General features: G+C 66.8%; 59 protein-coding genes and 6 pseudogenes (2 of these 65 running past the window's edge). 28 read left to right on the top strand and 37 right to left on the bottom strand.

Annotated features, from left to right (window positions below):
• The 4 genes and pseudogenes from LRS08_RS04545 to LRS08_RS04525 all read left to right on the top strand — a co-directional run.
• Window positions 1-33: pseudogene (locus tag LRS08_RS04545) on the top strand (cupin-like domain-containing protein) (it extends 1,000 nt beyond the left edge of the window).
• Between the two features lie 11 nt (window positions 34-44).
• A pseudogene (locus tag LRS08_RS20190) lies at window positions 45-1,533 on the top strand (tryptophan halogenase family protein).
• Between the two features lie 7 nt (window positions 1,534-1,540).
• A complete protein-coding gene (locus LRS08_RS04530; protein WP_257844713.1) occupies window positions 1,541-2,587 on the top strand; it encodes a LacI family DNA-binding transcriptional regulator in 1,047 nt (348 codons plus the stop codon).
• A 100-nt stretch (window positions 2,588-2,687) separates the two neighbouring features.
• On the top strand, window positions 2,688-4,286 hold the full coding sequence (locus tag LRS08_RS04525) for a site-specific DNA-methyltransferase (RefSeq protein ID WP_257844714.1): 1,599 nt from the start codon (window positions 2,688-2,690) through the stop codon (window positions 4,284-4,286).
• A 114-nt stretch (window positions 4,287-4,400) separates the two neighbouring features.
• On the opposite strand, the gene LRS08_RS04520 is transcribed toward LRS08_RS04525, so the two are convergent.
• The gene (locus tag LRS08_RS04520) at window positions 4,401-4,778 is read right to left on the bottom strand and encodes a hypothetical protein (RefSeq protein ID WP_257844715.1); all 378 of its coding nucleotides are present in this window, start codon (window positions 4,776-4,778) and stop codon (window positions 4,401-4,403) included.
• Between the two features lie 76 nt (window positions 4,779-4,854).
• On the opposite strand from LRS08_RS04520, the gene LRS08_RS04515 reads away from it, so the two are divergent.
• Both LRS08_RS04515 and LRS08_RS04510 read left to right on the top strand, forming a co-directional pair.
• Window positions 4,855-5,637 carry an NUDIX hydrolase gene (locus LRS08_RS04515; protein ID WP_409456291.1) on the top strand — a complete coding sequence of 261 codons (783 nt, stop codon included), beginning with the start codon at window positions 4,855-4,857 and terminating at the stop codon, window positions 5,635-5,637.
• Window positions 5,634-6,365, top strand: coding sequence for an extensin family protein (locus tag LRS08_RS04510; protein ID WP_257844716.1), 732 nt, complete (start codon window positions 5,634-5,636; stop codon window positions 6,363-6,365). The genes LRS08_RS04515 and LRS08_RS04510 overlap by 4 nt, the downstream gene beginning before the upstream one ends.
• 18 nt (window positions 6,366-6,383) lie before the next feature.
• On the opposite strand, the gene LRS08_RS04505 is transcribed toward LRS08_RS04510, so the two are convergent.
• Window positions 6,384-6,935: a hypothetical protein gene (locus LRS08_RS04505; RefSeq protein WP_257844717.1), complete on the bottom strand. Its 552-nt coding sequence runs from the start codon at window positions 6,933-6,935 to the stop codon at window positions 6,384-6,386.
• A gap of 459 nt (window positions 6,936-7,394) precedes the next feature.
• Between LRS08_RS04505 and LRS08_RS04500 the strand changes: the two genes are divergently transcribed.
• Entirely contained in the window at window positions 7,395-7,940 is a 546-nt protein-coding gene (locus tag LRS08_RS04500) for a CHAP domain-containing protein (protein ID WP_257844718.1), read from the top strand.
• Window positions 7,941-7,943: 3 nt separating this feature from the next.
• Here LRS08_RS04500 and msrB read toward each other — a convergent pair whose 3' ends face one another.
• The 4 genes from msrB to LRS08_RS04480 all read right to left on the bottom strand — a co-directional run bounded on the left by msrB (window position 7,944) and on the right by LRS08_RS04480 (window position 12,081).
• A complete protein-coding gene (msrB, locus tag LRS08_RS04495) occupies window positions 7,944-8,432 on the bottom strand; it encodes a peptide-methionine (R)-S-oxide reductase MsrB (RefSeq protein ID WP_257844719.1) in 489 nt (162 codons plus the stop codon).
• A 73-nt stretch (window positions 8,433-8,505) separates the two neighbouring features.
• Window positions 8,506-9,735, bottom strand: coding sequence for a cytochrome P450 (locus tag LRS08_RS04490; RefSeq protein WP_257844720.1), 1,230 nt, complete (start codon window positions 9,733-9,735; stop codon window positions 8,506-8,508).
• Between the two features lie 190 nt (window positions 9,736-9,925).
• Window positions 9,926-11,158 carry an ABC transporter permease gene (locus tag LRS08_RS04485; protein WP_257844721.1) on the bottom strand — a complete coding sequence of 411 codons (1,233 nt, stop codon included), beginning with the start codon at window positions 11,156-11,158 and terminating at the stop codon, window positions 9,926-9,928.
• Complete coding sequence (locus LRS08_RS04480; RefSeq protein ID WP_257844722.1) at window positions 11,155-12,081, bottom strand: ABC transporter ATP-binding protein; 927 nt, start codon at window positions 12,079-12,081, stop codon at window positions 11,155-11,157. Before LRS08_RS04480 ends, LRS08_RS04485 begins: the two co-directional genes overlap by 4 nt.
• A 40-nt stretch (window positions 12,082-12,121) precedes the next feature.
• Between LRS08_RS04480 and queG the strand changes: the two genes are divergently transcribed.
• Window positions 12,122-13,162 (top strand): tRNA epoxyqueuosine(34) reductase QueG, encoded by a 1,041-nt coding sequence (queG, locus tag LRS08_RS04475; RefSeq protein WP_257844723.1) that lies wholly within the window; start codon window positions 12,122-12,124, stop codon window positions 13,160-13,162.
• Window positions 13,163-13,196: 34 nt separating this feature from the next.
• On the opposite strand, the gene LRS08_RS04470 is transcribed toward queG, so the two are convergent.
• Window positions 13,197-13,511, bottom strand: a complete 315-nt coding sequence (locus tag LRS08_RS04470) for a hypothetical protein (RefSeq protein ID WP_257844724.1) — start codon at window positions 13,509-13,511, stop codon at window positions 13,197-13,199.
• Between the two features lie 59 nt (window positions 13,512-13,570).
• Window positions 13,571-14,263 (bottom strand): EI24 domain-containing protein, encoded by a 693-nt coding sequence (locus tag LRS08_RS04465; RefSeq protein WP_308223009.1) that lies wholly within the window; start codon window positions 14,261-14,263, stop codon window positions 13,571-13,573.
• A gap of 89 nt (window positions 14,264-14,352) precedes the next feature.
• Here LRS08_RS04465 and LRS08_RS04460 point away from each other — a divergent pair, with 89 nt between their 5' ends.
• The 4 genes from LRS08_RS04460 (at window position 14,353) to LRS08_RS20000 (ending at window position 18,083) form a co-directional block, all read left to right on the top strand.
• Complete coding sequence (locus tag LRS08_RS04460; RefSeq protein WP_257844725.1) at window positions 14,353-15,348, top strand: adenosine kinase; 996 nt, start codon at window positions 14,353-14,355, stop codon at window positions 15,346-15,348.
• 112 nt (window positions 15,349-15,460) lie between these two features.
• Window positions 15,461-16,627, top strand: coding sequence for a GNAT family N-acetyltransferase (locus LRS08_RS04455; RefSeq protein ID WP_260481384.1), 1,167 nt, complete (start codon window positions 15,461-15,463; stop codon window positions 16,625-16,627).
• The gene (locus tag LRS08_RS20005) at window positions 16,624-17,211 is read left to right on the top strand and encodes an oligosaccharide flippase family protein (protein ID WP_308223010.1); all 588 of its coding nucleotides are present in this window, start codon (window positions 16,624-16,626) and stop codon (window positions 17,209-17,211) included. Before LRS08_RS04455 ends, LRS08_RS20005 begins: the two co-directional genes overlap by 4 nt.
• Window positions 17,208-18,083, top strand: coding sequence for an oligosaccharide flippase family protein (locus LRS08_RS20000; RefSeq protein ID WP_308223011.1), 876 nt, complete (start codon window positions 17,208-17,210; stop codon window positions 18,081-18,083). Before LRS08_RS20005 ends, LRS08_RS20000 begins: the two co-directional genes overlap by 4 nt.
• A gap of 51 nt (window positions 18,084-18,134) precedes the next feature.
• On the opposite strand, the pseudogene LRS08_RS04445 reads toward LRS08_RS20000, so the two are convergent.
• The 9 genes and pseudogenes from LRS08_RS04445 to hisB all read right to left on the bottom strand — a co-directional run bounded on the left by LRS08_RS04445 (window position 18,135) and on the right by hisB (window position 23,818).
• A pseudogene (locus tag LRS08_RS04445) lies at window positions 18,135-19,713 on the bottom strand (amino acid permease).
• 130 nt (window positions 19,714-19,843) lie between these two features.
• A pseudogene (locus tag LRS08_RS04440) lies at window positions 19,844-20,267 on the bottom strand (histidine triad nucleotide-binding protein).
• Window position 20,268: 1 nt separating this feature from the next.
• Entirely contained in the window at window positions 20,269-20,592 is a 324-nt protein-coding gene (locus tag LRS08_RS04435) for a phosphoribosyl-ATP diphosphatase (RefSeq protein ID WP_257844727.1), read from the bottom strand.
• A gap of 31 nt (window positions 20,593-20,623) precedes the next feature.
• Window positions 20,624-20,818 carry a hypothetical protein gene (locus tag LRS08_RS04430; protein WP_257844728.1) on the bottom strand — a complete coding sequence of 65 codons (195 nt, stop codon included), beginning with the start codon at window positions 20,816-20,818 and terminating at the stop codon, window positions 20,624-20,626.
• Between the two features lie 34 nt (window positions 20,819-20,852).
• Window positions 20,853-21,617, bottom strand: coding sequence for an imidazole glycerol phosphate synthase subunit HisF (gene hisF, locus LRS08_RS04425; RefSeq protein ID WP_257844729.1), 765 nt, complete (start codon window positions 21,615-21,617; stop codon window positions 20,853-20,855).
• Window positions 21,614-22,339, bottom strand: coding sequence for a 1-(5-phosphoribosyl)-5-[(5-phosphoribosylamino)methylideneamino]imidazole-4-carboxamide isomerase (hisA, locus tag LRS08_RS04420; RefSeq protein ID WP_257844730.1), 726 nt, complete (start codon window positions 22,337-22,339; stop codon window positions 21,614-21,616). Before hisA ends, hisF begins: the two co-directional genes overlap by 4 nt.
• Entirely contained in the window at window positions 22,327-22,926 is a 600-nt protein-coding gene (gene hisH, locus LRS08_RS04415) for an imidazole glycerol phosphate synthase subunit HisH (protein ID WP_257845497.1), read from the bottom strand. Before hisH ends, hisA begins: the two co-directional genes overlap by 13 nt.
• Window positions 22,923-23,231 carry a YciI family protein gene (locus tag LRS08_RS04410; protein WP_257844731.1) on the bottom strand — a complete coding sequence of 103 codons (309 nt, stop codon included), beginning with the start codon at window positions 23,229-23,231 and terminating at the stop codon, window positions 22,923-22,925. The genes hisH and LRS08_RS04410 overlap by 4 nt, the downstream gene beginning before the upstream one ends.
• Entirely contained in the window at window positions 23,231-23,818 is a 588-nt protein-coding gene (gene hisB, locus LRS08_RS04405; protein ID WP_257844732.1) for an imidazoleglycerol-phosphate dehydratase HisB, read from the bottom strand. The genes LRS08_RS04410 and hisB overlap by 1 nt, the downstream gene beginning before the upstream one ends.
• Window positions 23,819-23,923: 105 nt before the next feature.
• On the opposite strand from hisB, the gene LRS08_RS04400 reads away from it, so the two are divergent.
• Window positions 23,924-24,409, top strand: coding sequence for an SspB family protein (locus tag LRS08_RS04400; protein ID WP_257844733.1), 486 nt, complete (start codon window positions 23,924-23,926; stop codon window positions 24,407-24,409).
• 6 nt (window positions 24,410-24,415) lie between these two features.
• On the opposite strand, the gene LRS08_RS04395 is transcribed toward LRS08_RS04400, so the two are convergent.
• Complete coding sequence (locus LRS08_RS04395; RefSeq protein ID WP_257844734.1) at window positions 24,416-25,402, bottom strand: bifunctional 2-polyprenyl-6-hydroxyphenol methylase/3-demethylubiquinol 3-O-methyltransferase UbiG; 987 nt, start codon at window positions 25,400-25,402, stop codon at window positions 24,416-24,418.
• A 124-nt stretch (window positions 25,403-25,526) separates the two neighbouring features.
• Between LRS08_RS04395 and fumC the strand changes: the two genes are divergently transcribed.
• From fumC to LRS08_RS04360, 7 genes and pseudogenes are all read left to right on the top strand, one after another.
• Complete coding sequence (gene fumC, locus LRS08_RS04390; protein ID WP_257844735.1) at window positions 25,527-26,906, top strand: class II fumarate hydratase; 1,380 nt, start codon at window positions 25,527-25,529, stop codon at window positions 26,904-26,906.
• A gap of 53 nt (window positions 26,907-26,959) precedes the next feature.
• Window positions 26,960-27,094 (top strand): hypothetical protein, encoded by a 135-nt coding sequence (locus tag LRS08_RS04385; protein WP_257844736.1) that lies wholly within the window; start codon window positions 26,960-26,962, stop codon window positions 27,092-27,094.
• Window positions 27,091-27,288, top strand: coding sequence for a hypothetical protein (locus LRS08_RS04380; RefSeq protein WP_257844737.1), 198 nt, complete (start codon window positions 27,091-27,093; stop codon window positions 27,286-27,288). The genes LRS08_RS04385 and LRS08_RS04380 overlap by 4 nt, the downstream gene beginning before the upstream one ends.
• On the top strand, window positions 27,285-27,476 hold the full coding sequence (locus tag LRS08_RS04375; protein ID WP_257844738.1) for a hypothetical protein: 192 nt from the start codon (window positions 27,285-27,287) through the stop codon (window positions 27,474-27,476). Before LRS08_RS04380 ends, LRS08_RS04375 begins: the two co-directional genes overlap by 4 nt.
• A 48-nt stretch (window positions 27,477-27,524) precedes the next feature.
• Window positions 27,525-28,200, top strand: a pseudogene (gene gmk, locus LRS08_RS04370) (guanylate kinase).
• 60 nt (window positions 28,201-28,260) lie between these two features.
• Window positions 28,261-28,827: a hypothetical protein gene (locus tag LRS08_RS04365; protein ID WP_257844740.1), complete on the top strand. Its 567-nt coding sequence runs from the start codon at window positions 28,261-28,263 to the stop codon at window positions 28,825-28,827.
• Between the two features lie 31 nt (window positions 28,828-28,858).
• Window positions 28,859-30,403, top strand: coding sequence for a tryptophan halogenase family protein (locus tag LRS08_RS04360; RefSeq protein ID WP_260481382.1), 1,545 nt, complete (start codon window positions 28,859-28,861; stop codon window positions 30,401-30,403).
• 31 nt (window positions 30,404-30,434) lie between these two features.
• Here the strand turns inward: LRS08_RS04360 and LRS08_RS04355 are convergent, their stop codons facing one another.
• Window positions 30,435-31,784 carry a cation:proton antiporter gene (locus LRS08_RS04355; protein WP_257845498.1) on the bottom strand — a complete coding sequence of 450 codons (1,350 nt, stop codon included), beginning with the start codon at window positions 31,782-31,784 and terminating at the stop codon, window positions 30,435-30,437.
• Window positions 31,785-32,060: 276 nt separating this feature from the next.
• Between LRS08_RS04355 and LRS08_RS04350 the strand changes: the two genes are divergently transcribed.
• On the top strand, window positions 32,061-32,303 hold the full coding sequence (locus tag LRS08_RS04350) for a type II toxin-antitoxin system Phd/YefM family antitoxin (RefSeq protein ID WP_257844742.1): 243 nt from the start codon (window positions 32,061-32,063) through the stop codon (window positions 32,301-32,303).
• Window positions 32,304-32,307: 4 nt separating this feature from the next.
• A complete protein-coding gene (locus tag LRS08_RS04345; RefSeq protein ID WP_257844744.1) occupies window positions 32,308-32,799 on the top strand; it encodes a PIN domain-containing protein in 492 nt (163 codons plus the stop codon).
• 111 nt (window positions 32,800-32,910) lie between these two features.
• Here LRS08_RS04345 and LRS08_RS04340 read toward each other — a convergent pair whose 3' ends face one another.
• The 10 genes from LRS08_RS04340 to LRS08_RS04295 all read right to left on the bottom strand — a co-directional run bounded on the left by LRS08_RS04340 (window position 32,911) and on the right by LRS08_RS04295 (window position 40,139).
• On the bottom strand, window positions 32,911-33,600 hold the full coding sequence (locus LRS08_RS04340) for an ATP12 family chaperone protein (protein WP_257844745.1): 690 nt from the start codon (window positions 33,598-33,600) through the stop codon (window positions 32,911-32,913).
• A 4-nt stretch (window positions 33,601-33,604) separates the two neighbouring features.
• On the bottom strand, window positions 33,605-33,820 hold the full coding sequence (locus tag LRS08_RS04335; RefSeq protein ID WP_257844746.1) for a hypothetical protein: 216 nt from the start codon (window positions 33,818-33,820) through the stop codon (window positions 33,605-33,607).
• Entirely contained in the window at window positions 33,817-34,476 is a 660-nt protein-coding gene (locus LRS08_RS04330; RefSeq protein WP_257844747.1) for an HAD-IA family hydrolase, read from the bottom strand. Before LRS08_RS04330 ends, LRS08_RS04335 begins: the two co-directional genes overlap by 4 nt.
• Window positions 34,473-35,654 carry an RluA family pseudouridine synthase gene (locus LRS08_RS04325; RefSeq protein WP_260481381.1) on the bottom strand — a complete coding sequence of 394 codons (1,182 nt, stop codon included), beginning with the start codon at window positions 35,652-35,654 and terminating at the stop codon, window positions 34,473-34,475. The genes LRS08_RS04330 and LRS08_RS04325 overlap by 4 nt, the downstream gene beginning before the upstream one ends.
• On the bottom strand, window positions 35,651-36,031 hold the full coding sequence (crcB, locus tag LRS08_RS04320; protein ID WP_257844748.1) for a fluoride efflux transporter CrcB: 381 nt from the start codon (window positions 36,029-36,031) through the stop codon (window positions 35,651-35,653). The genes LRS08_RS04325 and crcB overlap by 4 nt, the downstream gene beginning before the upstream one ends.
• Window positions 36,032-36,074: 43 nt before the next feature.
• Window positions 36,075-36,626 (bottom strand): cyclopropane-fatty-acyl-phospholipid synthase family protein, encoded by a 552-nt coding sequence (locus LRS08_RS04315; RefSeq protein ID WP_257844749.1) that lies wholly within the window; start codon window positions 36,624-36,626, stop codon window positions 36,075-36,077.
• Window positions 36,623-37,939 (bottom strand): APC family permease, encoded by a 1,317-nt coding sequence (locus LRS08_RS04310; RefSeq protein ID WP_257844750.1) that lies wholly within the window; start codon window positions 37,937-37,939, stop codon window positions 36,623-36,625. Before LRS08_RS04310 ends, LRS08_RS04315 begins: the two co-directional genes overlap by 4 nt.
• A 77-nt stretch (window positions 37,940-38,016) precedes the next feature.
• Window positions 38,017-38,310 (bottom strand): transcriptional regulator, encoded by a 294-nt coding sequence (locus tag LRS08_RS04305; protein ID WP_257844751.1) that lies wholly within the window; start codon window positions 38,308-38,310, stop codon window positions 38,017-38,019.
• 9 nt (window positions 38,311-38,319) lie between these two features.
• Complete coding sequence (locus LRS08_RS04300) at window positions 38,320-38,934, bottom strand: hypothetical protein (protein ID WP_260481380.1); 615 nt, start codon at window positions 38,932-38,934, stop codon at window positions 38,320-38,322.
• Window positions 38,931-40,139: an acyltransferase family protein gene (locus LRS08_RS04295; protein ID WP_257844754.1), complete on the bottom strand. Its 1,209-nt coding sequence runs from the start codon at window positions 40,137-40,139 to the stop codon at window positions 38,931-38,933. Before LRS08_RS04295 ends, LRS08_RS04300 begins: the two co-directional genes overlap by 4 nt.
• 109 nt (window positions 40,140-40,248) lie before the next feature.
• On the opposite strand from LRS08_RS04295, the pseudogene LRS08_RS04290 reads away from it, so the two are divergent.
• The 3 genes and pseudogenes from LRS08_RS04290 to LRS08_RS04280 all read left to right on the top strand — a co-directional run.
• A pseudogene (locus tag LRS08_RS04290) lies at window positions 40,249-41,643 on the top strand (DUF885 domain-containing protein); the annotation flags it as partial.
• Window positions 41,594-42,133: a DUF885 domain-containing protein gene (locus tag LRS08_RS04285; protein ID WP_312026678.1), complete on the top strand. Its 540-nt coding sequence runs from the start codon at window positions 41,594-41,596 to the stop codon at window positions 42,131-42,133. The pseudogene LRS08_RS04290 and the gene LRS08_RS04285, both read left to right, overlap by 50 nt.
• 84 nt (window positions 42,134-42,217) lie before the next feature.
• Complete coding sequence (locus tag LRS08_RS04280; RefSeq protein ID WP_260481645.1) at window positions 42,218-42,961, top strand: hypothetical protein; 744 nt, start codon at window positions 42,218-42,220, stop codon at window positions 42,959-42,961.
• Here LRS08_RS04280 and recN read toward each other — a convergent pair.
• Window positions 42,958-44,619: a DNA repair protein RecN gene (gene recN / locus LRS08_RS04275; protein ID WP_257844757.1), complete on the bottom strand. Its 1,662-nt coding sequence runs from the start codon at window positions 44,617-44,619 to the stop codon at window positions 42,958-42,960. The two genes, LRS08_RS04280 and recN, sit on opposite strands and share 4 nt — an antisense overlap.
• 64 nt (window positions 44,620-44,683) lie before the next feature.
• Window positions 44,684-45,550, bottom strand: a complete 867-nt coding sequence (locus tag LRS08_RS04270; RefSeq protein ID WP_257844758.1) for an outer membrane protein assembly factor BamD — start codon at window positions 45,548-45,550, stop codon at window positions 44,684-44,686.
• Between the two features lie 127 nt (window positions 45,551-45,677).
• On the opposite strand from LRS08_RS04270, the gene LRS08_RS04265 reads away from it, so the two are divergent.
• Window positions 45,678-46,502, top strand: a complete 825-nt coding sequence (locus tag LRS08_RS04265) for a class I mannose-6-phosphate isomerase (protein ID WP_257844759.1) — start codon at window positions 45,678-45,680, stop codon at window positions 46,500-46,502.
• A gap of 67 nt (window positions 46,503-46,569) precedes the next feature.
• The gene (locus tag LRS08_RS04260; protein WP_260481379.1) at window positions 46,570-47,166 is read left to right on the top strand and encodes a glycine zipper 2TM domain-containing protein; all 597 of its coding nucleotides are present in this window, start codon (window positions 46,570-46,572) and stop codon (window positions 47,164-47,166) included.
• Window positions 47,167-47,216: 50 nt separating this feature from the next.
• Here LRS08_RS04260 and LRS08_RS04255 read toward each other — a convergent pair whose 3' ends face one another.
• Complete coding sequence (locus tag LRS08_RS04255) at window positions 47,217-47,444, bottom strand: hypothetical protein (RefSeq protein WP_224921392.1); 228 nt, start codon at window positions 47,442-47,444, stop codon at window positions 47,217-47,219.
• Between the two features lie 193 nt (window positions 47,445-47,637).
• Here LRS08_RS04255 and LRS08_RS04250 point away from each other — a divergent pair, with 193 nt between their 5' ends.
• A complete protein-coding gene (locus tag LRS08_RS04250) occupies window positions 47,638-48,219 on the top strand; it encodes a hypothetical protein (RefSeq protein ID WP_257844761.1) in 582 nt (193 codons plus the stop codon).
• A gap of 61 nt (window positions 48,220-48,280) precedes the next feature.
• On the opposite strand, the gene LRS08_RS04245 is transcribed toward LRS08_RS04250, so the two are convergent.
• From LRS08_RS04245 to tgt, 5 genes are all read right to left on the bottom strand, one after another.
• On the bottom strand, window positions 48,281-49,324 hold the full coding sequence (locus LRS08_RS04245; protein WP_257844762.1) for a cell wall hydrolase: 1,044 nt from the start codon (window positions 49,322-49,324) through the stop codon (window positions 48,281-48,283).
• Window positions 49,325-49,469: 145 nt separating this feature from the next.
• Window positions 49,470-50,120 carry a hypothetical protein gene (locus LRS08_RS04240; protein ID WP_257844763.1) on the bottom strand — a complete coding sequence of 217 codons (651 nt, stop codon included), beginning with the start codon at window positions 50,118-50,120 and terminating at the stop codon, window positions 49,470-49,472.
• Between the two features lie 121 nt (window positions 50,121-50,241).
• Window positions 50,242-53,085, bottom strand: coding sequence for a pitrilysin family protein (locus LRS08_RS04235; RefSeq protein WP_260481378.1), 2,844 nt, complete (start codon window positions 53,083-53,085; stop codon window positions 50,242-50,244).
• Between the two features lie 28 nt (window positions 53,086-53,113).
• Window positions 53,114-53,323, bottom strand: coding sequence for a hypothetical protein (locus LRS08_RS04230; protein ID WP_257844765.1), 210 nt, complete (start codon window positions 53,321-53,323; stop codon window positions 53,114-53,116).
• A 50-nt stretch (window positions 53,324-53,373) separates the two neighbouring features.
• Window positions 53,374-54,363, bottom strand: partial view of a tRNA guanosine(34) transglycosylase Tgt gene (gene tgt, locus LRS08_RS04225; RefSeq protein WP_257844766.1) — the 3' portion only. It continues 141 nt past the right edge of the window; only the last 990 of its 1,131 coding nucleotides appear in the window; its start codon lies off the right edge, out of view — the gene reads right to left on this strand; it ends in the stop codon at window positions 53,374-53,376.

The following is a 54,363-nucleotide window of genomic DNA, read 5'->3' as shown; positions in this document are numbered from 1 at the left end:
CGATCCTATTTGCTGCGGCAGCTCGGCCGGTGAAGGAAGACTCGATGCAGAAGATCGTCGTCGCCGGGGGCGGCACCGCGGGCTGGATGGCCGCCGCCGCGATTGCGCGGACGATGGGGCGCACCGTCAGCGTGACGCTGGTGGAGTCCGACGCGATCGGCACGATCGGGGTGGGCGAATCCACGATCCCGCCGCTGGTCACCTACAACCGCCTGCTCGGCATCAACGAGGCGGAGTTCATGCGCGCCACCCAGGCGACGTTCAAGCTCGGCATATTGTTCGACAACTGGAAGGAGCCGGGCCACCGCTATTTCCACAGCTTCGGCTTCACCGGGAAGGATCACTGGTCGGCGGGCTTCCAGCATTTCTGGCTGGAGGCGCGCAGCAAGGGCCACACTCACAGTTACGACGATTATTGCCTCGAACTGGTCGCCGCGATGGAGAGCAAGTTCGCTCAGCTGCCCGATGACCGCGTCAACTATGCCTATCAGCTCGATTCCGGTCTCTACGCCCGCTTCCTGCGCCAGATGGCCGAGGGCGACGGCGTCACAAGGATCGAGGGCAAGATCGCACGCGTCGAGCTGGACGGCGAGAGCGGCGACATCGCCGCGCTGACGCTCGACAATGGCACCCGCGTCGCGGGCGACCTGTTCCTCGACTGCACCGGCTTTCGCGCGCTGCTGCTCGAGGGGGGCGTTGCACGCCGGTTACGACGACTGGACCCACTGGCTGCCCTGCGACAGTGCCATCGCGTTGCAGACCCCCAATGTCCGCCCGCCGGTCCCCTATACGCGCGCGATGGCGCATGATGCCGGCTGGCAATGGCGCATCCCGTTGCAGCACCGCACCGGCAACGGCATCGTCTATTGCAGCCGGTATCTCGACCATGACGCAGCGCTCGAACGGCTGCTCGACAATCTCGAGGGCGAGCCGCTGACCCCGCCCAACAAGCTGCGCTTCGTCACCGGCGCGCGGCGCAAGCAATGGCACCGCAACTGCGTCGCCATCGGCCTTGCCAGCGGGTTCATGGAGCCGCTCGAATCCACCTCGATCCACCTGATCCAGCGCGCCGTGCTGCGCCTGATCCGGATGATGCCGGCGCAGGGCCGGGTCAGCGAACGCGACATCGCCGAATTCAACGACCAGCAATTCCAGGACATGGAGCAGATCCGCGATTTCCTGATCCTTCACTACAAGGCAACCGACCGCCGCGATTCCGCCTTCTGGCGGCATTGCGCGTCGATGGAAGTGCCCGACAGCCTGACCCAGAAGATCGAGCTGTTCCGCGAAACCGGCCGCGTCTTCCGCCGCAATGACGAGTTGTTCGCCGAGAACAGCTGGGTCCAGGTGATGATGGGGCAGGGCATCGCGCCCAAGGCATGGCACCCGATCGCGGGCAAGATGACCGACGACGAACTCGACCGTACGCTCGCGCGCATCCGCGAGGATGTCCGCCGCACCGTTGACGGGCTTCCCGCCCATGCCGATTATGTCGCCCGCTATTGCGGCGCGGCCGAACCTGCGGCGGCCTGACCCGCACATGGCGCGTCGCAAGCAAGCGGTCACGATCAAGCATGTCGCAGCGGACGCCGGGGTGTCGCTGCAGACGGTGAGCCGCGTCATCAACAAGGAACCGAACGTCCGCCCCGAGATGATGGAGCGCGTGCAGGAATCGATCGCGCGGCTCGGCTATGTCCCGTCGATCGCGGCGCAGCGGATGAGCGGGTCGCGCTCCTACCTCATCATGGCGCTCAACGACCGCGAACGCACCATCGCCGGGTGGCGCGCGCGCGAGGGCACCGACTGGGTCGACCAGATGCTGCTCGGCGGCATGCTGACCTGTGCCGAACATGGTTATCGCCTGATCGTCGAGCTGGTCGACACGCATAGCGACCATATCGAGCGCGAGCTGTCCGCCGCGATCGCCGCGCTTCAGCCCGATGGCGTGCTGCTCACCCCGCCGCACTCGGCGAACCCTGAGATCATCGCGCTGCTCGACGCGGCGGGGATCGATCTGGCGCGGATCGGGTCGCTGACCGAAGGGCCGGGGTTCCGGCTGACGATGGGCGACGACATCGCGGCGGCAATGGCGACGCAGCACTTGGTCGAACTGGGCCATCAGCGGATCGGCTTCATCGCCGGCTCGCTCGAATATGAGCTGAGCGGGTGGCGCGTCGATGGCTGGCGCGGCGCGATGGCGGAGGCGGGACTGTCGACCGACGGGCTGCTGGCGCAGGGAGATTTCAGCATCGAATCCGGCCGCATCTGCGCGCCCGAGCTGATCGACGCCGGCGCGACCGCGATCATCGCCAGCAACGACCAGATGGCGCTGGCGACGCTGGAGGTGGCGCGCGCACGCGGCCTGTCGGTGCCGGGCGACCTGTCGATCATCAGCTTCGACGACACGCCGGTGGTGCGCTTTTCGCACCCTGCGATGACTGCGGTCGAACAGCCGATCGCGGCGGTCACCGCGCGCGCTGTAGAGCTGATCATCGGCGCGCGCGCGGGTCGCGAGACACCGGGCGCACCGGTGGTGGTCACGCCGGGGCTTGCCGTGCGCGAGTCCACCGCACCGCCGCGACCCTAGCCGTTCGGGCTGAGATCGATCCACAACGGATCGGATCAGCGTCCCGACGCAGCCAGCATTCGCTAACGTCGGCCGACCGCGCGGCGCGGCGGGGGCTTCGATGGGCGTTGCCAACTCCCTGTTCTACGGGGACAATCTCGATGTGATGCGGGCGCATTTCCCGGACGGGTGCGTCGATCTGGTCTATCTCGACCCGCCGTTCAACTCGAACGCCAACTACAATATCCTGTTCCGCTCACCGACCGGCAGCGACGCCGACGCACAGGTTCGGGCGTTCGAGGATAGGTGGCACTGGAACGACGCGGCGGAGGATGCCTTCGATCAGGTGATGCAGAGCGGCCACGCGCGCGCCTTCGACCTGCTCGCCGCGTTCCGCAGCGCGCTCGGCACCAACGACATGATGGCCTATCTCGCGATGATGGCGATCCGCCTGATCGAACTGCACCGCGTGCTCAAGGCAGAGGGCAGCCTCTATCTCCACTGCGACCCGACCGCGAGCCACTACCTCAAATTGCTGCTCGACGCTGTGTTCGGCGCCGAGCGCTTCCGCAACGAGATCACGTGGAAACGCACCGCCGCGCACAGCGATGGCGGGCGCTACGGGCGCAATACCGACACGATCCTGTTCTATGCGAAGGGGGCAAGGCCGCGCTGGAACCCGCTCTTCACCCCCTATGACGCCGACTATGCCGCGCGCTTCCGCAACCGCGACCCCGACGGGCGGCTGTGGATGGACGACAATCTGACCGCAAAGGGGCTGTCGGGCGGCGGGTACAGCTATGCGTACAAGGGCGTGACCTCCTATTGGCGCATGCCGGTCGAGACGATGGAGCGGCTGGACCGGGAGGGGCGGCTGCACTTCACCCGCACCGGCGGCATCCGGCTCAAACGCTATCTCGACGAAGCGCGCGGATCGCCGGTGCAGGCGCTGTGGACCGATATCCCCGCGCTCAACTCACAGGCGCAGGAGCGGCTGGGTTATCCCACGCAAAAGCCGATCGCGCTGCTGGAGCGGATCATCGCCGCATCGTCCGACCCCGGCGATCTGGTGCTCGACCCGTTTTGCGGCTGCGGCACCGCGGTGCATGCCGCGGAAAAGCTCGGGCGGCGCTGGGCGGGAATCGACGTGACCCACCTCGCCATCGGCCTCATTGAAAAGCGGATGCGCGCCGCCTTCCCCGGCGTGGCATTGCGGGTCGAGGGAACACCGCGCGACTGCGCCGCCGCCGCCGATCTCGCCCGGCGCGACCCGTACCAGTTCCAATGGTGGGCAGTGTCGATGATCGACGCGGTGCCGTTCGGCGGACGGCGTAAGGGCGCGGACGGCGGGATCGACGGCATCATCTACTTCCGCCCCGAACGCCGCCAGACCGCGCGCGCTCTGGTCTCGGTCAAGGGCGGCGAGCGCGTCGGCGTCGGCGTGGTCCGCGACCTCCACTCGGCAATGGAGCGCGAACGTGCCCCGATCGGCGTGGTCCTCACCCGCTCGTCTCCGTCCGCCCCGATGCTGCGCGAGGCGGCGGCGGTGGGGCGGTTCCATAGCGAGGCGACCGGGCGCAGTTATGCGCGGATGCAGATTTTGACGGTCGAGGAGCTGTTCCGCGGGCGCCGGCCGGACATTCCGCTGGTGGATCATGCGGCGGCGTTTCGGACGGCGCCGAGGGAGCGAGTGGGCGGGGAGCAGGCGGTGTTGTTTTAGTGGGGGGCTCACGGCTATCGGGCGGTAGGCGAATGGCTGGCGTTGCCCCTGCAATTTCGTAAGAGATGCTGACAGCAACCCCAAGAGTTTAGAGTGCGTCAGGGCGTGCGGAAACTAACCGTCGTTCTTGTCGTCAACGGTGATCCATGTCCACAGTCGCGCGCCTTCGATCGGGTAGACGACTTTCAGTGCGGTCGTCAGCATCCTCGTTTTCGATTCAGGCAGTAGATTTTGGCGCCTTCTGAAGAATAGGCGCTGCTGTGGATCGTCAGGCGTGTCGGGGCTGTCATTCAAGTTCCAGCCGTCCGCTTCCATTTGCATGACCGCCACATCGACATGGCTAGGTGGAACGTCGATGCGAAGTTGGACCAGATGATCGGCACTCGGATCCCACTCATCATCGCCGGTGCCATAAATCCAATAAACACCCTCAGGGTCAAGGACACGTTCTAGCGTTTTGTCAAAACTCTGGTCTGGGTTGATTTCGCTCACCTGTTGACGTTGCCGGATGCAACGAATGCGCGCAATGGGGTCGTTACCGACCATTCGTCCTGCACGCCCACCACACATTGCCCATCCGCCCCACTCCCCATACACCCGTCCCCAATGCCCGAAGACCTCACCCCCCATCCCCGCCGCGACCCTCGTCGTCTTCCGCGAGCGCGGCGACGGCCCGCCCGAGCTGCTGATGCTCGAACGCTCGGCGGCGATGCGGTTCGCCGGTGGGGCGGTGGTGTTTCCCGGCGGGCGGGTGGATGCGGGCGACCATGCCTTTGCCGCGACGCTCCCCGACGACCCCGACGACCTCGCCGCGCGGGTGGCGGCGGTGCGCGAAACCATCGAGGAGGCGGGGGTGGCGATCGGCGTCGACCTGCCCGACCTGCCGGCCGCGCGGCGTGCGCTCTATGACGGCATTCCGTTCGCGGAGGTGATCGCGGGAGCCAAGTTCGACCCCGCCGCGCTCGTTCCCTTCGCCCGCTGGCTGCCGCATCAGGGCGTCGCGCACCGCATCTTCGACACGCGCTTCTACCTCGCCCGCTGGCCCGATGGCGCGCCCGATCCGGCGGTGGACGGCAACGAGAACAGCCAGCTCTTCTGGTCGAGCGCGCGCGACACGCTCGCCGCTGCCGATGCGGGCAAGGTGCGCATGATCTTTCCGACGCGCCGCAACCTTGAGCGGCTGGCGCTGTTCAACAGTTTCGACGATGCGGTCGCCGACGCGCGGGCGCACCCAATCGAAACCATCACCCCCTGGATCGAGGCGCGCGACGGCGTGGACCATCTCTGCATTCCCGAAGGACTGGGCTACCCGGTCATCGCGCAAGCGCTGGGCGCCGCGCTGCGGGCATGAAGGCGCTGCGCACCACGATCGGCGCGATCGTCATCGCCGCATTGCTGCTGACGCTGGCGCTGCTGGTCTATGCGATGCTGCGCAACCGGCCCCAGGATCTGCCCTGGACCAAGCTCGACCTGTCCCAGCCGGTTGGCCTGTTCACCGGGCGCAAGATCACCGGGCTGACCGACGATTTCCCCGCCTGCCGCGCCGCGCTCGACAAAGCCGGCATTCGCTACACCGCCTTGCCCGCGCGCGACGAGGGGGAGGGGTGCGGCTATACCGATGCTGTCCGCTTCACCAAGGGCGGCGCGCGGCGGATCGGCTTCGCGCCCTCCGATCTGGGCGTGTCCTGCCCGGTCGCGGCGGGGCTAGCGGTATGGGAATGGGAAGTGGTCCAACCCGCCGCCCAGCGCATCTTCGGCCAGCGCGTCGCGGAGATCGAGCATTTCGGCAGCTACAACTGCCGCCGCATGTACAACCGCGAGGGCGCAAGCTGGAGCGAGCACGCCACCGCCGACGCCGTCGATATCGCGGCCTTCCGCCTGGCGGACGGCACGCGCATCACGCTGATCGGCGACTGGGCGGGGGAGGGGGAAAAGGCGCAATTCCTGCGCGCGGTGCGCGACGGCGGCTGCGACCTGTTCGCGACGGTGCTGTCACCGGACTACAACGAAGCGCACCGCGACCATTTCCACTTCGACCAGGCCGAACGCGGCGCGATGGGGTGGCGGGCCTGCCGCTAGGCAAGCCCGCTTGATATCTCAATTCGGCAGCGCCCCTGCCTCGACCTTCTCCACCCATTGCGGGTAGAAAGCCGGCTGGCGGTTCGACCAGCCCGACGCGGTCGCGGCGGCTTCGCTGATCGACTGGAGCAGCTTGCGGCGCAGGTCCGGGTGCAGGTGCGGCAGCGCCGCAGCCGAGCAGAAGGCGGCGGGGAGCCACGGGCGAACCTCGGCCCCGACCAGCCGCTCATACAGGAAGCGATAGGCCGAGAAGCTGGTCAGCCGACCCTGTGACAGGTCAAAGGCAGAAACGGTGATCAGCGGGGCGAGAAACGGCTCCATCGCGTCGAGCCCGCTATCGTCCGGAACGAGCGCGCGGATTTCGGGAAGCCGGTCATAGATATGCGCCTGGGCACGGATGCTGGCCGCTTCGACCACGTCGCGCGACCAGCGCTCCAGTGCGTCGTTGCGGTCGAGGCCGATGTCGAGCGCGCGGCGGATATAGCGCTGCGTCGCTGCGGCGAACCCCGCAAATTCCTTCATCTCGGCCAGGGTCATCGCCCCTTCGGCCGGCTTGCTCCGTGCACTCATCTCCTACACTCCCAACCCCACTCTATTGCCCACTCGCGATCATGCTCCCCGCATGGTTAACGACGCGATAATGTTGCGTCGTCCCGCGTTAAGCATGTGATCACAGCATACATTGCAACGCAACATGGCTGCGGCGAACCGAGTCAGCCACTTGTGGATCGTTCGCGGCGTGCGGCTTTTGCGCAACAAAACGCTGCGGGCCCGTAACATCGCGACCGATCCTGTTGTGGATGACCGGTATGTTCACCATAGGTCGCACAGGGTGCCGTTGGTCGCCCGGTCGACTGAATCCGCCACCCCTAGTATTCACCCTTAGGCCGATGTTGCGCTGCAAAAGCCGCGTTCCGCAGGTCGTCGCCCCGACGAAACGATTCATCGGATATCGCGGGGAGGGGGTGGTCAGCCCGCGACCGGCCTGCCAATCCCCATCCTAAGAGATCGGGGAAAGGGGTTTCCGACATGTTTCAGACGCTGAAAGCGCGTTTCGCGCTGCTGGCCGTGCTTTGCCTGGCGACCATCGCCACGCCCGCCCAGGCCCAGTTCTGGCAGTGCGCCCCCTATGCTCGCGCGATCTCCGGCATCGAAATCTATGGCAACGCCCATACCTGGTGGGCGCAGGCGGAGGGCCGCTATGCCCGTGGCGAAACCCCGGTCGAGGGTGCGGTCATGTCCTTCGCGCCGACCCAGCGCATGCGCCTGGGCCATGTCGCGATGGTGTCGAAGGTGCTGAGCGACCGCGAAGTGCTGCTCACCCACGCCAACTGGTCACGCCGCGGCGGGGTCGAGAAGAACGTCATCGCGATCGACGTGTCGGAAGCCGGTGACTGGAGCCGCGTCAAGGTGTGGTTCGCCTCGAACAACGGGCTCGGCACCTCGACCTATCCGGTCAACGGCTTCATCTATGCCGACGGTGCGCCGCGCAAGGACGCGACGCCCTTCGGCAACGTCACGATCGCGCAGATCGACCTGTCGCAGTTCGGGATCGAAACCTCGCTCCAGAAGTAAGCGTCACGCCGGCCTGAATTTCAGCGCCAGCCCGTTGATGCAATGCCGTTTGCCGGTCGGGCGCGGCCCGTCGTCGAACACATGGCCCAGATGCCCGCCGCACCGGCGACAGATCACCTCGGTCCGCACCATGCCGAGCGACAGATCGCGCTTCGTCCGAACCGCATTGTCGAGCGGTGCCCAGAAACTCGGCCACCCGGTCCCACTCTCGAACTTCGTCCGCGACGCATAGAGCGGCAGCCCGCACCCGGCACAGGCATAGATGCCCGCGCGCTTTTCCCTGTTGAGCGGGCTCGATCCGGGGCGTTCGGTCCCCTCCTGCCGCAGGATGCGATATTGCGCGGGGGTCAGCCGCTTGCGCCACTCGGCATCGGTCAGGCTGAAGGCAAATCCCTTGTCGGCAGCCTCGCCCTCCTCGGAACGACATCCAAGGACGACCGCAAGCCCGCCGCCTGCAGCGGCGCCAAGCAGATGGCGGCGACCGAAACGCATCTGTGCAATCTGGGTATGGTTCCCGCAGCGACAAGTGCCGCGGCCACGGTTCGTCGTAAATTGGGTAGGGATTTTAGTAGCGGCTCAACTCCACCGGCATCGCCTTATAGCCATGGACGAAGCACGCCGACACCCGCTCGGGCTCCGCGACCACGTTCGGGCGCAGCCGGCGCTTGGCCATTTCCTCCATCAGCACGCCGATCTGCAATTCGGCCAGCCGCGCGCCGACACAGCGGTGGATGCCGTGCCCGAACGCCAGGTGGCGGCGGGCATTGGCGCGGTCGACGATGATGTCGTTGGGCCGCTCGAACACGCTCTCGTCGCGGTTGGCCGACAGATACCACAGCACCAGCTTGTCGCCCTCGCGGATCTGTTGCCCCATCAGCTCGGTATCCGCCGTCGCGGTGCGGCGCATATGCGCGAGCGGGGTCTGCCAGCGGATGATCTCCTGCGTGGCATTGGCGATCAGCGACGGATCGGCCTCCAGCTTGGCGCGCTCGTCCGGAAACTGCTCCAGCGCCCAGGCATAGGCGCTCATCGAATTGCGCGTCGTGTCATTGCCGCCGACGATCAACAAGATGAGGTTCCCCAGGAACTCCATCTGGTCCATCTCCGCCATCGCGTCCGAATGGATCATCATCGAGATGAGGTCCGGGGTCGGCTCCTTGCCCACCTTGGAATTCCACAGCGCACCGAACTCCGCCGCGCACTGGAACAGGATCTGGCGGCGCTCCTCCTTGCGCACCGGGTCCTTGGCGATCTCGATATCCCCGGCCCAGTCGGACCAATAGGTCAGCTTGCGCCGCTCCTCCCACGGAAAGTCGAACAGCAGCGCCAGCATCTGTGTGGTCAGCTCGATCGACACACGGTCGACCCAGTCGAACGTCTCGCCGACCGGCAGCCCGTCGAGAATCTCGGCTGTGCGCTGGCGAATGTCGCCGGTCATCCGCACCATCTCGCTGGGCGTAAAGGCGGGGGCAACGGTGCGCCGCTGGCCGGTATGCTTGGGCCGGTCCATCGCGATGAACATCGGCATCTTGATGTCTTCGGGCATCAAATCGGCGACGGTGATCCCGCCCGCCTGGCTGGAATAAAGGTCGGGCAGCGATTCGACCTCGACGATCGGCTTGTAAGTCGAGATCGACCAATAGGGGCCGAACGCGCTGTTCTCGCATTTGTACACCGGCGCTTCCGCCCGGAGCCTGGCAAAGGGTTCGTGCCAGATATCGTCGCGGTACAGCTCGGGCCGGGTAACGTCGAGCGGATCGACCGACGACGCGGTTTCGGGCGCAAGGGTGGCCATGACGATACTCTCCCGGATTCTGTCTTTCCGGGAGAGTGAATTAACTTACAGGAATGTCAATAGTGGGGTTGCGCGACAATCAGTGACCCTCACCTTTCCGGCGCTTCGCGCCTCCCTCCCTCTCCCAATGGGAGAGGGAAGGGGCCCGCGAGCGTAGCGAGTGGGAAGGGTGAGGGCGACCGCCTTGAGGTCAGGCAGCTACCACCGCCTTCTTCCGCCGCAGCTTCGGGCTACCCGACTGCAGCACTCCGCGCCGGAACAGTCGCGCGGCGATCGTCACGGTAATCACCACCCACAATGCCTGCCACGCCAGCGCCGCGAAATGCCGCCACAGCTCGGGCGAATTGGCCGCGCGCGCCGCCATCGCAAAGGGCGAGCTGAACGGGAACAGCTCTGCCGCGGTCGCCACCCAGCTATTGGGGCTCGCCGCCGCCGCCGAAGCAAAGCCGAACATCGCGACCTGAAAGATGGTGATCGGCAGCGACATCATCTGCAACTCGCGCTGCGTCGCCGCCTGTGCGCCGAGGCCCAGGAACACCGCGCCCAGCAGCATGTACGCCATCACGAAATAGGAGAGAAACAGCAGCACATAGGCCGTGGTCCCGACTGCAGGGCCGACATCGGAAAACGCAACAGCCAGCCTTCCCGGCAGGAACTGGCCGACATTCACCACCACTGTTCCCCAAAACAGCAGGAACAGGATCGCCACCCCGAACATGCCGAGCAGCTTGCCGAAAAACACGCTTTCCAGCGGCACCGCGGCGGCGAGGATCTCGATCACCTTGTTCGACCGTTCCTCCGCCATCGTGCCGACGACCTGTCCGGCGAGCATCAGCGAGACGATGAAGAGCGCGAACACCGTGAAGAACGCCGCCTGACCCTGACCGCTGGCCGATGTAGTGGTGCGTGAAACAACGGTCTTGGTCGCCTCGCTCAGCGGCGCGTCAGTGCCGGCGCGTTGCGCGCGCAGCATCTGGGTCGCCAGCTCCGCGAGATACTCCGCCGAACGCGGACCGTTCTGGACGTGCAGGATCTGCGGTCGCTCCAGCGGGCCATACAGCACGGCATAGGTATCGACGCCTTTGCGGTCGAACATCGCCTGCGCCTGCGCGCGCGGATTGGCGCTGGGGGCTTCGACGATCAACTTGGCGGGCTGCTCGCTCGCGCGGAACAGGCGGCGCATCTGTTTGTCGATCGCGATTGCCGTACGCGCCTGATCGCCGCTTGCGATCATTACGATGCGCGACTGCGAATCGCCGCTCTTCGCCATCGTCGCCGCCCCCAGCCCACCGACCGTGCCGAACGCCAGCATCATCAGCGGCGCGAGCAGGAAGAGGAGGAAAGTCGGGGTGAACACGGTCGCCACGAAATCGCGGCGGGCGATGGTCATCGTCTGGCGCACCAGTCGGGGAAATCCGTTCATGCCGCTGCCGCCTCCTCAAGCGCCTTGGCGCCGACGATCCGCACGAACACGTCGTGCAGGCTCGGGCGCTCGATCGACAGGCCCGAAATCCCGTATCCCGCGTCGATCAGCTTGACCAGCAACGCCTCGATCCCCTCGTCCGGCATGGTGAAGCGCCAGCCGCCGTCGCCATCCTCCACCGCATCGGCGGGGAGCAAAGCGGCGATGCCAGCGTCATTGTGATGCGGCACATAATGCGCCTTGTGCGGCATCGTGCCGCGCGCGTCGGCCATGCTGCCCTCGAACCGCACCTTGCCGCCGGCGATGATCGTCAGCCGGTCGCACAGCCGCTCGGCATGCGCCATGACGTGCGTCGAAAACAGGATCGTCGCGCCGCGATCGCGCTCGGCCAGGATCAATTTCTCCAGCCGCTCCTGATTGACGGGATCGAGGCCCGAAAAGGGTTCGTCCAGCACCAGCAAATCGGGCTGGTGCACCACCGATCCCAGCAGCTGGACCAGCTGCGCCATGCCCTTGGACAATTTGCGGATCTTCTGGTCGGTGGCATGGCCCAGCCCCGCCGCCTCCATCAGCTCCACCGCGCGCTTGCGCCCGGTCTTCCAGTCCAGCCCGCGCAGCGCCCCCATGAAGGCAATCGCATGCGTCGCCTTCATGCTGGGATAGAGGCCGCGCTCCTCGGGCAGATAGCCGACCCGGTCGCTCATCTCGCGCGGGCGCTCGCTGCCCAGCATCGTGCGCTCCCCGTCATCGGGCTCGATGATGCCCAGCAGCATCCGCAGCGTCGTTGTCTTGCCCGCGCCATTGGGCCCGAGCACGCCATAGATCATGCCCTTGGGCACGGCGATATCGACGCCATCGACGACGCGGCGGTCGCCGAAGCGTTTGACGAGGCCATGGGCGGTAACCGCCAATTCGTGATGCAACTGGAATCCCCTCGCTTGGCTTACCGTGGTAGCGGGGGTGATGCATGAGCGCAAGGCACTCGAATCCCTAATCCGCGAAAAGGCCGCTGAACTCGGTTTCGCCGCCTGTGGCTTTGCGTCGGCGGACGCTGCGCCGCTGGCGGGGCAGCGCTTGCGCGAATGGCTCGAACAGGGCCGTCATGGCGACATGATCTGGATGGAGGAGCGCGCGCATCACCGCGAAAGCCCCGCCGGTCTGTGGCCCGCGGTGCGCAGCGTGATCGCGCTCGGCATGAGCTACGCCCCCGCACTCGACCCACTCGCGCTGGAAGGGCAGGGGGATCGCGGTCGCATCTCGGTCTATGCGCAGGGCGCGGATTATCATGACGTGGTGAAGAAGGCGCTGAAGGCACTCGGCCGCTGGCTGGCGCAGGAGGCTGGCTGCGATCTCAAGGTGTTCGTCGACACCGCCCCGGTGATGGAAAAGCCGCTCGCCGAAGCCGCTGGCCTTGGCTGGCAGGGCAAGCACACCAATCTGGTCAGCCGCAGTCATGGCAGCTGGCTGTTTCTCGGCGCGATCTACACAACGCTCGATCTGGCGCCCGACAATCCGGGCCGCGACCGCTGCGGATCGTGCGACGCGTGCCAGCGCGCCTGCCCGACCGACGCCTTTCCCGCGCCCTACACGCTCGATGCGCGGCGCTGCATCTCGTACCTGACGATCGAGCATAAGGGGCCGATCCCGGAGGAGTTCCGCGAAGGCATCGGCAACCGCATCTATGGCTGCGACGATTGCCTCGCGGTCTGCCCGTGGAACAAGTTCGCGCAGGCCGCCGCGCGCAACATCGCCTTCGCCCCCCGCGCCGAACTCACCGCCCCCGAACTCGCCGACCTGCTCGCGCTCGACGACGCCGGGTTTCGTGAGATCTTCTCCGGCTCCCCGATCAAGCGCATTGGCCGCGACCGCATGGTCCGCAACTGCCTGATCGCGGCGGGGAATAGCGGCGACGCGGGGTTGCTCGGCGCGGTCGAATCGCTGCTGGACGATCCCGACGAAGGGGTTCGCGACGCTGCGGAGTGGGCAAGGGCGCGGCTTCTCTAAAGCCCTCCCCTTCAGGGGAGGGGCCCAATGGACCCTACCGCCCCGTCCGTGCCGCCCGGATCGCCGCCGCACAGCTCGCCTGGTCGATCGGCGCACCGTCGCGCTGGCGCGTCTCGGCAAAGGTCACGACCGCCTCGCCGCGCCCCGACTTGGGTGGATACAGATACGCGTCGAGCACGCAGATCGGCCCACCGAACTGCAACTTGCGTGCGCTGCCCTCGGTCACGTCGAGGATCGGGCGGCCGAACTGGGCCATCAGGGCGTTGGCGCTCACGCCCATCACGGTCGTCAGCGCGGCCATCCCCGGCTGGGGCACCGGCACCGGCGCGGCGCGGCTGGGCGGCGGCACTGCGCCGCCCCCGCCACATGCGGACAACAGGACAAGGGCGGCACCTGCCGCAATAGCTCTCACTTGGGTTTTCTCCGGTGGAACATATGGGTCGCCATCGCCGCACCGACGATCGGCGCAATGAGGTTGGCGAACGGGATGAAGAACAGTCCGGTCCCCGCCGCGCCGGTCGCGAACCGTGCCAGCCGGGTGGTGCCGCGCCAGCGCTGGACCTCGCCCGCCGGCATATGCCGCACCGCAACCATATCGCCCAGATCGCGACCGAGCAGCCAGCTGTTGACCAGGAAAAAGGCGATCGCCGTGCCGACCCCGGTGACCAGCAACAGCAGATAGAGCGGCGACAGCAGGAGATTGACCAGCAATGCACGCCCCGCCGATTGAAGGCCCATCGCCGCCGACCGCGCGAAGCTCAGATTGCGTGCGCCCGCGAAGCGTGCGGGATAGTGCTTCGCCTCGACCGCATGAACCACTTCGTCCGCGAACACCCCGATCACCGCGATGGCGACGATGCGGAACAACAGCCATGCGCCGAGCAGCGCGATCAGGATCGCGGTCGCCGCGGCCAGACTCGCCATGCTCTGGCTGGCCGCGAAATAGCGCGCGACGAGCTGTTCTGTCCCGAACCACAACCCCGCGCCCAGCGCGGCAAAGATCGCCAGCGTCACCAGCATCGACTTGGCGAACACCGCGACGATGCGCTTGTCGAACAGCTGGCCGATCGAAAGAAGCAGCGCCTGGACCATATTGGACATCGATGCGGGGGCATGTCCGCCAAGTCAACGCAGTTGCGCCGCCCCGCGCTGCACTATAGGCGCGCACCATCTATTTCCCGGAGACAGAAGTGACCGCACCCACCCACGACGTCGTCGCGATCGGCAACGCCATTGTCGACATTCTGGCCCAGGCCGAAGACGCCTTCATTGAGGAGATCGGCGTCGCCAAGGGCTCGATGCAGCTGATGTTCTCGCCCGAAGAGGCCGACGCGCTCTATGCCAAGATGGGCCCGGGGCGCGAGGTTTCGGGCGGTTCGGCGGCGAACACCGTCGCCGGCATGGCCGCGCTCGGCAGCCGCACCGCGTTCATCGGCCAGGTCGCCGACGACCAGCTCGGCCAGGTGTTCGGCCACGATCTGCGCGCCGCCGGCGTCGCGTTCGACACCGCCGTCCGCGCGGGCCAGCCGACCACCGCGCGCTGCCTGATCTTCGTGACGCCGGACGGCCAGCGCACGATGAACACCTTCCTCGGCGCGTCGCAGTTCCTGCCCGAGGCCGCGCTCGACCGCGACCTGATCGCGGGCGGCGCGATCCTGTATCTCGAGGGCTATCTGTGGGATCCGGAAGAACCGCGTCAGGCGATGCGCGCCGCGATCGACATTGCGCGTGGCGCGGGCCGCAAGGTCGCCTTCACTCTGTCCGACGTGTTCTGCATCAGCCGCCACGGCGACGATTTCCGCGCGCTGATCGCGGAAGGCCTCGTCGATATTCTGTTCGCCAACGAGAATGAGCTGCTCGCGCTGGCGCAGCTCGAGGACTTCGACGCGGCGGTGGACAAGGTCGCGGCGCAGGTCCCGACCCTCGTCGTCACGCGCAGCGAGAAGGGCGCGATTGCGGTGCAGAACGGTGCACGCGTCGCGGTCGCCGCCGAGCCGATCGAGCGCGTCGTCGACACAACCGGCGCGGGCGACCTGTTCGCTGCGGGCTTCCTCCACGGCCAGGCACAGGGCTGGGACGTCGACAAGTCGCTCAAGCTCGGCGCGGCGTGCGCGGCCGAGATCATCTCGCACTACGGCGCACGGCCGGAGGCGAATTTGCGCGAGGTGGCCGCGAAACTCGGCTGATCCCGATCGAGGCGGGGTCGCTTACCTTCTGTCAGCTAATTGTCGGTACTTCTCTTCCAAAGCGGGAGGGAGGACCATGCAACAGCCGCGCAGAGCAGACACGCCCGCGCGCTTGGGATCCGGCGTTCGCGTCGCTGCCTATGACGGCGTGCCCGGGATGATCGACGCGGTCGCCGATCGCGCCGACCCGACGCATCGCTTCCTGCGTGCCGCCTGGTATCGTGCGGCGACGCAGGGTGGCACGACGACGCTCGTCGCAAGCCGCGACGACGGTACCGTCATCGCCGCAATCCCGACGACGCCCGTCGGCCCGACGTTGATCGGCGCGCGCAGCGTTCCAGGCAGCTATTGGCCGTTCCGGTCGATTTCCCTGGACCCGGACGCCAGCGACGCCGAACTGGCGGCGATCTTCGCCGATCCCATTGCCATCAACGCGCTCGGCCCGGCATGGCGGGTCGGTCCGGTCTATGCCCGCGATCCCGTGACGGTGCGGATCAAGCGCACTGCGGCGATGGCGGGGTGGACGGTGCTGACTCGCGAACTGGGGCGTGCGTTCCTGTTCGACAACGCGAATCCGGACGGCTGGCCGCGCCGCTCGACCCGACGGCGCCTGACGAATTACGAGCGTCAGCTGGCACAGCAGGGGGAGATTTGCGTCCAGCATGTGACCGGTGCGGACTGGTCCGCGACGGTGCTGGAGGAACTGGCCGCGATCGAGGCCGCGAGTTGGGTCGGCCGGGCCACCGACCACACGGGGGCCAAATTCATTTCCGACGAAAAGCGGGCGGGCTGGCTGGCCGCGGTCAACGATCCGGTCCTGGCGCATGCGCTGTCTGCGACGATCCTGCGGGTGGGCGGAGCACCGGTGGCGTTCTCGTTCGACCTGCAATGCGACACCGTCCAATATGGTATCGCCAGCAGCTATGACGAACGGTTCGCGGCGTTTCGGCCCGGGAAGATCGTCACCGCTTATCAAATCGATCAGGCGCGGGCCGCCGGTGTCACGACGATCGACCTGGGCGCAGGCGATTCGGGATACAAGCGGGAGATGGGCGCCGAGATCGGCCCGGAGATACTGGACCTTCTGATCGTGCGCAGCCGATCCGCCGCATCGCTGCTGCGACTGCGCTGGGGCAATGAATCTCAGATCGCCCGCGACGCCTATCTCGCCGCGTCGAAGGTACGCGATGCCGGGCGCGAGCGCGGGGACCGGAGTCGGCTCGAAGCGTGGCTGGCGATGGGTGCATTGGCGGCGGCGGCGCTGACCTTCGCCGAATGAGCACGGCAGCGACCGCTGACGGAAAGACGCTGGCGCAGCAGGTGCGCGCCGCCGTGGCATGGCGATCGGGCAGCCAGCTGGCCGCGCAACTCGTCGCATGGGGCACGACCTTTTTGGTCATTCGTCTGCTCGACCCCAGCGATTACGGACTGTTCGCACTGACGCAGACGGTGCTGGTGCTGCTCAACCTGATGAACGGCTACGGCATCGCCAATGCGCTCATCCGCCAGGAACAGGTGACGCGGCGCGACCTGCGTCAGGCGCTCGGCATACTCGTCCTGCTCAATGGCGGTCTTGCGCTGGTTCAGTTCCTGGCGGCACCGCTGGTGGCGAACTTTTATGGCCAGCCGCAGGTCATCGATTTGCTGCGTGTCCAGTCGCTTCTGTACCTGGCGACGCCGTTCCTGGCGCTGCCCTATGCGATACTCAGCCGCGCGATGGATTTCCGGCGGCAGGCACAGGTGCGCGTCCTCGCCTCGCTCGCCGGGGCGGGCACGGCGCTGGCCTGCGCCTTGTCCGGCTGGGGGATATGGACCCTTGTGGCGGCCCCCTGGCGCTCTTTTATGTCGAGGCGATCGGGATGACGATCGCGGCGCGGGCGTGGCTGCTGCCCAGCTTCGACCTGCGCGGAGCGGGGCCCCTGCTTCGGTACGGCGGCGCAATGACGGTGGTGCAGTTCTTCTGGTTTCTGCAGAGCCAGTCGGACATCTTCATCGGCGGTCGCTGGCTCGACCCGCACATGCTCGGCGTCTATTCCACCGCTCTGTTCCTGACCCAGCTGGTCGCGACCAAGTTCGTGCCACCGCTCAACGAGGTGGCGTTCGCGGCCTATTCGCGCCTCCAGGCCGGCGAAGGGGCGGCCGGAGCTGCGTTTCTGCGCGCGGTGCGGCTTGTGATGCTCGTCGCGCTGCCCGCCTATGCCGGGATGGCGGCGACCGCCGGGCCGCTGGTCGAGACAATGCTGGGGCCGAAATGGATCGATGTTGCCGCGCTGGTGCCGGTGCTGGCGCTCGCCATGCCGATGCTGACCCTGCAGATCCTGTTTGCGCCAGCCACCAATGCGCGTGGCTTTCCGGGGATCGCGGTGCAGATATCGGTGGCGGGCGGGCTCATCCTGCCGTTCGCCTTCGCGATCGGGATCGGCATGGGCGCGATCGGTCTGGCTTGGGCGTGGGTCGCCGGGATGGCTGTATTGCTGGCAGTTACTGTCTGGCACTCCGCCCCCGCGATCGGTGTCGGGACGGATCAGGTCGTGGCGGCGGTGATGCCCGCGTTGGTGGCGGCGATCGCGATGGGACTGTGCGTGGCCGGGGTCGCGGCCTTGCTTCCGCCCATGCCGGCCCCTGCCGCACTGGTCGTGTTGATCGCCGTTGGAGTGGCCGCCTATGGGGGGCTGATGCTCGGCTTCGCGCGAGGCGCGGTGGGTGAAGCCGTTACGCTATTGCGGGGCGCATGAAAAAAGGGAGGCCGTGGCCTCCCCTTTCGATGTTGGCGAACCGTCCGGCGCTTAGTGGGTGCCGGGGGTGTGCGGTTCGATTTCCGTGACCGCCTCGACCTCGTGGCTCTCCACGATGCCCTTGCCCAGGTGGCTGCGGCTGCGGCTGTAGAGGAAGTAGAACACCAGACCGATGACGGCCCAGATCGGCAGCACCAGCATCGCCTCGAGCGGCAGGTTGAGGAACAGGAACACCGTCCCGGCGATCGTCGCCGGACCGATCAGCCACAGCATCGGGGTCCTGAACTTGCGCGGCGTGTTCGGCGCGGTCTTGCGCAGGATCATCACTGCGATCGCGACCATCATGAACGCATAGAGCGTACCGGCATTGGCGATGTCAGCGAGCTTGCCGACCGGCAGGAACGCCGCAGCGACTGCAACCGCGCCGCCGGTGATGGCGGTGATGACGTGCGGGGTCTTCCACTTCGGGTGCACCTTGCTCCACGATTCGGGGGAGCAGGCCGTCGCGGCTCATCACGAATGCCACGCGGGTCTGGCCGAACAGCAGGATCAGGATGACCGACGGCAGCGCGACGAAGGCGGCAATGCCCAGCATGTTGCCCACGCCCGACCAGCCGATCTGGCGGAGAACATGTGCCAGCGCCTCGTTCGAGCAGACCAGCGGCAGCGCGTCGGCGGCATAGGTGGCGCACTGGCGCGCCAGTTCTTCCGACCCGGCGGGGAAGGGGACGCCGTTCGGACCCATGATCGGCTGACCGCCGACGGTGCCGACCGCGCCTGCGGCGACGAGGATGTAGAAGACGGTACAGAACAACAGCGATCCGATCAGGCCAATCGGCACGTTGCGCTGCGGGTTCTTGGTTTCTTCAGCGGCGGTGGAGACCGCGTCGAACCCGACATAGGCGAAGAAGATCGTCGCTGCGGCACCGACCGCGCCCAGGCCCGATCCAAAGCCGCCGAACACGCCGGCGGGCAGGAACGGGTTGAACTTGTCCATCGAGAAATACTCGCTGGGCAGGGTCAGGACGATGAATGCGGTCAGTGCGGTTACCTTGATCGCCACCAGGATCGCGTTGACGCGCGCGCTCTCGGTGGTGCCGATCATCAGCAGCCAGGTGACGAGCAGCGCGATCACGACGGCGGGCAGGTTGATGAACCCGCCCTCGACGCCGCCCAGCGCCAGCGGCGCGCCGGCGAGGAAGGCCGGAAGCTGTATCCCCAGGAACTCGTTCAATATCGTTCCTGTGAAATAGCCGGACCACCCGACCGACACGGCGCTTGCCGCCACCGCATATTCCAGGACCAGTGCCCAGCCGACGGTCCAGGCGAGCACCTCGCCCATCGTCGCATAGGTATAGGTATAGGCGGACCCCGCGACCGGGATCATCGCCGCGATTTCGGCATAGCAGAGTGCCGCGACGATGCAGATCAGCCCCGCGATCGCAAAAGCGAGCATCAGGCCGGGACCGGCCTTTTGCGCGCCCGCAGCGGTGAGGACGAAGATGCCCGTCCCGATCACGCAACCGATGCCGAACAGGGTGAGCTGGAACCAGCCCAGCGAGCGATGGAGCGATTTCTTCTCCGCCGTCGCCAGGATCGCGCCGAGTGGCTTAACGCGCCCGAATGTCATGTGAAGGTTTCCCCCTTGGCGGTGCCGGTTTGTCCGGTCACCGCTGATACCAATGGCGCGGGAGCCTAAACGCAAATCACTGGCGCGCAATCCCCCAATCGCGCGGTTCGTCGCGGGGCCAATGGGCGAATCACCCGATCGCGTCGCCGCGCGCGATCATCGCGTCCACCGTGCCGGGGTCGACCAGCATCGGGCCAAGCTTGCGCCCGGCAAAGAGATGAACGTGCAAATGCCCGATTGTCTGGTGCGAATCCGCCCCGGTATTGGCGAGCAGCCGATATCCCGGCGCGACCAGCCCGGCGTCGCGCGCCACTTTGCCAACCGCGCGGACAAATCCCGCAATCTCCGTATCGCTGGCCTGTGCGGTAAAGTCGTCCCAACTGACATAGGCGCCCTTGGGGATCACCAATATGTGCGTCGGCGCGACCGGCGCGATGTCGGGAAAGGCGAGGGCGAACTCGTCCTCATAGATGCGCTTCGCGGGAATTTCCCCCGCGCAGGATCTTTGCAAAGATATTCTGGTCGTCATAGGGCCGGGTTGCGTCGACGGGCATCTCAACTCTCCTTGCGGCTCGCCTTTTCCTCGATCCCCGACACCCCCTCGCGCCGCGCCAGTTCGGCGCGGACGTCGTCGAGGCTGAGGTCCATGTCGGCGAGCAGGACGAGGAGGTGGAAGATCAGGTCCGCCGCCTCACCGGTCAGCCCCTCGCGGTCGTCCTGCACGGCGGCGATCGCGGCCTCGACCGCTTCCTCGCCCAGCTTTTGCGCGATCTTGGCGCGGCCCTTGGCGGTCAGCTTGGCGACATAGGAGGATGCTGGATCGCCCGTGCGGCGGGCGCGGATCACGGCTTCGAGCGTGGAGAGGATATCGTCGGCCATGGCTGCGCAGTCGGTCAGCCGCGCGCCGGTGTCAATCCTGCGAACCGCCCTCACGCCGCGCCCGCGCTCGGCGCCGCATCGCGCGCTGCGCCAGCCACAGCCCGCCCGCGGCCATCGCGGCGAGCGCCAGATCCGACAATTCGGGCATCGTCCGGCGGCTGATCTCGCCGCTATGCGCGGCAAGGGCAGGGGCGGTGGTCAGCAGCAGGATCGCGAGCGTGCGCATCAGGAGAGCCTAGCGCGCATCGCTGTGCGAAGCGTTAATGCGCCCGCACCGGGATGCCCGCGCCCGCCAGCGCGGCATGCGCATCGGCAATGCTCGCCTGGCCAAAGTGGAAGATCGATGCGGCCAGCACGGCGCTGGCGTGCCCCTCGACGATGCCGTCAACCAGATCGGCAAGCCCGCCGACCCCGCCCGATGCCACCACCGGCACGCGCACCCGATCGGCGATGGTGCGGATCAGCGGAAGGTCATAGCCGTCGCGCGTGCCGTCGCGGTCCATCGAGGTCACGAGCAACTCGCCCGCGCCGAGCCGGGCAAGGTTGAGCGCATGCTCCACCGCGTCGATCCCGGTCGGTTTGCGCCCGCCATGGGTGAACACCTCCCAGCGACCCGGCTCCACCTGCCGCGCATCCACCGAGGCGACGACGCACTGGCTGCCCATCTTTTCGGCGATGTCGGCGACCAGCTCGGGTCGCGCGACCGCCGCGCTGTTGACCGCGACCTTGTCCGCGCCTGCCAGCAGCAGCGCACGCGCATCCTCCACGCTGCGCACCCCGCCGCCCACGGTCAGCGGCATGAAGCACACTTCGGCGGTGCGGCGCACGACATCCAGGATCGTGCCGCGCGCCTCATGGCTGGCGGTGATGTCGAGGAAGCAGAGCTCGTCCGCCCCGGCGGCGTCATAGGCGCGCGCCTGCTCGACCGGATCGCCGGCATCGACCAGATCGACGAAGTTCACCCCCTTGACGACCCGCCCCCCGGCGACGTCGAGACAGGGAATGACGCGCGCGCGGACGGTCATGCGGCGGCCCTGATCGCCTCGGCCAGGTCGAGCCGCCCGTCATACAGCGCGCGACCGGTAATCACGCCCTCGATTCCCCGCTGCCCGGCAAGGGCATGGATATCCTCGATCCCGGCCACGCCGCCGCTGGCGATCACGGGAATCGAAACCTCCGCCGCGAGCGCCACGGTCGCCTCGACATTGCAGCCCTTGAGCAGCCCATCGCGCCCGACATCGGTGAACAGCAACGCCGCGACCCCGGCATCCTCGAAGCGATGCCCCAGCTCGGCGACCGATACGGTCGAAACATCCGCCCAGCCCTTGGTCGCGACAAAGCCGTCGCGTGCATCGACCGCCACCACCACCCGGCCCGGATAGGCCGCCGCGCTCTCGCGCACGAAATCGGGGTCTTCCAGCGCCGCAGTGCCGATCACCACGCGGGTCACCCCCATCTCGATCCAGCGCTCGACCAATGCACGGTTGCGGATGCCGCCGCCCAGCTGGACCTTGCCCGAAAAGCGATCGACGATCGCCGCGACCGCGACGCCATTGATCGATTCGCCCGCAAACGCGCCGTCGAGATCGACGACATGCAGCCACTCGGCCCCCGCCTGCGCGAACAACGCGGCCTGTGCGGCGGGATCGTCGCCATAGACGGTGGCGCGGGTCATATCCCCCTCGGCGAGGCGGACGACCTGTCCGGCCTTGAGGTCGATGGCGGGAAAAACGATCACGGAGTCCACCTCAAAAAACGTTCGAGCAACGCCAGCCCGTAGCGCTGGCTCTTTTCGGGGTGGAACTGCACCCCCAGGATATTGTCGCACCCGATCGCCGCGGTGACCGGCCCGCCATGCTCGGTGATCGCCAGCACGCCGCTACCCGAATAGGCGAAGCTGTGCAGGAAATAGGCCTCGCCCGGCTCGATCAGCGGATGGGGCGATAGCGGGGTGACGTCGTTCCACCCCATATGCGGCACATGCACCTGCGTCGCGGGCAGTTCACGCACCACCCCGTCCATCCAACCGAGTCCGTCATGGCTGCCATGTTCTTCGCCGCGCGTCGCGAGCAGCTGCATCCCCACGCACACGCCCAGAAACGGCGCGCCCTGTTCGAGCACGCGGCGCTCCATCGCGTCCACCATCCCGGGAATCGCGCGCAGCCCCGCCGCGCACGCGCCGAATGCGCCGACGCCGGGCAGGACGATGCGATCGGCCCGCGCCACGACATCGGGATCGGCGGTCACCGCGATGCCGCTCGCGCCCGCCGCCTTCAGCGCATTATGGACCGAATGGAGGTTGCCCGCGCCGTAATCGATCAGCGCGATGCTCATGCCAGCAGCGGTGCCCACTCGTCGGCAGCGAAGCTCGCGGCCATTTCGATCACCGTGGCGCTGGCCACGCCGGAGGTGACGAACGGGTCGGTCGCGGCCAGCGCTTCGACTTCGGCGCGATGCCCGCGGCACAGGATGACCCCGCCGGTGCGAGGCACCTGACGCCCGGCGAGCAGGAGCAGCCCGGCGTCGAACCCCCGGGTCAGCCATTCGACATGCGGTGCCAGCTGCGCGTCCACCGCCGCTTCATCCGCCAGATACTCCAGCAGGATCACGCAGACCGGTGCCGCGTCCAGCCGCGCCATCACAACGTCCCCTTGGTGGAGGGAATCGCATCCGCCTTGCGCGGATCGATCTCGATCGCCTCGCGCAGCGCGCGGGCCAGGCCCTTGAACGCGGCCTCGGCAATATGGTGATTGTTGCTGCCGTACAGCGTCTCGACATGCAGCGTCAGCCCGGCGGTCTGGGCGAAGCTGTGGAACCAGTGTTCGAACATCTCGGTGTCCATCTCGCCCAGCCGTTTCTGGCTGAACTCGGTCTTCCACACGAGGAATGGCCGCCCCGAAATGTCGAGCGCGACGCGGGTCAGCGTCTCGTCCATCGGGCTCAGCGCATCGGCGTAACGACGGATGCCGCGCTTGTCGCCCAGCGCCTTCGCCACCGCCTCGCCGATCGCAAGGCCCGTGTCCTCGACCGTGTGATGCTGGTCGATATGCAGGTCGCCGACGGTTTTCACGTCAAGGTCGATCAGCGAATGGCGCGACAGCTGCTCCAGCATATGGTCGAAAAAGCCGATCCCGGTGGAGATCGTGTAGCTGCCGGTGCCATCGAGGTTCACGGTCACGTCGACCGATGTTTCGCTCGTCTTTCGGCTGATCGTCGCGGTGCGCATGGGCAGGCTCAATAGCGGCTGTGCGGGCCGGTGCAATGATCGCAACGCTTGGGCCGCCCCGCAACAAATCTTGACCACCCCGCTGGCGGCGCTAGGTCAGGGCATATGACCGGCAATGTACCTGACAGTTTGATTCCCTATGACGAGATCGTGCAGGAGGCCCTGCGCGCGGTCGTCGGCCGGGTGCTGGATCAGGTCGCTGCGACCGGCGCGTTGCCCGGCGCGCATCATTTCTACATCACGTTCAAGACGCGCGCGCCCGGCGTGGACATTCCCGACCGGCTGATCGAACGCTTCCCGGACGAAATGACGATCGTCCTTCAGCATCGTTTCTGGGACCTGAAGGTCGACGACAACCGCTTCTCGGTCGGCCTCAGCTTCAATCAGATCCCGTCGATCCTGACGATCCCGTTCGCCGCGATCACCGGATTCCACGACCCTGCGGTCAATTTCGAGCTGCGCTTCCAGGCCGCCGAGGACCCCGACGGTCCCGAGCCGCATGACGAGGCCGAAAATGACGAACCCCCCGTCGCGACCCCGGTCGAGGACGGGTCGAACGTCGTTGCGGTGGACTTCAAGCGGAAGAAGTAATCCGGCTCAGAATGGTTTCGTCACCGCGCACACAATCTGCGGCTGGGTGACGCTCAGCATCCCCTGACGCGGCCCTGCATCGGTCTCGATCCGCAAATCCGCGTCCATCGGCGCATATTCGAGCTGGTCGGCGATCACCTCGAACTTGCTTATGGTCTCGAACAGACTCAGCCCGGCGATATTGCCGAGTGCGATCAGGTCCGACAGGCTGTGGCCATAGAGCCGGGTCGGTTGCGGATGCACTCGGACATCGCCCTGCCACCGTGCGGCCACCGCCGGTGGCGCGCCCGCCGATCCGCGCAGCAGGGTCAGCCGCTGCTGACACAAATCCGCATGGGCCTGCGCCAGCGCATCCTCGCCCCGGCTGCGCAGGAACGCGCGATAGCCAAGGCCGGTATAGGACACCGACTCGTCTGCGAACACGATGATCGCGGTGCCGCCGGGCGCTAGCCGCGCCCCGAGATCTGCAAGGCAGGCGTCGAGATCGGCGAAGAAATAGAGGGCATGAATCGCGAGGATCAGGTCGTAGCCGCGATCCAGCGCCGGGTTGTAGAAGCTGTCGTCACTGTCGGGCACGAAGGGCAGGGCATGCGCCGCGCCCAGCGTGATGTTCGGCATCGCCGCGACGCGATCGGCATAGGCGCGGACATAATCCGCGTTCGGATCGACCAGATCAATGGTCGACCCTTCGGGTACCGTGTCGGCGATCAGCGCAAAGGTCTGCCCATCGCCGCATCCGACATCCAGGATGCGGCGCGGCGCGTCCCCGCCCTCGGCGATCAGCCGGCGCAACACCGGCACGAACTGGTCGCGCTGGTCGGTGCCCAGCATCGCCACCCGCTCCAGCGGATCGCGCTTCAGCAGGCGGGCAAAGGCGTTGTAGTACTGGTCATGCGTGTCGAGCCCGCGAAACTCGTTGGCGACGATCAGTCGCGCATCGCGGAACTGGTCGTGCATCGCGGCGCAGTCGTCGGCGGTGATCGGCTGCGGCATGGCGGCTCCGGTGCGAGAGATTGTGCAACCTAGTTGCGTTTCCGTTACGAAATCAACCTCGCCCATGGCTTGTCGCACGCGCGCCGCACCGCCATCTCCGCTCCACCCGATGCAGGAGATGCCGATGACCGCCACGCGCACCGAAACCGACTCGATCGGCGCGATCGAGGTGCCCGCCACTGCCTATTGGGGCGCGCAGACTCAGCGGAGCATCGAGAATTTCCCCTTCGGCCCGACCGAACGGATGCCGATCGGGATCATCCACGCGCTCGCGCTGGTGAAGCAGGCGGCGGCGCGCGTGAACCGCAACCACGGCCTCGACGCGACGCTGGCCGACGCGATCGAGGCGGCAGCGGCGGAGGTCGCGGCGGGGCAGCATGACGACCAGTTCCCGCTCGTCATCTGGCAGACCGGCAGCGGCACCCAGACCAACATGAACGTCAATGAGGTGATTGCGGGCCGCGCCAACGAACTTCTGACCGGCGCGCGCGGCGGCAAGTCGCCGGTGCATCCCAACGACCACGTCAATATGAGCCAGTCGTCCAACGACAGTTTTCCGACCGCGCTGCATGTCGCGACATTGCTCGCGTTGCGGCGAATGTGTTGGTCGTCCGATAAGCTTTACGGCGCGCTGAACGCGGCTGCGGATGAATGGATCAACATCGTGAAGATCGGCCGGACGCATCTTCAAGATGCTACCCCGCTAACGCTGGGCCAAGAGTTTTCTGGATACTGTCAGCAGTTGCGCGACAATCTTCAACGAATTCATTCGGTCTATCCACGGCTGTCCCGCTTGGCGCAGGGTGGGACCGCAGTTGGCACGGGTCTCAATGCTCCGCCCAGCTTCGGCGAGGATTTTGCGACAGAGATTTCGGCGCTTCTGGATTGGCAATTCGATACGGCTCCGAACAAGTTCGAGGCGCTGGCATCGAACGATACACTCGTGGAAGTATCCGGCTCTCTGAACACGCTGGCCGTCTCGCTGACCAAGATCGCCAACGACATCCGCCTGCTCGGCTCCGGCCCGCGCTCCGGCCTTGGCGAACTCGAGCTTCCCGCCAACGAGCCGGGCAGCTCGATCATGCCGGGCAAGGTCAACCCGACGCAGTGCGAGATGCTGACGATGGTCGCGGGGCAGGTGATCGGCAACCACATGGCGGTGACCGTCGGGGGCATGCAGGGCCATCTCGAACTCAACGTGTTCAAGCCGCTGATCGGCGCGGCGGTGCTGCGCTCGATCCATTTGCTCAGTGTCGGAATGGAAAGCTTCGCCGAACGCTGCGTCGAGGGGCTGGTCGCCAACGAAGGCCGCATCGCCGAACTGGTGGAGCGTTCGCTGATGCTCGTCACCGCGCTCGCGCCCGAGATCGGCTATGACAATGCGGCGAAGATCGCGAAGACCGCGCACGAACAGGGGACGACGCTGCGGGAGGCGGGGCTCGCGCTCGGGCTGATCGACGCCGACACCTTCGACCGGCTGGTTCGTCCCGAATCGATGGTCTGATCGGAACCGGATCGCGCTTCGTGCTTTTCCTCCCCCAGCGGAGTTTTTGGTTAATGGACGCATCGATCATCGGCGCCGCGCTCGGCGGAATCGCGGTCGCATTTGGCGGCGCGGCGGCATGGACCGGCCTGCGCGGCATCGGCGAGGTGTTCGACCTTGCCACGGGTAACAAGGAGTTCGGCGCATGATCGGCGATCTGGTCGCGGGCTATATCGGCAAGCGCATCGATGAGAGTGATGGCGAGGGCGGGGCCCTCGGCACGCTCGCGGGTGTTGCCGCCTGGCGCGTCGGCAAGACGGTGGTCCCCGCCGCTGTCGTGCTCGGCGCTGCGGCGCTGGGTGCTCGGTACCTGCGCAGGCGCTGGCAGGCACGCGCGGCATGATCCGCACCATCTTCGCCATGTTGCTCGGTCGCGCGATCGACCGCCGCGACGGACGTGGCGGGATGAAGGGCGCGATCATCGGCGCGATGGGCCAGCGCGCGCTCACCCGTATGGGGCCGTTCGGCTGGGTGATTGGCGGCCTGATCCTGCTCTGGTCGCTGCTGACCGGGCGCAAGCGGCGCTATTAACCCCGTCCCACGCTTGACGAGAGCGCTCCCTCCGCGCCAATGGCGCGCATGGCGCATCGCGAATCCAAATTTGAGTTCGACCGCAGGGGCGTTCTCTTTGTCCTGTCCTCCCCCTTCGGGCGCGGGCAAGTCGACGATCGCGCGCAAGCTGCTCGAACGCGAACCCGGCATGGGCGTCTCGGTCTCCGCGACCACCCGCCCGATGCGCGAGGGCGAGGAAGACGGGCGCGAATATCATTTCCTCAGCACCGACGAATTCAAGGCCCGCGCCGCGCGGCACGAATTCCTCGAATGGGCGCATGTCTTCAACTATCGCTACGGCACGCCGCGCGAACCGGTGAAGCGCATGCTCGCCGCCGGACAGGACGTGCTGTTCGACGTCGACTGGCAGGGCGCCCAGCAGCTGTTCCAGCTAGAAGGCGGCGACGTCGTCCGCATCTTCATCGTCCCGCCCTCGCTGACCGAACTCGAAAAGCGCCTCCGCACCCGCGCGACCGACAGCGAGGATGTGATCCAGTATCGTATGAAGCGCGCCGAGCGCGAGCTCTCCCACTGGGACGGCTACGACTATGTCGTGGTCAACGACGATCTCGATGCGTGCTTCGAAAAGGTCCACACGATCCTGAAGGCCGAGCGCGAAAAGCGCTCGCGCAAACCCGGCCTGATCGGCTTCATCCGCGAGCGCGCCGAGGAGGCGATCGAGATGGGTCTCGCCACCCGCTGATTTTCTGCTTCTTCCCGCGTTCCCATGCGTTAGGCTGGGCGAAACATGGGGAGAGCCGAAATGCCGAGAGTGTTGCTGGGCGGCCTGCTGGGCGGGTTTGCGATGTGGATCGTCGGATTCATCTTCTGGGGCACCCCGCTGTCGATGCTGGCGACCAGCAATGCCGGCGATTCGGCGAGCGTCGCGGTGCAGGCCGCGCTCGCCCAGCATCTCGGCCCCAACGGTACCGGTGCCTATCCGATCCCCTGGCCCGGTACCCCGCTCGGTACGCAAGCCTATGGCGAGGGGCCGACCGCGCTGGTGCTGTTCAACACCAACGGCTTCGCGCTGCCCGATACCGCGGCGCTGATCGGCGGACTGGTGCTCGGCATCGTCTGTGCGCTGCTGCTCGCCTTCGCGCTTGCCCGGCTGACCATCGGCATGAGCTTCACCGGACGGGTGACCGCGGTCGGCCTGTTCGCACTCGCCTTCACTACCTACAGCCAGTTGGGGCAGCCGATCTTCAACCACGCGCCCTGGGGCTATTTCATCTATCTGTGGATCAGCGAAATCGCGGGATGGCTCGCCGCAGGGGCGGTGATCGCCTGGGCCTTGCCGCGCCCCTCCGTCGCCCCTGCTGCCGGGTGACACTCGTCTGGGCGCGGGCTATGGTTCGGATATGGCGCGATCGATCCTGATCCTGGGCGGCGGCACGGCCGGTTGGCTGACCGCCGCCTATCTGGCGCGCGCGCTGGGGAGCGAGGCGAGCGGAGGCCCGCGCATCACCCTGCTCGAATCCCCCGATATCGGGATTATCGGCGTGGGCGAGGGGACGTTTCCCACCATCCGCAACACGTTGCGCTATCTCGGCATCGACGAGGGCGATTTCATCCGCGCCACCGGGGCGACGTTCAAACAGGGCATCCGCTTCGACGACTGGGTCGAAACCCCGCGCCCGGGCGAGCGGCGCTCCTTCCTCCACCCGTTCGAAGCGCCGTTCCACGCCGATGACGCCGATCTGGTCGGCTGGTGGCTGCTGCAGGACCCGGCGACCCGCGCCCCGTTCGCACAGGCGGTGACAATCCAGAACCGGGTGGCGGAGGCGAACCGCGCGCCCAAGCGCCCCGACGAGGGCGATTATGCCGGGCCGCTCAACTATGCCTATCATTTCGATGCGGCGAGCTTCGCCGGCGTCCTCGCCGACCGCGCCCGGGCGCTGGGCGTGCGGCATCTTCAGGGAACGCTCACCGCCGCGCCGCTGGACGACCAGGGGCATATCGCGCGGGTCGATACCGCCGAACACGGCACACTGACCGCCGATCTCTATGTCGATTGCAGCGGCTTTCGCGCCGAACTGATCGGCGAGGCGCTCGGATCTCCGCTGCGCTCGGTCCGCGACCAGCTGTTCACCGACCGCGCGCTGGCCTGCAAGCGGCCCTATGCCCGCCCCGACGCCCCGCTCGCCAGCACCACCATCGCGGCGGCGCATGAGGGCGGCTGGATCTGGGACATCGGTCTTGCCCATGCCCATGGAGTCGGCTGCGTCTATTCGAGCGCGCACATGGATGACGACCGCGCCGAGGCGATCCTGCGCGGCTATCTCGGCGTCGGCGACGGCGACCTGTCCGTGCGCCACATCGAATTCGAGGCGGGGTATCGCGAACGGCAATGGGTCGGCAACACCGTCGCGGTCGGGCTGGCGGCCGGATTTCTCGAACCGCTCGAGGCGACAGGGGTGGTGATGATCGAGGCGGCGGTGGCGATGATCGCCGAGCTGTTTCCCCACACCGGCCCGATCGACGCCCCCGCGCGGCGCTTCAACGAACTGATGGCCGCGCGCTACGCCAATATCGTCAATTTCCTGAAGCTGCATTACTGCCTCAGCCGCCGTGACGAACCCTTCTGGCGCGACAATGGCGACGCGGCGAGCATCCCGGACCGGCTGCGCGACCTGCTCGACCAGTGGCGCTACCGCCCGCCCAGCCGCTACGACTTCACCCTCGATGTCGAAAGCTTCGCCTTCTTCAACTATCAGTACATCCTCTACGGGATGGAGTTCCGCACCGACCTGACCGGCGTCTCCCCAGACCGCGCGGCGCTGCGTGAGGCTGAGCGGCTCTCGGCGCGCATCCGCGGCTTTGGCGAGCGCGCCAGCGCCGACCTGCCCTCGCACCGCGCGCTGATCGAACGCATCAACGCCATCGCCCCCGCAACCGCCGCCTGACCGGAGTCAGGCGACGGGGCCGGGGGGCATCTCAGGCGAGGCGCGCTGCGATCGGCTGGGTCGGCGCTGCGCCATCCTCGCCGCTGATCGCATCCAGCTCGCCGCTCTCGCGAGCCTTTTTGCCATAGACCAGTTCGAACAGCGGCCCGGCCATCATCGTCGTGACGATCGCCATCAGCACCATCATCGAAAACAGCGTCGGCCCGATCACGCCCTTCTGCAGGCCGATATTGATGATGATCAGCTCCATGAGGCCACGCGAGTTCATCAGCGCGCCGATGCCCAATGCGGTGCGATTGTCCTCGCCCGACAGCCGTGCGGCGGCCCAACACGCGCCGAACTTGGCCAGGATCGACACGGCCAGGATGCCGAGCGCAATGGCGAACAAGGGCAGGCTGTTGACCATGTCCATCCGGGTATTGAGGCCCGAATAGGTGAAGAACATCGGCAGCAGCATCACCACCGCCAGCGGCTCGACCTTGCGCTTGAGTTCCGCGACGAACAGCCCGCGGGGCATGAACGCGCCGAGCAGGAAACCGCCGAACACGGCATGGATGCCGATCGCGTCCATCAGGAATGCCGATGCGCAGAACAGGATCAGCGTGATCGCCAGAACGGTGTTGCTCATCTCGCCCCGCGCCTCGACCGCGCGGCCCAGCGGCGCGAGCAGGCGCTTGCCGAAGACGATCATGAACGCCGCATAGGCGACGCCGCCGACGATCGCGACGACCGCAATGCCCGGCCCGCCGCCGAACGTCGCCAGCACGATCGCCAGCACGCACCACGACACCGCATCGTCGAACGCGCCAGCGGTCAGCGACAGCGTGCCGAGTGAGGTCTTGGCCAGCCCGCGCTCGTTGATTATCCGCGCCAGCATCGGGAATGCGGTCAGCGCGATGCACGCGCCCATGAACAATGTCGCGTTCCACTGACTGATCCCCTCGGCGAACAGCCCGGGGACGGTCAGCAGCAACGGCGTGATCAGCACGGCAAAGGCGAACGGCGTGGCGATGCCCGCCACCGATACGGTGACCGCGCTCTTCGCCTTGGTCTTGAAATGGTCGAGGTGCAGCGTGCAGCCGACTAGGAACATGTACAGGCCGACGCCGAACTGCGCGCCGACATACAGGACGTTCTTGGTCTCCTTGGGGAAGATCGCAGCCTGCATTTCCGGGAAGAACAGCCCGAACAGCGACGGGCCGAGCACCACGCCCGCGATCATTTCGCCCACCACCTGCGGCTGGCCCAGGAACTTCTGCCCCAGCCAGCCGACCACGCGCGCGGCAAGAATGATGATCGCGAGCTGCAGGAAGAAATGGATGCTGTAGTCGGTCGGGGTAAAGCTCGCCGCGGCGTTCACCGCCGGGCCATGCGCCCCCATGATGTCGCCCAGCGCACGCAGGCTGTCGTCGATCAAATCCTGAAACAAATGGCCTCTCCCCCCCCATTGCCCGATCCGGTGTTGCGGTCGGCGATTGGAGGCAGGGGAACCGGAAATGCCGCCGGGTGCAAGCGCGCGCGACAACGTTGGCAGCATGTTCGCTGTCGATTTCTTGGTGGATTGCCCAAGCTGTTGCAGTGGTGCTACAAGATAGGTACATGCCTACATGGTATCGCTACCATAATAGGTATGTAGGTGCGAAAAAATGGGGCGATTATGCGGGTAGTGACGAGCCGCGAATTCAATCAGGACGTCAGCAGGGCGAAGCGATTCGCGCGCGACGCTCCGGTGTTCGTCACCGATCGCGGGCGTCCGACCCACGTCCTGCTCAGCATCGACGCCTATCGCCAGTTGAGCGGCGAGCATCAGTCGATCGTCGACCTGCTCGCGGCCCCGGAGGGGGCGGTTTTCGACGCCGGGCCGACGCCCGATCGCTGGGATCGGCGGGGAGGGCGTTAGGCTGATGTTCCTGCTCGACACCGAAATTGTCGTCGCCCTGCGCGACGCACGCGGCACGCATGGCGATCCGGCGCTGGTCGCCTGGGCGCATGGCGTCCCGCACCAGCGCATGTTCCTCTCCGCCGCCAGCCTGGTCGATCTGGAGCGTGCCGCGTCCGATGCCGCCCGTGCGGGTCGCGATCTTGGCGCGGCATGGCGCGGCTGGATCGACGGGCAGCTGCTCCCCGCCTTTGCCGGGCGGACCCTTCCGATCGACGCGGCGGTCGCGCAGCGGCGCGGGCAGCTGCCCTATGCCGACCTGCATGACGGTCTGCTCGCCGCGACCGCGATCGAACATAATCTGACGCTGGCAACCTCGCGCACCGCCGCGTTCAAACAGGGCAAGGTCAAGCTGCTCGACCCCCGCGCTCACGCCGATGCGCCCGAGCCCGAAGACTGGCGCGAAGCCGCCCGCGCCGGATCGGCATGGCTCAAGACGTTTTTCGTGCGGGCTTAGCCTTCTTGCCCTCTCCCCTTGATAGGGGAGAGGGTTACCGCAGCTTGGCAGCTTGCTGCCTAGCGGAGGTTGGGAGAGGGGTAGATCGGCCCGCAGCGCCGAGCGCCCACGCTAAACCAACCCCAGAAACCGCACCGCAGCCGCATATTCCGCCCGTCGCGCATCGCGCGCCTTGCGGGCCAGCTCGTCCTCGCCCCAATGCTCGACCTGCCAATCCTCGTCGAGATTGGCGGCGGACCAGATATCCTCGGCATCCGCAGCGCGCTCGATCAGCGCCAGCGCCGCGACCAGCGACCCGGTGATCGTCACCACCGGAGACAGCCCCGCCAGCTCGAACGCCGACCGCGCCGCCACCGCCGCGCCCAGCGCCGCCACCGCCTCGGCGGGCTGCGCGACATGGACGATCCCCGTGGTCGGGATCAGCACCGCGCCATGGCGCAGCCGCGCCCAGTCGAGCAGCGGGTCCCAGCTCGCCGCCTGCCGAAGTTGCAGCTCCAGGGGATGCTCGGCGCGGTAGCAGAGCAGGTCGCTCTCGCCATATTTGGCAAGGCCAGCAGCGAAGGCCGCCGGGTCGGGCGCGATCCGGTCGATCGCGGCATTGGACAGACCGGTCAGCGGCATTGCGCGCGGATCGATCGTCTCGCCAACCCCGCGCCACTCCTCCGCCACCGCCTCGGCCAGCGCGGGGGTCGGCAGCGTCAGCGGTGCGCGGCCCGGCGTGCGCACCGGCTTGCCGTCGAGATGGACGTCATGCCCGCCCTGCGCCGCGACCAGCGCGACGTCCTTCCAGAACCGTCGCATGATCCTATTCCGTCGGCGGGGTGCGCCAGCGTCGGGCGAGCGCGCGCGGCACCACGGCGATGCAATACAGGCCGGAGATCAGGATCGCCGCGCCCAGGATGCGCAGCCACATCGCGTCGGCCTTGCCCATGATGACCAGCCCGAACACCGCGCCGGCGACCGCGATCATCTGCGCGAATACCATCGCGAAATAGCGCCCGCGCGCAGGATCCTCGGTCATAATGCCTCCAGCAGCGCCGGCAGTTCGCGCGCGTGCGTCGTCACGTGATGCGCCCCGGCGGCGTGCAATTCATGCGCCTCGTGATAGCCCCACGCAACCCCGACCGCGTGCGTCCCCGCATTGACCGCCATCGCGATGTCATAGCTGGTGTCGCCGATCATCGCGGTGCGCAGCGGGTCGCCGCCCGCCTCGGCAATCGCGGCGTGCAGCATCGCCGGATGTGGCTTGGACGGATGCCGGTCGGCGGTCTGCAGCGTGACGAAGCGGTCGCCCAGTCCATGATGTTCCAGGATCAGCGCCAGCCCGCGATCCGACTTGCCGGTCGCCACGCCCAGCAGCCATCCGGCATCGCTCAGCGCCTCGATTGCTTCGGCGACGCCATCGAACAGTGGTTCCGGGTCGAGTGCCGCGTCGATCCGCATCGCATGGAAGGCGCGCTTGTACGCTTCCGCCATCGCGACGTGCAGCGCCCCGTCGCCATCGGGCAACAGCTGCGCGATCGCCGGGACGAGGCTGAGGCCAACGATCCGCCGGATATCTTCGCGCGTCGGCGGATCGAGCCGGTGCGCGACGAAGCACGCCTCCATCGCGCGGCAGATATTGGCCTGCGAATCGACCAGAGTGCCGTCGCAGTCGAACACGGCGAGCCGGATCATGGTTTCTTCGTCGGCTTCCGCGCGGGCTTCTTGGCCGCCTTCTTGTCGTCCTTCTTGCCCGGCTTGGCCTTTTTCACCGTCGTCTCGCGGCGTCCCTGCCGCTCACCACGACGCTCTTTTCGCACCGTCTTGGCATGCGCCTTGGCCCAGGCTTTTTCCTGCTCCTTGGTCGGCGGTGCCTTTTCGTCGGGCGGCAGATTGTCGCCATCCTCGAGGTTGAAGCCGAGCTGGACGAGTGTCTCCGCGAAATGCGTCGGCAGGTCGGCCGTCACATCCAGCTTGCCGCCATCGGGATGGTCGATGCGGATGCGCCGCGAATGGAGGTGCATTTTCCGCGAAATGCTGCCCGACAGGAACGCCTCGGCCATGCCATATTTGCCGTCGCCGACAATCGGGTGGCCGATCGCCGCCATGTGCACGCGCAGCTGGTGGGTGCGCCCGGTATGCGGCTGCAGCTCGACCCAGGCGGCGCGGTTCCCCGCACGGTCGATCACGCGATAGCGGGTCCGCGCGGGCTGGCCTTCCTTTTCGTCCACCTGCATCTTTTCGCCACCGGTCCCGGGCTGCTTGCCGATCGGGAGTTCGATGAACCCGTCCTCGATGCTCGGCACGCCGACGACGACCGCCCAATAGGTCTTGCGCGCCGTCCGCCCGGAGAAGCTCTTCGAGAAATAGGCCGCCGCGCGCGCCGTCCGCGCCAGCACCAGCGCACCCGACGTATCCTTGTCGAGCCGGTGCACCAGCTTGGGCCGCGTATCGAGGTCGAAATACAGCGCGTCGAGCAATTGATCGACATGATCGTGCGTCTTGGTCCCCCCCTGCGTCGCGAGGCCGGGCGGCTTGTTGATCACCATCGCCTGCGCATCGCGATGGATCACCATCGACTCGGCGAACTCCATCTGCTCGGGCGACAGTTGGGGACGCGCCTTTTTGGGCTTGGCCGCCACCGCTGCCGCTTGCGCTGCGTCGGCCGGGGGCACACGGATCACCTGTCCCGCCTGGACGCGATCGCCGGGAGTCGCGCGCGCGCCATCGACGCGCAGCTGCCCCGTCCGCGCCCAGCGCGACACGATGTTGAAGCTGGTGTCGGGCAGATGCCGCTTGAACCAGCGATCCAGCCGGATGCCGTCATCGTCAAGCGCGACGGTGAACTGGCGGACATTCCCCTCGGCGCTCATGCCGCCACCATCCGGCTGACCTGCAGCCCCGCGAACAACGCGCCGATCGACAGCACGACCGAGGCGAGAATGTAGAACAATGCGGTCGCAAACTCGCCGCGCTGGAGCATCGACGCGGTCTCGAGCGAAAAGGCGGAAAAGGTCGTGAAACCGCCGAGCACCCCGACGCCGAGCAGGTAGCGCAACGCCTCACCCCCGCTCGCCCGCGACGCGAGCCACGCGGCGAGCAGCCCCATCGCGAACCCGCCGACGACATTGACCGCCAGCGTACCGACCGGGAACCCCGGCCCCCAAATGCCAAGCGCCGCGCGCCCGACCAGATGCCGTGCGCCAGCGCCGACTGCGCCGCCCAGCATGACAAGAAACAGATGATGCATCGCGCCGCCCTAGCGCGGAAACCGCGCGGGGTCGATTCCCGCGCTATCCGCGCGGCGGCACCGTCCAGTAATAGATCGTCCGGCCGTCGACCTCGGCTTCCTTCTCCGGCTCCCAATCGCCCATGCGAAAGGCGTGGCTGACGATCCGCGTCCCCGGCTTCAGCTCTGCGAGCAGCTTCGGACGGAGCTTCTCGTTCAGCGTGTCGAGCAGGTACAGTGTCACGACGGTCGCGTCGCTGAAGTCGCTGGTGAACAGGTCGGCCTGTTTGAACGTCACCTCGCCAGTGACGCCCGCAGCCTTGGCATTGGCGTTCGCCTCAGTAATCCGCTGCGGGTCGATGTCGATTCCGACGGCACGCACCTGCTTGCGCTTCGCCGCAGCGATCGGGATGCGCCCGTCGCCCGAGCCGAGATCATAGAGTATGTCACCGTCGCGCAAATCGACCATGTCCAGCATTGCCTCGACCACTGCAGGCGGGGTGGGGACATAGATCACGTCGGGGGTCTGGCTCGCGGCGACGGACGGCGGCGTCGCAGGCGGCGCAATCGCACTTCCGGCGACCAGACTGGCGGCGGCGAGGATCAACAGCTTCATGGCTCAATCTCCGCTTCGGGGGTGAAGACCAACAGCAACAACGCGCCGACAACCAGCACGGCGACGCCGGCAAGTGCGCCCCACCCGGTATAGGCGAGGCTCGACCATAGCAGATACGCGGTGGTCGCGCAGAAGATCCCGGGCAGAACGGGATAGAGCGGTACCCGGAACGGACGGGGCGTATCGGGCTCGGTCCGGCGCAGCACGAACAGCGACAATCCGGCGAGCAGCAGGAATAGCCAGAACACCGGCGCAGTATATTCGACCGCGACCCGAAACCCGTCGCGCGCAAATCCGCCCAACGCGACCAGCAACAGCGCCACCGCCCCCTGTGCTACCAGCGCGTTGCCCGGTGTGTCGCGGCGCGCATCCCATTGTCCCAGCCACCCCAGTGGCGCGATACGGCGCCCGAGCGCGCACGCGGTGCGCCCACCGGTGATTGCGGTCGCATTGGCACTGGTCAGCGCCGCCACCGCCACCGCCGCGCTGATCGCCGCCGCGCCAGCGGGGCCGAATGCGCGGCGCATCACCTCCGCCGCGACCGCGTCGTTCCCGGCCATGCCCGCCATTCCTAGCCCGTTGAGCAAGGCCAGATTGACCAGCACATAGAGCGCGGTGACCAAAGCCAGCGCCGCGCACAGGATAGCCGCGATCCGCTTCGGCGGGTCCTTCATCTCGGCCGAGACATAAACCGCCTCGCTCCATCCGCCATAAGACAGCAGCACGAACACCATCACCAGGCCCAGCGCGCCGCCGCCCGGTGCTGCCGGAACTGCGTCGGGCGGCGCGAGCGAGAAGCCCGCGATGATTATCGCGACCAGCCCGACCACCTCGGCCAGCGTCAGCCAGCGCTGCGCCTGCGTTCCCCAGCGCACCCCCAGCCAGTTGATCGCGCTCACCGCGATGACCGCAATGCCTGCCCAAATCGCCGGGCCGAATGCGCCGAGCGGCAGCAATATCTGCAAATAATCACCGACGATGAACGACAGCAGCGCCAGCGACCCGGTTTGGATCACCGCCAGCCGCGCCCAGGCGTAGAGAAAGGCAATCCGCTGCCCGAACGCGCGCCCGATGAAATGATAATCGCCGCCCATATGCGGCCATGCCGCCGCCATCTCGGCATAGCAGAGCGCGCCGACAATGGAGAGCAGCCCTCCCGCGATCCAGGCCAGGATCATCGTGGTCGCGTCGCCCGCAACCCCCGCGACCAATGCCGGCGTGCGGAAGATACCGGCACCGATGACGATTCCCACGGTCAGCGCGAATACATCGACGGCGCGCAGCGTGCGGCGGGGAGATGAGGCGGTCGTCACTTGGCCGGCATCTGGTCAGGTCTCCGCAGGGCACGGGCGCGATTGCGACTGCAACTCGCTGGCCGCAATGCCGTTCCTTATGCGATCAGCTTGACCAATGCTTCAAGATACGCCGCGAACGCCTTGCGCCCGGCCGGCGTCATGCGCGCACGGGTCAGCGGCTTGCGCCCCGAAAAACTCTTGTCGATCGCGATATAGCCCGCCTCCTCCAGCTTGCGCAGATGCACGGAAAGATTGCCCTGCGTCGCCTGAAGCAGTGTCTTCAGTTCGTTGAAATCCGCGACCTCGGCATCGGCCAGATAGGCCATGATCCCCAGCCGCATGCGGCCGTGGATCACGTCGTCGATCTGCCCGATGTCGAAATCCTTCATCGCGGTCAGCTACTGGCCGCGCTGCGCATCAGGATCCAGCCCGGCAGCGCCATCAGCAGCAGTAACGCCACGCCGATCAGCGGCAGGAACAGGTCGATCCGCTCCAGCGCCAGCGCGCCGAGAAAGGCGGTGATGAACCATCCCGCCGAAATCAGCGCCAGCCAGGTGCGGCGACGGATCGCAAAGGCGATGTACCACGCCGCGCCTTGCAGCACCGCGACCATCAGCGGATGGAACAGCCATACCCCCCATGTCCTGACGGTGCCAGGCGAGATAGCCGAAGATCGCCGCAGTGGTCAGCGTCGCGAGGCCAGTGCTGCCGAACCCCGCATTGAGCGCACGCATCGCCATGCCCTGCGGTGCGATCGATCCGTTGCGCCGCACGATCCACACGATCAGCGCGATGAAAATCAGTGATGGCAGGAACCCGGCGGTCAGGTGGACGATGGCAGGCGCGGGCCAAGCGCTGATCATCAGCGCCCATTGCGCGATGCATTGCAGGCCATAGCACAGGCCCCCGGCGAGCAGCGCCTCTCCGGCAGAGCTCTGCACCTTGCCGCCCTCGCTCACCAGCGCGCGGACAAAGGCGAGGTCGTCGCGCATGCTCTGGGACGGATCGGTCATGCGGTCTGCACCTCCATCGATTGGGACCGGGCGGCGCGGGGATAGGCGCGACCGTTGAGCCAGCGACCCAGAAAGCTGCGCCGCACCAGAATGTGATAGCTGGCGAACAGGATAAGGGAAGCGCCCGCGATCACCATGGCGAACTTGACCAGTGCCGGAGCGGCGACCGGATAGACCAGCACCTGCAATGCCGCGACCACAGGCAGATGGACCAGATAGATCCAGTAGGAGGAGTCGGCGACATAGCGGACCCAGGGCCGCTCCGCGTCGAGGAAGCGCAGCGCCGCGCCGAGCAGGCCAAGCGTCCAGCACCAGGAGGCGATCATATAGGCGGCGGCGAGCGCTGGGCGGCTGGCAGGGGCGAAGAAGGTGGCCCCGGAAATCTGGATCAGCAGTCCGCCCGTGATCACTACCGCACCGATCATGTGCAGCGGCCAGCGGGCGGCGATGCTGTCGAGCAGGACGGGCTGACGCTGCAGCATCCATCCGGTGAAGAAGGCGGTGGCATAGGCGGCGCGCGCGCCGGCATTGGGGATCAGGCCGAGATCGGGGGTCGGAATGCCCATCACCGGCGCCCAGCCGGGGTGCCCCGCCAGCACCAGAAAGCCCGGCACTGCAAGCAGCACCGACGCTGCGCCATAGCGGATCGCACCCGCCAGCAGCGGATCGGCAATCCGCGCCGCGATCCGCCCTTGCCGGTCGATCATCTGCGCGATGCCGCGCAGCGCCAGAGCGGCGAGGTAGAGCCAGATCAGCAGATAGAGAAACCACAAATGGGTCAGCGGAAAGGTCGCAGCGGTCACCGGCGGGGGCGGCGGCTGATCGGTCGGCAGCGTGCCGCCGTTCATCACCGCTGCACCCCACACGAACGTCGCGATGATCGCTGCCAGCAAGATCGGCCAGAAGGCGAAGAGCGGTGCAACGATCCGCTTGGCGCGGTCACCGATGAACCCGCCCGTGCCGCGCCGTTCAAGCAGCATCCGCCCGAAAAAGCCTGCGATGACGAAGAACAAGGTCATCCGGAACAGGTGCGCCACGATGGCGAAATTGCCGATCAGCGGGTCCGCCGCGTCGCGCACCACCCAGAATTGTTGGCCGGGCAGGAAGCTGAGGCTCGCATGAAACGCCACCCCCAGCAAAAGCGCGCCGCCGCGCACGGCATCCAGCGCGTGCAGCCGGACGGGCGGGGTACCGGAATCATCCATCGCAAGCCTCCTCGGAGAATCAAACTCGCGCATTGGATACACGAAAACAAGTTTATAATACAAACTTATTTGCAGGACGTGATTCCGGGTGCGGCACGCATCGCTTGCAATGTTGGATTTCCTCTGCTTGCCTCCTGAAATGGCTATTTTCCCTCCGGTTCACGCATGCGCTCGCCGCTCCGCGCACGTCCCCGTACACGGGGCCAAAAATGTAAGGTTCGCTGTCCGCGGCCTGTTCGCCGGGGCTGCCTTCGCCGCCGCGCTGGTTGCCGCGCCGGCGATCGCGGGACCGCAGGATGACTTCCGCGCCCTGCTCGCCGAACATTTCGACTGGGTGCTCAGGGAGAATCCCGGCTTTGCCCGCTCGGTCGGTGTCGACATCGATCCGATCGCGGTCGGCGATGTCAGCCTCGCCGCCGAAGACCGTCGCGCTGCGGCGGAAGCGGTGTTCCTCAAGCGCCTCGACGCCATCCCCGATGCCGGCCTCACTCCGATCCAGCGCACCGACAAGGCGATCCTGCGCCGCTTGCTGTCGGAGAGCATCGAAGCGAACAGCTTCGGCCAGCGGACGATCCTGTTCACCAGCTACTCCAACCCCTGGCAGGGCGCGGCGGGACAGGGGGAGCGGACCGCCTTTCGGCGCAAGGCCGACTATGGCCATTATCTCGACCGGCTCGATCAGTTTCCCAAGACCAACGACACGCTGATCGCGATCACTGCAAAGGCGGTGAAGGGCGGCTATGTCCAGCCGTGCGTCAGCCTGGTCGGGTTCGAACAGACGATCACCGGCGTGATCCAGCAGGACCCGACCAAATCGCGTTTCTATGCGCCGTTCAATCGCAAGAAGCCGGTCGATGCGACCGACGCCGAATGGGCCGCGCTGCAGGCTCGGGCGAGGAAGACCGTCACCGAAGTGATCAACCCGGCCTATGCCAAGGCGGCGGCGTTCTATCGCACCAGTTACGAGCCCAAATGCGCCAGGGCGGTCGGCGTGTCGACGCAGCCCGACGGCGCACGTTACTATGCCTTCCGCATCCGTCAGCTGACCACGACCGACTTTAGCGCCGAACAGATCCACAAGATCGGCCTGGACGAGGTCGCGCGCATCCGCGCCGAAATGGTCGAAGTGGCCAAGAAGGCGGGCTTCGCGACGCGCGAGGCGTTTGTCCAGGAGCTGCGCACCAACCCCAAATATTACGCCAAGACGCCCGAGGAGCTGATGGCCGCCGCTGCCGTCCATTCCAAGGAGATTGACGGGAAGATGCCGGGCTTTTTCAACCGCATGGCGCGCCTGCCCTATGGCCTCAAGCGCATCCCGGCGGAGACGGCGGAGGGGACGACCACCGCCTATTACGGCCCGGGCAATCCTGAGCTGGGGCTGGCCGGCCATTACTATGTCAATACCTCGAAGCTCGACCAGCGCCCGCTCTACGAGCTGCCCGCGCTGACCGCGCATGAGGCGGTGCCGGGGCACCACCACCAGATCGCGCTGCAGCAGGAGTTGGAGACGTCGAAATTCCGCCGCTACCTCGCCAATTTCACCGCCTTTACCGAGGGGTGGGGGGCTCTATTCCGAGCGGATCGGGATCGAGATGGGCATTTACGACACCCCCGAAAAGGAAATGGGGCGGCTGTCCTACGAGATGTGGCGCGCCTGCCGTCTGGTCGTCGACACCGGCATCCATGCCAAGGGCTGGACCAAGGAACAGGCGGTCCAGTTCATGCTCGACAACACCGCGCTGTCGGCGGCGAATATCGATGCCGAGGTGAACCGCTATATCAGCTGGCCGGGGCAGGCGCTGGGCTACAAGCTGGGCGAGATCAAGATCCGCGAGCTGCGCGCCCGGGCGGAAAAGGCGCTGGGGGTCGAGTTCGACCTGAAGCGCTTCCACGATGCGGTGCTCGAACAGGGCGCCGTCCCGCTCGACGTTCTCGACGCCCAGATCGACGCGTTCATCGCGGCGGAGAAGGCGCGGGTGAAGAAGGCGGGGTGAGGAACCGGCAAACGCTTCCTTAACCCTGGCCTGTCATCACCTTGGCCCAAATCCCGCAGCTTTTTTGCGGGGATGCGGAGCGTGATGATGAGCCGTCGGGCGAACGCGATTGCCACCCTGTTGCTGCCATTGGCGCTCGCCGCCTGTGGTGGCGGAGAGGCGGGCAATGTCGATGCGCTGGACGATTCGATCGGCGGCAATTCGACCGATCCGGCGCTGATGGGCGCGCTACAGGACCAGATCATGGTCGATCCGCAGCTCGCCCAGCAATCGAACAAGGACGCGATCCGCCCGCCGGGCCAGCCCTATTCGGCGCCGATCCCGTCGGACACCGTCGCCGCAGCCAAAGCCGCGATGCCGGCCGAGGGCGAGCTGCTCAAGGCCCCGGCCCCTGTCGAGGGCAAGTGCGATGCCTGCGACGCCCAGGACAAGTCGGTGACCCTCGCCGGTCTCGCCGCCGGGCAAAAGGACCGCCGCACCGCCGACTGCGCGGCGAAACTGAGCTACTCCGCCGGCTGGGCCGCCCGCCTCCCCGCCGACATGCCGCTCCACCCCCAGGCCCGCGTAACCGAAGCGGCCGGGGCAGAAGGCGGTCAGTGCGGCCTGCGCGTCGTCAGTTTCTCGACCCCCCAGCCGCTCCAGACGATGATCGACTGGTACTATACCCGCGCCGTCCGCGGTGGCTATTCGGCCGAGCATCAGTTGAAGGACGGCCAGCATGTGCTGGGCGGCACCCGGGCGCGGGACGATTCGGCCTATGTCGTATTCCTGTCGGCGCGCGGCGATGGCGGGACCGAGATCGACCTGATCGCGAACCGGGGCAATTAGGCCGCCTCCAGCAGCCTTCCGGCCTGCGCCCTTGCCTCGTCCGTAACCTGCGCCCCCGACAGCATCCGCGCAATCTCCTCCCGCCGTTCGTCCTCGCTGAGCTGCCGCACGCCGGTGCGGGTGACGGTGCCGTCATGGCTTTTCGCGATCAGCAGGTGCGCCGCGCCGCGCGCCGCGACCTGCGGGCTGTGGGTGACGACCAGCAATTGTGCACCGGCCGAGAGCCGCGCCAGCCGTTCGCCGATCGCGCTCGCCACCGCACCGCCGACGCCGCGGTCGATTTCGTCGAAGATCAGCGTGCGTGCGCCGCCTTCCTCCGCCAGCGCGACCTTGAGCGCGAGGATGAAGCGCGACAGCTCGCCGCCCGACGCGATCTTGATCAGCGGCGCGAAGGGCGCGCCGGGGTTGGTCGACACCTCGAACTCCACCCGGTCCCGGCCGGCGGCGGACCATTGGTCGCGGGGCAACGGCTCGACGGTGGTGCGGAAACGGGCGGCGTCGAGCTTGAGCGGGCCCAGTTCCGCAGCGACCGCCGCGTCGAGCCGCGCGGCAGCAGCGGTGCGGGTCGCCGAGAGCGCCTCGGCCTCCGCGACATAGGCTGTTTCTGCCGTCGCGAGATCGGCGGTGAGGCGGGCGATCAGCCCTTCGCCGCCCTCGATCCGCTCGAGCCGTTCGGCCAGCGTCCGGGTGAGGTCGGCGAGGTCGTCGGGCTGGACCCGGTGCTTGCGGGCGAGGCCGCGCAGTTCGAACAGCCGCGCCTCGTCGGCTTCCAGCGCGGCCGGGTCGAAGGCGAGCGCTTCGGCGGCGGTGTCGATCCCGTCCTGCGTCGCGCTCCCCTCGTTCAATGCTCGGTCGAGCGCGGCGAGCGCTTCGGTGAGCGCGGGGTGATCCTCGGCGATGCGCTCGAGGATGCGTGCCGCCTGACGCAGCCGGGTGAGCGCGCCGTCGGATCCGTCGATCAGGTCGGCGATGGCCTGAAGCTCGCCCGCGATCTTTTCGCCGCGCTGCATCGTCGCACGGCGTTCGGCGAGCACGGCTTCTTCGCCCGGTTCGGGGTCCAGCTTGGTCAGTTCGGCGACCGCGTGTTCGAGCCATTCGCGGTCGCGCGCAGCGTTTTCCTGTTCAGCATGCGCGGCGGCGAGCGCGTCCTCGGCATCGCGCAGCGCGCGATGTGCTGCCGCGACGGCAGCCGTATCGGCTCGCCCGAAGATGTCGAGCAGCGCGCGGTGGCCGCGCGGGTTGAGCAGACCGCGATCATCATGCTGGCCGTGAATCTCGACAAGCAACGCGCCAAGGTCGCGCAGCAATCCGGCGGAGGCGGGCTGGTCGTTGACATAGGCGCGGCTGCCGCCGTCCGCCTTGACCAGCCGGCGGATCGTCAGCGGTTCGGACGGGTCATGGTCGAGCCCGCTTTCGCCGAGCAGTGCGGCGATCGGCGCGGGGTCGGCGGGTTCGAAGCTGGCGGTGACCACCGCCTGCGCCGCCCCCTGCCGCACCAGCCCGCTATCGGCGCGCGCGCCTAAAGCGAGGCCGAGCGAATCGAGCAGGATCGACTTGCCGGCGCCGGTTTCGCCAGTGAGCACGCCAAGGCCGGCACCGAAATCCAGGTCGAGCGCCTCGATCAGCACCACATCGCGAATTGAAAGCGCGGTCAACATGCGCCTGCATTACCCCTTTTTGTTCCGCCTTGGGAGGGGCGTTTCATCAGGGGCGCTTCGGCTTTCAGTTGGTCTCGTCAGTCGCGGGCTTCGGCGTTGGCGTTTCGTCGCGCGCCGGGGGCGCCGCAGGCGTCACCAGCGCGGGAACCGGGACCGGCTCGCCATGCTTCTGCACCAGCTCATAAGCGCGCTCATACCATTCGGTACCCGGATAGTTGGCACCCAGAACGGCTGCGGCTTTCTTCGCCTCGTCCTTCACGCCGAGTGCCAGATAGCTCTCGGTCAGGCGCATCAGCGCTTCGGGGGTGTGGGTCGTGGTCTGATACTGGTCGATCACCGTGCGAAAGCGGATGACAGATGCGAGCCATTGCCCTTTTGTCTGATAATAGCGCCCGACTTCCATCTCCTTGCCCGCGAGATGGTCGCGGACAAGGTCGATCTTGAGGCGCGCGTCGGCGGCGTAGCGGGTATTGGGATAGCGGCGGTTGAGCTCACCCAGCGCGTCGAGCGCCTGCTGGGTGATCTTCTGGTCGCGGGTCACGTCGCTGACCTGCTCATAATAGCTGAGTGCGATCAGATAATAGGCATAGGGCGCGTCGCGGTTGCCGGGATGGACCGCGAGGAAGCGCTGCGCCGACTGGATCGACTGGGTGTAGTTCTTGTCGAGATAATAAGCGAAGGCACCCATCAGCTGGGCGCGGCGCGCCCAGACCGAATAGGGGTGCTGGCGCTCCACCTCGTCGAACAGCGCGGCGGCGAGCTTGTACTGGCCGCGATCGAGCCGGTCCTTTGCCGTGGTGTACAGCGTGCCCACGTCGCGCGCGACATATGGGAGGTCGGCACGCTTGCCGGCACCGCTGGCGCAGCCAGCGAGGGGAAGGGCCAAGGCGACTGCGGCAAGTGCCAGCGAGCGGGTGGAAAGCATACGCATCGCGCCGGTTCTTAGCCGAGCCTTGCGGCCTCGCGAAATGTTTTTTGGGGGTGCTTGCGGTGAAGCGGATCGACGCGCAGAATCCGGGCGTTGATGCAAGACCCTATCGCGCATCAACGGAGGACCGATGCCCGTCCAATTGCTGGCCATGCACCGTGTCGAAAAGCCCTGGGGGCGGCATCGCCTCTGGCCCGGCTTTGACGACCCCGCGCCGGATGGCGAGCCCGTCGGTGAAATCTGGTTCCAGGAACCGGGCGATGCCACGCCCGATTTGCTGATCAAATATCTGTTCACCAGCGAGAAGCTGTCGGTGCAGGTCCATCCCGACGACGCGGCGGCGCAAGCGCGGGGATTGCCGCGCGGCAAGGACGAATGCTGGCTGATCCTCGATGCCGAGCCCGAATCGACGATCGCGATCGGGCCGCGCGCGCGCGTGGATGCGGATACGTTGCGGTCGGCGGCGCGGGACGGGTCGATCGTCGACCTGCTCGACTGGAAACCGGTGCGTGCCGGGGACTTCATCTATGCAGCCGCCGGGACGGTCCATGCGATTGGCGCGGGAATCACGCTGATCGAGGTGCAGCAGAACAGCGATACAACATATCGCCTCTATGACTATGGCCGCCCGCGCGAACTGCATCTGGAGGACGGGGTCGACGTTGCGGTGCTGGAGCCATGGGTTCCGCACACCGGGCCGGGCGTGGTCGAGCATGGCCGGACGATCCTGGTCGAGGGGCCCAAATTCGTGCTGGAGCGCTGGATCGGCGGGGATCGCATGATTCGACTGCCGCATGACGCGGTCGGCTGGCTGATCCCCGTGCAGGGCAGGGGCGCTGCGGACGGTCTTGCATGGCAGGCGGGCGATTGCCTGAGCATCTCCGGTAGCGTGGTCGTGACCGCGTCGCCCGATGCCGACCTGCTCTTCGCCTATCCCGGCGATACCCGCATCTGAAGCTGGCCGGGACATGAACGCAGGGTAGTTTGTCGTTCACGCAACCTCCCGATGCATCGGGCCGTTTATGCGGCATTCCAAGATGCAGGAGAGTTTCCATGCGTACCCCCTTATCGCCGCGATGATGGCATCGGTCGTACTCGCGCCGGTCCCCGCGTTCGCCCAGCAGACACCGCGTGAAGCCAACCGCGAATATCGCGAAGAGGTTCGCGACGCGCAGCGCGACTATCGCCGTGACATGCGTCGCGCCGACACGCCCGCCGAGCGCCGTGCTGCGCAGCGCGAATATCAGCGCGAGTTGCGCGACGCGCGTCAGGACCTCCGTGCCGACCGCCGCGACTGGCGCCAATATCGCAACTATGACTGGAACCGCCCGGCGCGCGGCCAGCGGGCGTATTATGCCGACGACTATTATCGGGACGGTCGCTATTATCAGGAGCGTCGCCTGAGCCGACAAGACCGCATCTATCGCGGGCGCGACGGGCGTTATTATTGCCGCCGTAGCGACGGTACGACCGGCCTGATCGTCGGTGGGATCGCCGGTGGCTTCCTTGGCAACGCGCTGTCCAACGGGCGGTCGACCGTGCTGGGCACGCTACTCGGTGCGGCTGGCGGCGCGGCGCTAGGCGCGTCGATCGACCGCGGCAATGTGCGCTGCCGCTAACGCCGATGATGGAACGCCCCGGCTCTCACAGCCGGGGCGTTTCCGTCGATTCAGATGAGGCCGCCGGTCAGGAACAGGCGCAGCCCGCTGATCACCAGCACCACGATGTTGAGGTTCCGGCCTGCGGTGCCGCTCGACAGCAGACCAAATACCAGCCCGACAACCGCGATCGGAAAAGCGATCCAGTTGACCAGCGGCAGCAGCGGGATGGGCAGGATGCCGATCAGCGCGATGAGGAGCGCGACGGCACCGGTGACGAGGGAAAGAAGGTTCAGCATGACGTCAAGATGACTCCTTGAAGGTGTTTTGGCAAGATAGAACACTTCACCCGTTAACGATTATGAACGGACCTGTCGCAGGTGCGACACGCCGCGACACAATAACGACATTCCCGCCAAATCGCTGAGACACCTGTTCACCATAAAGGGGACAGCCGCCGATGCGGCGACGAATTTGAAGAGGAGAAAGTCGATGAAGAAGATTGCACTGATCGTTGCCGGTCTTGGCATCGCCGCCGCCACCGTTCCCGCCGCTACTGCGCAGGCCGGGTGGCAGAATATCAACCAGCGTCAGGCGCAGCTCGATCGCCGGATCGATCAGGGCGTTCGCAACGGCCAGCTGACCCGTGGCGAGGCGGCTCGTCTGCGCGCCGAGTTCCGCGGCATTGCCGATCTCGAGATTCGCTATCGCCGCTCGGCTCCAGGCCTGACGATGGCCGAACGCGCCGATCTCGACCGCCGCTTCGACGCACTGTCGCGCAAGATTCGCGCTGAGCGACACGATGACCAGGGTGCTGGCAACTGGTGGAACATCAACCAGCGCCAGGCGATCCTCGATCGCCGGATCGACCAGGGCGTGCGCAACGGCCAGCTCACCCGTGCCGAGGCCATGCGCCTGCGCGCCGAGTTCCGGGGCATCGTCGCCCTTGAGGCACGGTATCGCCAGAGCCGTCCGGGCCTGACGGTGGCCGAGCGGGCCGACCTCGACCGGCGCTTCGACGTGCTGGCGCGCAAGATCCGGTGGGAACGTCGCGACTGGCAAAACCGCCGCTAAGCGCCGACGTTACCTGCTGGCAATGACGGCCTCCGCACCCCGGTGCGGGGGCCGTTTTGGTTTAGCGGATCGGCTTGCCGCTGTCCTTCCATCGATCGAGCACCTGCGAGTCGGCAGGCTCGGCATAGCGGGGCAGCGGGTCGCCGCTTTCGGCCTCGTCGCGACGCGGGGCAGGGCGTTCGATCTTCGGCATCGGCACGGCGGGCGTGGGGCGGAGCAAAGGGTTGCCGGGCCGCTGCACCGCGCCGACGGTCGCGACCGGAGTTGCGACCGGGCTGGGCTTGGCCGTCGGAGTAGCGGACATCGCCGCGACCTGCATCTTCGGTCCAGGCATGGGCTCACCGCCGCGATAGCTCCGGGTGAACGCCGCGCCGGTGCCCCAATAGCCCTTCCAGCGATGGAAGAAATGCGCGCCGAACACGCCGGTCATCACCAAGCTCTTGTTCCAGCTGGGGGTGACGGCGTGGGTATGATAATGGGTCGCCATGCCGACCGGCGCGAACACCCCGCCCGCCAGTGCCGCCGATGCAACCCGTGCGGCGCGGTCCCAATGGGCACGCGACGGCTTGCGCGCCATCGAGCCGTCACAGGCGAAGCTGAACTGGCATCCCGGCTTTTCCGAGCCCTGAAAGACGACGCCGCAGATCGTGCCGGGGAAGGTCGGGTGGCGGGCGCGGTTGAGGATCACCTGCGCCACCGCGCGCTGGCCGTCATCGGGTTCGGTCGCGGCCTCGTAATAGATTGCGGTGGTCAGGCATTGCAGCGCGCGCGCCTTGTCCTGCGCCGATCCGCGCAGCTCGAACGGCGGGGCGGGGCGGATGGTCGGATCGACCGCCGCGCCTTCGGGCACCGGCGTGTCGGGCAGCTCGACCGTGCCGGTTGCGCCCTGGGTGGGGGCACCGATCGCGTCGTCATCGGCCAGCTGGTAGAAGGCGGCGCCGGGGAAATGATCGTCCGCCTCGTATCCGGTCGGCTCCGGCCCGGCGCGCTGCGCGCCCTGCTCCGACGCGTGCAGCGCAGTCAGCCCGGCATGTGCGGAAAAGCCGGCTCCGATCAGCGACGCGATCAGCGCCGCCGCAAGGCCCCTCAGCTGTATCCGTGTCATCCGCCGCAGCATATTCGTCCCGCCGGGAGAGAATCCCGAGCCTGCCATATAGAGCTACGAAGGTTTAATTTCTGCTGCCGTTTTGGACGCGTCCCGGGGTGAAACGATTGATAGTTAAGCTAATATTAGGGATTCGAGTGTCGGGTCAGGTGAAGCCGCATTCGTAATAGTCTCCCCAAATCGGGCGACACCAAAGCAAGTCTCCGCCGAACAGCTTGGTCACGCGATCAGCTGCACGGAATTTGCCCGTGACCGGATCAAAGCCATCAGCCTGCATCATCTCGCCGGTAGGGTCGTAGATCAGCGCCGACCAATTATCGAGAAACCCCTCTGGAAAGAAGGCCACCCGGACCGGTGGTCCGGGGTCGATCCAATAGGACACTCCGCGAAATTCGCCCCGACCATCGGCGGTTGGGGTGGCCCCTTCCTTTGCAATAATCTCCTCGAACCGCTGACCGTACATCGTGATCTGTGCGATGAGGCCGATCCGGCCGCCAGCCTGTCCCAACGGAGGAAAGAGGCAAATCGCCGTCAGAAGCAGCGAAGGCGGTATCAGTATCGTCGCGAGTCGCCGTGTCAGGGTCACACCCAGCGGCTTCGCATGCCATGCGGCGATGGACCATCGGACGGTAACTGCGATCGCTGCCAGATAGAGGCCGGCCAAGCCAACCAGTATCGGCAGGATGAGATAAAATTCCAGCCAAGCGCGCAGGAGGCCGAAGCCGAAAGGGACCGCCGCGAGCAAGCTATACCACTTCAGCCAGCGCTTCGCCTGTCCGACGCCTTCACCCGTCATTGCCTTCCCCTCAGCGTGTCCATCGGCGGAGGTGGGCTAGGCGGTCGGTAAGGTCATGAGACAAATCTGAGCATTTGATGGGGCACCCGAAACCATGTGGTAGCCAGCGCCCCGCCAATCGCTACTTCAACGTCGCGCTGTCGAGGTTGAGCGCGCTGGCCGGGATCACCTCCAGATGCGGGTAGCTCTTGCGCAGCTCGTCCACGAACGCGTTTGCGTCGCCGACCACGACGATGCTGGCGTTGCTCGGGTCGAGCACCTTCTTGGCCGCTGCCTGCACCGCTGCCGGATCGACGCCCTGGATCGACGGGATATACTTTTGCAGCGTGTCGAGGGGGACGCCGTCGGCGACATAGTCGGCGAGCGCGCCGGCGATGCCGTCGGTGCGTTCGATCCGGCGGCCGAAGCTGCCGACCAGCACCGCCTTGCGCGATTCGAGCTCGGCGGCGGGGACCGGGGCCGCGCCCAGCCTGGTCATTTCCTCGGCGATCAGCTTGACCACTTCGGGGGCCGACGGGTTCTTGGTCTGGGTCGAGGCGGTGACGATGCCCGGCGCGCGGCGTGCGTCTACGCTGCTGCCCGCGCCATAGGCCAGACCGCGCTTGATGCGGATTTCACGATTGAGGCGCGAGGTGAAGCCGACGCCGAGTGTGGCGTTGGCGACCTGTGCCGCGTAGAAGTCGCGGTCGCTGCGCGCGATGCCGGCACGCGCGATAACCACGCCGGCCTGACCAGCTTCGGGCAGGTCGACGACAATCACGCGCGGGGCAAGCGCTGGCTGGGCCGCGCTTGCCTGAATTGTCAGTGCGCCGCGTTGCCAGTCGCCGAACAGTTTCTGCGCGAGCGTGGTTGCATCCTTGCTGCCAATGTCGCCGACGATGACCAGCGCCGAATGGTTCGGACGCCAGGAATTGCCATAGGCGGACACGACATCCTGTCGCGTGATCCGCGGCAGCGAGGTCGGGCTGCCCGACAGCATGTTGCCATAGGCGCGGTCGCCGAACACAGCGCGGCTGGCGACGATGCCCGACAGTGCGGCGGGATTCTCTAGCTGGACGGTGACGCCGTCGACTGTCTGCTTGCGCGCGCGGTCGATCTCATCCTGCGCGAAGGCAGGGTTGCGCGCGACATCGGCGAGCACGGTGAGCGCGGGTTCGACCTGATCGGCCTTGACCGTTACGGTCGCAAAGGCGGCATCCCAGTCGGCCCCGGCGCTGATCGATCCGCCGAGCGATTCGATCTGCTGTGCAATCTGTTCGGCTGAGCGCGTTGCTGTTCCCTTGGTCAGCAGCGATGCTGCCAGCGCGGCCGTACCTGCCTTGCCCGCAGGATCCTTGGCGCCGCCCGCCGGGGAAACGACAGTCGCAGTGACGATCGGCAGGTCGCGCTTTTCGACCACGATCACGCGCATCCCGTTGGCGAGTTTCGTTTCGACCGCGTTGGGGATGGTGGGGGCGACGGGCGCGCCGGGGGCGGGGACAGCAACCCGTTCCGCCTCGCTCGCCGCAGTGTGGATGACAATGTCCTTTGGCGCGACCAGGGGTGCGACCTTCACCGTGTCAGCGACTGCAACCGTGTCGCCCTTGGCTCCCTGCGCCATGGCGTCGGGGAGATAGATGAGCGCCGCGGACTGATTGTCGCCCAGATACTTGCGCGCGACGCGCTGGACGTCGGCGGCGGTCACCTTGGCGATGTCGGCGAGCTGGCGGTCGCTGTGGCGCGGGTCGCGGTCGATGATGATCGACGCGGCGAGGGTCGACGCCTTGCCCTCCGCCGTCTCGCGGCTCTTGAGCGCGCTGGTCAGGATCTCGTTCTTCGCCTCGGCAAGTTCGGCGGCGCTGACCGGCGTGTCGCGCAGTTCGGCGATCTCGCGCCGCATCGCCTGTTCGCCATCCTCGGCCGACTTCCCGCCGGCCAGGATCGCGTACATCGCATAGGCGCCGGTCGACTGGCGCGAATCGAGGAAGGTGTCGGCCTGCGCCACCAGCTGATCGCGATAGACGAGGTTGCGATAGAGCCGCGAATTCTCGCCCCCGGACAATATCCCGTCGAGCACGGTCAGCGCGGGCAGATCGGGATCGTTGTCCGGCGGCAGCTGATAGCTGAGCAGCACCGCAGGCAGCGGAGTGTTGGGCTCATAAACCGTCTTGCGCACCGCCGTGGTGCGCGGCGGTTCGGCGACGGTCACGCGCGGGATCGGGCGATCGGGCTTCGCGATCGGCGCGAAATATTTGTCTACCCATTTGGCCAGCTGGGCGGGGTCGAAATTGCCGGCGACGACCAGCACGGCATTGTCAGGCCGGTAATAGGTAGCGTGAAAGGCGCGAATATCGTCGATATTCGCCGCGTCCAGATCCTCGATGCTGCCGATGCCGGGACGGGCATAGGGGTGCACGGTGTAGGAGATGTTGGGGAAATAGACGTAGAACAGCTTGCCATAGGGCTGGGCCAGCACGCGGCTGCGCAGCTCTTCCTTCACGACATCGCGTTCGGAGGCGAAGACCTTCTCGTCAACGACCAACGTGGCCATCCGGTCGGCCTCGGCAAACAGCAGCCGCTCGAGATGGTTGGCAGGGACGACCTCGAAATAATTGGTGTAGTCCGACGCGGTCGATGCGTTGTTATAGCCGCCGACATCCTCGGTCAGCCGGTCCATCTGTTCGTCGACTAGGTTTCTGGTACCCTTGAACATGAGGTGCTCGAACATGTGCGCGAAGCCCGACTTGCCCGCGGGATCGTCCTTGCTGCCGACATCGTACCAGACCTGCACCGACACGTTGGCGGTGCTGGTATCGCGGATCGCATAGACTTTGAGGCCGTTGGGCAGCGTCCGTTCGGTGAAGTCGAGCGGGGCGACGGCGATCTGCTGTTGCTGCTGCTGTGCGGCGGGTGCGGCCTGCTGGGCCTGTGCGGCGAAGGGGAGCAGGGCGGCGCTCAGGTACAGCGCGGTGCGGGTCAGGCGCATCTTGTCGGTCTCCGGTCGGGAGGGAGGGTCAGTCTTTCTTGCGGCTGCGCGCGGCGTAAATCACGGCGGCGGCGAGTGCGGCGGAACCGATGCCGATGCCGATCTGCGCCAGCGGCCATTTCTTCGCATCGCCGGGCTTGGGCGTGCCTTCCGCCCGCTCGGCGATCTCGCGCGCCTGACGTGCGGCGGCGGTGATTTCGTTTGCAATCTCTTCAGCGGCGTCGGTCTTGTCGGTCACTGGATACTCCTCTGTGTCACAGGAGTAGGACAGGGACGGGGCGGGTGCAATCAGTCGCGCCTGCCATAATATTGCGCGCGAAACGCATTGGCGAAGGCGGTGAGTCGCCCCTTGGCGATCGCGGCGCGCAGATCGGCCATCAGCGACTGATAGAAATGGAGGTTGTGCTCGGTCATCAGCATCGCCCCCAATATCTCCCCCGCGCGGACGAGGTGGTGGAGATAGGCGCGGCTCCAGGTCGCGCAGACCGGGCAGGCGCAGTGCGGGTCGACCGGCCCCTGATCTTCGGCGAATTTGGCGTTGCGAATGTTGATCGGACCGTTTGCGGTGAATGCCTGGCCGGTGCGGCCCGAGCGGGTGGGGAGAACGCAATCGAACATGTCGATCCCGCGCTCGACCGCGCCGACAATGTCGTCCGGCTTGCCGACGCCCATCAGATAGCGTGGCTTGGTCGCGTCGAGCTGGCCGGGGGCATAGTCGAGGCAGCCGAACATCGCCTCCTGCCCCTCACCCACCGCGAGGCCGCCGACCGCATAGCCATCGAAGCCGATGTCGAGCAGCGCGTCGGCGCTGGCCTTGCGCATCCCTTCATCGAGTGCACCCTGCTGGATGCCGAAAATCGCGTTGTTTGCGGCATGGTCGCCGCCCGCGTCGAACGCGTCGCGCGAGCGCTTTGCCCAGCGCATCGAGCGTTCCATTGCCGCCGCCTGAACCTCACGCGTCGAGGTGGTCGGGACCAGTTCGTCGAATGCCATCACGATGTTCGACCCGAGCAGCCGCTGGATCTCGATCGAGCGTTCGGGGCTGAGCATGTGGCGCGTGCCGTCGAGGTGCGACTTGAAGACGATCCCCTCTTCGCTGCGCTTGGTGAGGTCGGACAGGCTCATCACCTGATAGCCGCCGCTGTCGGTCAGGATCGGGCGATCCCAGCCCATGAATTTGTGCAGCCCGCCGAGGCGGTCGACCCGCTCGGCAGTGGGACGCAGCATGAGGTGATAGGTATTGCCTAGGATGATATCCGCGCCGGACGCGCGCACATC

The sequence above is a fragment of the Sphingomonas sp. J315 genome (assembly GCF_024666595.1).
Taxonomy (GTDB): domain Bacteria; phylum Pseudomonadota; class Alphaproteobacteria; order Sphingomonadales; family Sphingomonadaceae; genus Sphingomonas.
Note: the sequence above shows the minus strand (reverse complement) of the source record. Positions and strands in the feature narration are given on the sequence as shown.

Coding starts and splice junctions, on each gene's coding strand:
- LRS08_RS04430 (WP_257844728.1), bottom strand. CDS start 20,818: ATGCGCACGCTCGCGATCCTGCTGCTGACCACCGCCCCTGCCCTTGCC.
- crcB (WP_257844748.1), bottom strand. CDS start 36,031: ATGCATCATCTGTTTCTTGTCATGCTGGGCGGCGCAGTCGGCGCTGGC.
- LRS08_RS04395 (WP_257844734.1), bottom strand. CDS start 25,402: ATGCCGCAGCCGATCACCGCCGACGACTGCGCCGCGATGCACGACCAG.
- LRS08_RS04485 (WP_257844721.1), bottom strand. CDS start 11,158: ATGAACGGATTTCCCCGACTGGTGCGCCAGACGATGACCATCGCCCGC.
- hisF (WP_257844729.1), bottom strand. CDS start 21,617: ATGACCGTCCGCGCGCGCGTCATTCCCTGTCTCGACGTCGCCGGGGGG.
- LRS08_RS04490 (WP_257844720.1), bottom strand. CDS start 9,735: ATGGCCACCCTTGCGCCCGAAACCGCGTCGTCGGTCGATCCGCTCGAC.
- msrB (WP_257844719.1), bottom strand. CDS start 8,432: ATGCGTTTCGGTCGCCGCCATCTGCTTGGCGCCGCTGCAGGCGGCGGG.
- fumC (WP_257844735.1), top strand. CDS start 25,527: ATGACCGCCACGCGCACCGAAACCGACTCGATCGGCGCGATCGAGGTG.
- LRS08_RS04330 (WP_257844747.1), bottom strand. CDS start 34,476: ATGATCCGGCTCGCCGTGTTCGACTGCGACGGCACTCTGGTCGATTCG.
- LRS08_RS04335 (WP_257844746.1), bottom strand. CDS start 33,820: ATGACCGAGGATCCTGCGCGCGGGCGCTATTTCGCGATGGTATTCGCG.
- LRS08_RS04305 (WP_257844751.1), bottom strand. CDS start 38,310: ATGAAGGATTTCGACATCGGGCAGATCGACGACGTGATCCACGGCCGC.
- LRS08_RS04325 (WP_260481381.1), bottom strand. CDS start 35,654: ATGAGCGCCGAGGGGAATGTCCGCCAGTTCACCGTCGCGCTTGACGAT.
- LRS08_RS04260 (WP_260481379.1), top strand. CDS start 46,570: ATGCGGCATTCCAAGATGCAGGAGAGTTTCCATGCGTACCCCCTTATC.
- LRS08_RS04255 (WP_224921392.1), bottom strand. CDS start 47,444: ATGCTGAACCTTCTTTCCCTCGTCACCGGTGCCGTCGCGCTCCTCATC.
- hisH (WP_257845497.1), bottom strand. CDS start 22,926: ATGAGCATCGCGCTGATCGATTACGGCGCGGGCAACCTCCATTCGGTC.
- LRS08_RS04300 (WP_260481380.1), bottom strand. CDS start 38,934: ATGACCGATCCGTCCCAGAGCATGCGCGACGACCTCGCCTTTGTCCGC.
- LRS08_RS04500 (WP_257844718.1), top strand. CDS start 7,395: ATGTTTCAGACGCTGAAAGCGCGTTTCGCGCTGCTGGCCGTGCTTTGC.
- LRS08_RS04385 (WP_257844736.1), top strand. CDS start 26,960: ATGGACGCATCGATCATCGGCGCCGCGCTCGGCGGAATCGCGGTCGCA.
- queG (WP_257844723.1), top strand. CDS start 12,122: ATGCATGAGCGCAAGGCACTCGAATCCCTAATCCGCGAAAAGGCCGCT.
- LRS08_RS04245 (WP_257844762.1), bottom strand. CDS start 49,324: ATGACACGGATACAGCTGAGGGGCCTTGCGGCGGCGCTGATCGCGTCG.
- LRS08_RS04285 (WP_312026678.1), top strand. CDS start 41,594: ATGAGGCGGTGCCGGGGCACCACCACCAGATCGCGCTGCAGCAGGAGT.
- LRS08_RS04315 (WP_257844749.1), bottom strand. CDS start 36,626: ATGAAGCTGTTGATCCTCGCCGCCGCCAGTCTGGTCGCCGGAAGTGCG.
- LRS08_RS04505 (WP_257844717.1), bottom strand. CDS start 6,935: ATGAGTGCACGGAGCAAGCCGGCCGAAGGGGCGATGACCCTGGCCGAG.
- LRS08_RS04345 (WP_257844744.1), top strand. CDS start 32,308: ATGTTCCTGCTCGACACCGAAATTGTCGTCGCCCTGCGCGACGCACGC.
- LRS08_RS04265 (WP_257844759.1), top strand. CDS start 45,678: ATGCCCGTCCAATTGCTGGCCATGCACCGTGTCGAAAAGCCCTGGGGG.
- LRS08_RS04525 (WP_257844714.1), top strand. CDS start 2,688: ATGGGCGTTGCCAACTCCCTGTTCTACGGGGACAATCTCGATGTGATG.
- LRS08_RS04510 (WP_257844716.1), top strand. CDS start 5,634: ATGAAGGCGCTGCGCACCACGATCGGCGCGATCGTCATCGCCGCATTG.
- LRS08_RS04400 (WP_257844733.1), top strand. CDS start 23,924: ATGACCGGCAATGTACCTGACAGTTTGATTCCCTATGACGAGATCGTG.
- LRS08_RS20000 (WP_308223011.1), top strand. CDS start 17,208: ATGACGATCGCGGCGCGGGCGTGGCTGCTGCCCAGCTTCGACCTGCGC.
- LRS08_RS04350 (WP_257844742.1), top strand. CDS start 32,061: ATGCGGGTAGTGACGAGCCGCGAATTCAATCAGGACGTCAGCAGGGCG.
- LRS08_RS04410 (WP_257844731.1), bottom strand. CDS start 23,231: ATGGCGCGGCTGGACGCGGCACCGGTCTGCGTGATCCTGCTGGAGTAT.
- hisB (WP_257844732.1), bottom strand. CDS start 23,818: ATGCGCACCGCGACGATCAGCCGAAAGACGAGCGAAACATCGGTCGAC.
- LRS08_RS04365 (WP_257844740.1), top strand. CDS start 28,261: ATGCCGAGAGTGTTGCTGGGCGGCCTGCTGGGCGGGTTTGCGATGTGG.
- recN (WP_257844757.1), bottom strand. CDS start 44,619: ATGTTGACCGCGCTTTCAATTCGCGATGTGGTGCTGATCGAGGCGCTC.
- LRS08_RS04250 (WP_257844761.1), top strand. CDS start 47,638: ATGAAGAAGATTGCACTGATCGTTGCCGGTCTTGGCATCGCCGCCGCC.
- LRS08_RS04375 (WP_257844738.1), top strand. CDS start 27,285: ATGATCCGCACCATCTTCGCCATGTTGCTCGGTCGCGCGATCGACCGC.
- LRS08_RS04360 (WP_260481382.1), top strand. CDS start 28,859: ATGGCGCGATCGATCCTGATCCTGGGCGGCGGCACGGCCGGTTGGCTG.
- LRS08_RS04240 (WP_257844763.1), bottom strand. CDS start 50,120: ATGACGGGTGAAGGCGTCGGACAGGCGAAGCGCTGGCTGAAGTGGTAT.
- LRS08_RS20005 (WP_308223010.1), top strand. CDS start 16,624: ATGAGCACGGCAGCGACCGCTGACGGAAAGACGCTGGCGCAGCAGGTG.
- LRS08_RS04435 (WP_257844727.1), bottom strand. CDS start 20,592: ATGGCCGACGATATCCTCTCCACGCTCGAAGCCGTGATCCGCGCCCGC.
- LRS08_RS04340 (WP_257844745.1), bottom strand. CDS start 33,600: ATGCGACGGTTCTGGAAGGACGTCGCGCTGGTCGCGGCGCAGGGCGGG.
- LRS08_RS04465 (WP_308223009.1), bottom strand. CDS start 14,263: ATGTCCAATATGGTCCAGGCGCTGCTTCTTTCGATCGGCCAGCTGTTC.
- LRS08_RS04270 (WP_257844758.1), bottom strand. CDS start 45,550: ATGCGTATGCTTTCCACCCGCTCGCTGGCACTTGCCGCAGTCGCCTTG.
- LRS08_RS04355 (WP_257845498.1), bottom strand. CDS start 31,784: ATGGGGGCGCATGGCCCGGCGGTGAACGCCGCGGCGAGCTTTACCCCG.
- LRS08_RS04295 (WP_257844754.1), bottom strand. CDS start 40,139: ATGGATGATTCCGGTACCCCGCCCGTCCGGCTGCACGCGCTGGATGCC.
- LRS08_RS04280 (WP_260481645.1), top strand. CDS start 42,218: ATGATGAGCCGTCGGGCGAACGCGATTGCCACCCTGTTGCTGCCATTG.
- LRS08_RS04380 (WP_257844737.1), top strand. CDS start 27,091: ATGATCGGCGATCTGGTCGCGGGCTATATCGGCAAGCGCATCGATGAG.
- LRS08_RS04530 (WP_257844713.1), top strand. CDS start 1,541: ATGGCGCGTCGCAAGCAAGCGGTCACGATCAAGCATGTCGCAGCGGAC.
- LRS08_RS04235 (WP_260481378.1), bottom strand. CDS start 53,085: ATGCGCCTGACCCGCACCGCGCTGTACCTGAGCGCCGCCCTGCTCCCC.